General features: G+C 66.8%; 52 protein-coding genes, 1 other RNA gene and 1 pseudogene (2 of these 54 running past the window's edge). 29 read left to right on the top strand and 25 right to left on the bottom strand.

All coding sequences use genetic code 11. The features are described 5' to 3' along the window. A protein-coding gene (locus BHK69_RS05285) for an O-succinylhomoserine sulfhydrylase (RefSeq protein WP_069689192.1) crosses the window boundary here: on the bottom strand, positions 1-833 show its 5' portion. It extends 361 nt beyond the left edge of the window; only the first 833 of its 1194 coding nucleotides appear in the window; it begins with the start codon at positions 831-833; its stop codon lies beyond the left edge, outside the window. 216 nt (positions 834-1049) lie between these two features. On the opposite strand from BHK69_RS05285, the gene BHK69_RS05280 reads away from it, so the two are divergent. Next, entirely contained in the window at positions 1050-2195 is a 1146-nt protein-coding gene (locus tag BHK69_RS05280) for an alpha-hydroxy acid oxidase (RefSeq protein WP_069689191.1), read from the top strand. A 182-nt stretch (positions 2196-2377) separates the two neighbouring features. Here BHK69_RS05280 and BHK69_RS05275 read toward each other — a convergent pair whose 3' ends face one another. The 9 genes and pseudogenes from BHK69_RS05275 to rpmH all read right to left on the bottom strand — a co-directional run bounded on the left by BHK69_RS05275 (position 2378) and on the right by rpmH (position 9594). Continuing rightward, positions 2378-3127 (bottom strand): pyrimidine 5'-nucleotidase, encoded by a 750-nt coding sequence (locus tag BHK69_RS05275; RefSeq protein WP_069689190.1) that lies wholly within the window; start codon positions 3125-3127, stop codon positions 2378-2380. A gap of 179 nt (positions 3128-3306) precedes the next feature. Continuing rightward, positions 3307-4203 (bottom strand): acetylglutamate kinase, encoded by an 897-nt coding sequence (argB, locus tag BHK69_RS05270; protein WP_069689189.1) that lies wholly within the window; start codon positions 4201-4203, stop codon positions 3307-3309. A 91-nt stretch (positions 4204-4294) separates the two neighbouring features. Continuing rightward, entirely contained in the window at positions 4295-4663 is a 369-nt protein-coding gene (locus BHK69_RS05265) for a DUF423 domain-containing protein (protein WP_069689188.1), read from the bottom strand. A gap of 1 nt (position 4664) precedes the next feature. Continuing rightward, positions 4665-5426 carry an AAA family ATPase gene (locus BHK69_RS05260; RefSeq protein WP_069689187.1) on the bottom strand — a complete coding sequence of 254 codons (762 nt, stop codon included), beginning with the start codon at positions 5424-5426 and terminating at the stop codon, positions 4665-4667. Between the two features lie 82 nt (positions 5427-5508). Next, positions 5509-6174 carry a ribosome biogenesis GTP-binding protein YihA/YsxC gene (yihA, locus tag BHK69_RS05255; protein ID WP_069689186.1) on the bottom strand — a complete coding sequence of 222 codons (666 nt, stop codon included), beginning with the start codon at positions 6172-6174 and terminating at the stop codon, positions 5509-5511. 26 nt (positions 6175-6200) lie between these two features. Further along, the gene (locus tag BHK69_RS05250; RefSeq protein WP_069689185.1) at positions 6201-6833 is read right to left on the bottom strand and encodes a CatB-related O-acetyltransferase; all 633 of its coding nucleotides are present in this window, start codon (positions 6831-6833) and stop codon (positions 6201-6203) included. A gap of 250 nt (positions 6834-7083) precedes the next feature. Then, a pseudogene (gene yidC, locus BHK69_RS05245) lies at positions 7084-8892 on the bottom strand (membrane protein insertase YidC); the annotation flags it as partial. A gap of 38 nt (positions 8893-8930) precedes the next feature. Further along, on the bottom strand, positions 8931-9404 hold the full coding sequence (gene rnpA, locus BHK69_RS05240) for a ribonuclease P protein component (protein WP_069689183.1): 474 nt from the start codon (positions 9402-9404) through the stop codon (positions 8931-8933). A gap of 55 nt (positions 9405-9459) precedes the next feature. Then, the gene (rpmH, locus tag BHK69_RS05235) at positions 9460-9594 is read right to left on the bottom strand and encodes a 50S ribosomal protein L34 (RefSeq protein ID WP_054142617.1); all 135 of its coding nucleotides are present in this window, start codon (positions 9592-9594) and stop codon (positions 9460-9462) included. Between the two features lie 292 nt (positions 9595-9886). Between rpmH and ffs the strand changes: the two genes are divergently transcribed. The 4 genes from ffs (at position 9887) to recR (ending at position 13016) form a co-directional block, all read left to right on the top strand. Further along, positions 9887-9983, top strand: an RNA gene (ffs, locus tag BHK69_RS05230) — signal recognition particle sRNA small type. A gap of 136 nt (positions 9984-10119) precedes the next feature. Beyond that, positions 10120-11979 (top strand): DNA polymerase III subunit gamma/tau, encoded by a 1860-nt coding sequence (locus BHK69_RS05225; protein WP_069689182.1) that lies wholly within the window; start codon positions 10120-10122, stop codon positions 11977-11979. A gap of 34 nt (positions 11980-12013) precedes the next feature. Further along, positions 12014-12334 carry a YbaB/EbfC family nucleoid-associated protein gene (locus BHK69_RS05220; RefSeq protein WP_069689181.1) on the top strand — a complete coding sequence of 107 codons (321 nt, stop codon included), beginning with the start codon at positions 12014-12016 and terminating at the stop codon, positions 12332-12334. A gap of 76 nt (positions 12335-12410) precedes the next feature. Beyond that, positions 12411-13016, top strand: coding sequence for a recombination mediator RecR (gene recR, locus BHK69_RS05215; RefSeq protein WP_069689180.1), 606 nt, complete (start codon positions 12411-12413; stop codon positions 13014-13016). A 22-nt stretch (positions 13017-13038) separates the two neighbouring features. On the opposite strand, the gene BHK69_RS05210 is transcribed toward recR, so the two are convergent. Further along, the gene (locus BHK69_RS05210; protein ID WP_069689179.1) at positions 13039-13734 is read right to left on the bottom strand and encodes an outer membrane protein; all 696 of its coding nucleotides are present in this window, start codon (positions 13732-13734) and stop codon (positions 13039-13041) included. Positions 13735-14005: 271 nt separating this feature from the next. On the opposite strand from BHK69_RS05210, the gene BHK69_RS05205 reads away from it, so the two are divergent. The 3 genes from BHK69_RS05205 (at position 14006) to BHK69_RS05195 (ending at position 17316) form a co-directional block, all read left to right on the top strand. Beyond that, the gene (locus BHK69_RS05205; protein ID WP_069689178.1) at positions 14006-15052 is read left to right on the top strand and encodes a YihY/virulence factor BrkB family protein; all 1047 of its coding nucleotides are present in this window, start codon (positions 14006-14008) and stop codon (positions 15050-15052) included. A gap of 5 nt (positions 15053-15057) precedes the next feature. Next, positions 15058-16299, top strand: coding sequence for an NAD(P)/FAD-dependent oxidoreductase (locus BHK69_RS05200; RefSeq protein ID WP_069689177.1), 1242 nt, complete (start codon positions 15058-15060; stop codon positions 16297-16299). A gap of 135 nt (positions 16300-16434) precedes the next feature. After that, positions 16435-17316: a VOC family protein gene (locus BHK69_RS05195; protein ID WP_083269796.1), complete on the top strand. Its 882-nt coding sequence runs from the start codon at positions 16435-16437 to the stop codon at positions 17314-17316. Positions 17317-17330: 14 nt separating this feature from the next. Here the strand turns inward: BHK69_RS05195 and BHK69_RS05190 are convergent, their stop codons facing one another. The 6 genes from BHK69_RS05190 to BHK69_RS05165 form a co-directional block, all read right to left on the bottom strand. Continuing rightward, a complete protein-coding gene (locus BHK69_RS05190) occupies positions 17331-17783 on the bottom strand; it encodes a GNAT family N-acetyltransferase (protein ID WP_069689176.1) in 453 nt (150 codons plus the stop codon). Further along, positions 17780-18766 (bottom strand): cysteine synthase A, encoded by a 987-nt coding sequence (cysK, locus tag BHK69_RS05185; protein ID WP_069689175.1) that lies wholly within the window; start codon positions 18764-18766, stop codon positions 17780-17782. The genes BHK69_RS05190 and cysK overlap by 4 nt, the downstream gene beginning before the upstream one ends. An 84-nt stretch (positions 18767-18850) precedes the next feature. Further along, positions 18851-19303: an RrF2 family transcriptional regulator gene (locus BHK69_RS05180; protein WP_069689174.1), complete on the bottom strand. Its 453-nt coding sequence runs from the start codon at positions 19301-19303 to the stop codon at positions 18851-18853. Continuing rightward, entirely contained in the window at positions 19300-19791 is a 492-nt protein-coding gene (dut, locus tag BHK69_RS05175) for a dUTP diphosphatase (RefSeq protein WP_069689173.1), read from the bottom strand. Before dut ends, BHK69_RS05180 begins: the two co-directional genes overlap by 4 nt. A 2-nt stretch (positions 19792-19793) precedes the next feature. Then, a complete protein-coding gene (locus tag BHK69_RS05170; RefSeq protein ID WP_069689172.1) occupies positions 19794-21074 on the bottom strand; it encodes a phosphopantothenoylcysteine decarboxylase domain-containing protein in 1281 nt (426 codons plus the stop codon). 171 nt (positions 21075-21245) lie between these two features. Next, on the bottom strand, positions 21246-22700 hold the full coding sequence (locus tag BHK69_RS05165; RefSeq protein WP_069689171.1) for an AMP nucleosidase: 1455 nt from the start codon (positions 22698-22700) through the stop codon (positions 21246-21248). Between the two features lie 157 nt (positions 22701-22857). Here BHK69_RS05165 and BHK69_RS05160 point away from each other — a divergent pair, with 157 nt between their 5' ends. From BHK69_RS05160 to BHK69_RS05145, 4 genes are all read left to right on the top strand, one after another. Beyond that, entirely contained in the window at positions 22858-23205 is a 348-nt protein-coding gene (locus BHK69_RS05160) for an ArsR/SmtB family transcription factor (protein ID WP_069689170.1), read from the top strand. A gap of 38 nt (positions 23206-23243) precedes the next feature. After that, entirely contained in the window at positions 23244-23783 is a 540-nt protein-coding gene (locus tag BHK69_RS05155; protein WP_069689169.1) for an SRPBCC family protein, read from the top strand. A gap of 68 nt (positions 23784-23851) precedes the next feature. Further along, on the top strand, positions 23852-24334 hold the full coding sequence (locus BHK69_RS05150; protein ID WP_069689168.1) for a DUF1579 domain-containing protein: 483 nt from the start codon (positions 23852-23854) through the stop codon (positions 24332-24334). Positions 24335-24372: 38 nt separating this feature from the next. Next, complete coding sequence (locus tag BHK69_RS05145; protein WP_069689167.1) at positions 24373-24804, top strand: VOC family protein; 432 nt, start codon at positions 24373-24375, stop codon at positions 24802-24804. A 111-nt stretch (positions 24805-24915) separates the two neighbouring features. Here BHK69_RS05145 and ubiB read toward each other — a convergent pair whose 3' ends face one another. Together ubiB and ubiE are read right to left on the bottom strand one after the other, a co-directional pair. Then, on the bottom strand, positions 24916-26472 hold the full coding sequence (ubiB, locus tag BHK69_RS05140; protein ID WP_069693389.1) for a 2-polyprenylphenol 6-hydroxylase: 1557 nt from the start codon (positions 26470-26472) through the stop codon (positions 24916-24918). A 148-nt stretch (positions 26473-26620) separates the two neighbouring features. Continuing rightward, the gene (gene ubiE, locus BHK69_RS05135) at positions 26621-27382 is read right to left on the bottom strand and encodes a bifunctional demethylmenaquinone methyltransferase/2-methoxy-6-polyprenyl-1,4-benzoquinol methylase UbiE (RefSeq protein ID WP_069689166.1); all 762 of its coding nucleotides are present in this window, start codon (positions 27380-27382) and stop codon (positions 26621-26623) included. Between the two features lie 97 nt (positions 27383-27479). Between ubiE and mutM the strand changes: the two genes are divergently transcribed. Continuing rightward, complete coding sequence (gene mutM, locus BHK69_RS05130; protein ID WP_069689165.1) at positions 27480-28370, top strand: bifunctional DNA-formamidopyrimidine glycosylase/DNA-(apurinic or apyrimidinic site) lyase; 891 nt, start codon at positions 27480-27482, stop codon at positions 28368-28370. Here mutM and BHK69_RS05125 read toward each other — a convergent pair whose 3' ends face one another. Next, positions 28371-28796 carry a GFA family protein gene (locus tag BHK69_RS05125; RefSeq protein WP_069689164.1) on the bottom strand — a complete coding sequence of 142 codons (426 nt, stop codon included), beginning with the start codon at positions 28794-28796 and terminating at the stop codon, positions 28371-28373. Positions 28797-28988: 192 nt separating this feature from the next. Here BHK69_RS05125 and BHK69_RS05120 point away from each other — a divergent pair, with 192 nt between their 5' ends. After that, complete coding sequence (locus BHK69_RS05120) at positions 28989-29762, top strand: enoyl-CoA hydratase (protein WP_069689163.1); 774 nt, start codon at positions 28989-28991, stop codon at positions 29760-29762. A 138-nt stretch (positions 29763-29900) separates the two neighbouring features. Here the strand turns inward: BHK69_RS05120 and BHK69_RS05115 are convergent, their stop codons facing one another. The 3 genes from BHK69_RS05115 to BHK69_RS05105 form a co-directional block, all read right to left on the bottom strand. After that, positions 29901-30911 (bottom strand): Lnb N-terminal periplasmic domain-containing protein, encoded by a 1011-nt coding sequence (locus tag BHK69_RS05115; RefSeq protein ID WP_069689162.1) that lies wholly within the window; start codon positions 30909-30911, stop codon positions 29901-29903. Positions 30912-30948: 37 nt separating this feature from the next. Beyond that, on the bottom strand, positions 30949-32583 hold the full coding sequence (locus tag BHK69_RS05110) for a phosphoenolpyruvate carboxykinase (protein WP_069689161.1): 1635 nt from the start codon (positions 32581-32583) through the stop codon (positions 30949-30951). Between the two features lie 190 nt (positions 32584-32773). After that, on the bottom strand, positions 32774-33463 hold the full coding sequence (locus BHK69_RS05105; RefSeq protein WP_342029753.1) for a HugZ family pyridoxamine 5'-phosphate oxidase: 690 nt from the start codon (positions 33461-33463) through the stop codon (positions 32774-32776). 323 nt (positions 33464-33786) lie between these two features. Here BHK69_RS05105 and BHK69_RS05100 point away from each other — a divergent pair, with 323 nt between their 5' ends. From BHK69_RS05100 to BHK69_RS05070, 7 genes are all read left to right on the top strand, one after another. After that, complete coding sequence (locus BHK69_RS05100; protein WP_069689160.1) at positions 33787-34488, top strand: response regulator transcription factor; 702 nt, start codon at positions 33787-33789, stop codon at positions 34486-34488. Positions 34489-34935: 447 nt separating this feature from the next. Then, complete coding sequence (locus BHK69_RS05095; protein ID WP_069689159.1) at positions 34936-36735, top strand: sensor histidine kinase; 1800 nt, start codon at positions 34936-34938, stop codon at positions 36733-36735. 5 nt (positions 36736-36740) lie between these two features. Further along, entirely contained in the window at positions 36741-37193 is a 453-nt protein-coding gene (locus BHK69_RS05090) for an HPr kinase/phosphorylase (protein WP_069689158.1), read from the top strand. 110 nt (positions 37194-37303) lie between these two features. After that, positions 37304-37705 (top strand): PTS sugar transporter subunit IIA, encoded by a 402-nt coding sequence (locus BHK69_RS05085; RefSeq protein ID WP_069689157.1) that lies wholly within the window; start codon positions 37304-37306, stop codon positions 37703-37705. A gap of 11 nt (positions 37706-37716) precedes the next feature. Then, positions 37717-38064, top strand: a complete 348-nt coding sequence (locus tag BHK69_RS05080) for an HPr family phosphocarrier protein (RefSeq protein ID WP_083269127.1) — start codon at positions 37717-37719, stop codon at positions 38062-38064. Between the two features lie 106 nt (positions 38065-38170). After that, positions 38171-38503 (top strand): DUF4258 domain-containing protein, encoded by a 333-nt coding sequence (locus BHK69_RS05075; RefSeq protein WP_244548402.1) that lies wholly within the window; start codon positions 38171-38173, stop codon positions 38501-38503. Next, complete coding sequence (locus BHK69_RS05070) at positions 38500-38697, top strand: DUF2283 domain-containing protein (RefSeq protein WP_069689156.1); 198 nt, start codon at positions 38500-38502, stop codon at positions 38695-38697. Before BHK69_RS05075 ends, BHK69_RS05070 begins: the two co-directional genes overlap by 4 nt. 101 nt (positions 38698-38798) lie before the next feature. Here BHK69_RS05070 and BHK69_RS05065 read toward each other — a convergent pair whose 3' ends face one another. Next, positions 38799-40124 carry a hydantoinase/carbamoylase family amidase gene (locus tag BHK69_RS05065; RefSeq protein WP_199579034.1) on the bottom strand — a complete coding sequence of 442 codons (1326 nt, stop codon included), beginning with the start codon at positions 40122-40124 and terminating at the stop codon, positions 38799-38801. Between the two features lie 228 nt (positions 40125-40352). Here BHK69_RS05065 and ahcY point away from each other — a divergent pair, with 228 nt between their 5' ends. From ahcY to trxA, 7 genes are all read left to right on the top strand, one after another. Beyond that, positions 40353-41753 (top strand): adenosylhomocysteinase, encoded by a 1401-nt coding sequence (gene ahcY, locus BHK69_RS05060; protein ID WP_069689155.1) that lies wholly within the window; start codon positions 40353-40355, stop codon positions 41751-41753. A 402-nt stretch (positions 41754-42155) separates the two neighbouring features. After that, the gene (locus tag BHK69_RS05055; protein WP_069689154.1) at positions 42156-44636 is read left to right on the top strand and encodes a sensor histidine kinase; all 2481 of its coding nucleotides are present in this window, start codon (positions 42156-42158) and stop codon (positions 44634-44636) included. Continuing rightward, positions 44633-46177: a tRNA (adenosine(37)-N6)-threonylcarbamoyltransferase complex ATPase subunit type 1 TsaE gene (gene tsaE, locus BHK69_RS05050; RefSeq protein WP_069689153.1), complete on the top strand. Its 1545-nt coding sequence runs from the start codon at positions 44633-44635 to the stop codon at positions 46175-46177. Before BHK69_RS05055 ends, tsaE begins: the two co-directional genes overlap by 4 nt. A 121-nt stretch (positions 46178-46298) precedes the next feature. Next, positions 46299-47006: a nucleotidyltransferase family protein gene (locus tag BHK69_RS05045; RefSeq protein WP_069689152.1), complete on the top strand. Its 708-nt coding sequence runs from the start codon at positions 46299-46301 to the stop codon at positions 47004-47006. Next, positions 46999-50106 (top strand): double-strand break repair protein AddB, encoded by a 3108-nt coding sequence (gene addB, locus BHK69_RS05040; protein ID WP_069693384.1) that lies wholly within the window; start codon positions 46999-47001, stop codon positions 50104-50106. Before BHK69_RS05045 ends, addB begins: the two co-directional genes overlap by 8 nt. Further along, positions 50103-53639, top strand: a complete 3537-nt coding sequence (addA, locus tag BHK69_RS05035; protein ID WP_069689151.1) for a double-strand break repair helicase AddA — start codon at positions 50103-50105, stop codon at positions 53637-53639. The genes addB and addA overlap by 4 nt, the downstream gene beginning before the upstream one ends. A gap of 108 nt (positions 53640-53747) precedes the next feature. Then, positions 53748-54068 carry a thioredoxin gene (gene trxA / locus BHK69_RS05030; protein ID WP_069689150.1) on the top strand — a complete coding sequence of 107 codons (321 nt, stop codon included), beginning with the start codon at positions 53748-53750 and terminating at the stop codon, positions 54066-54068. A gap of 87 nt (positions 54069-54155) precedes the next feature. On the opposite strand, the gene BHK69_RS05025 is transcribed toward trxA, so the two are convergent. Further along, the gene (locus BHK69_RS05025) at positions 54156-54554 is read right to left on the bottom strand and encodes a DoxX family protein (RefSeq protein WP_069689149.1); all 399 of its coding nucleotides are present in this window, start codon (positions 54552-54554) and stop codon (positions 54156-54158) included. A 329-nt stretch (positions 54555-54883) separates the two neighbouring features. Between BHK69_RS05025 and BHK69_RS05020 the strand changes: the two genes are divergently transcribed. Beyond that, a protein-coding gene (locus BHK69_RS05020) for a transglycosylase domain-containing protein (RefSeq protein WP_069689148.1) crosses the window boundary here: on the top strand, positions 54884-56467 show its 5' portion. 576 nt of this gene lie beyond the right edge of the window; only the first 1584 of its 2160 coding nucleotides appear in the window; its start codon is at positions 54884-54886; its stop codon lies off the right edge, out of view.

Genomic DNA, 56467 nt, shown 5'->3' with positions numbered 1-56467 from the left:
TCGGCGATGATGGTCGCGCTCTGCGCCTGCCGCTGCACGCGCAGCGGCAAGGTCTCCAGCGCCTTCAGCATCACCCAGGCATTGAAGGGCGACATCGCCGGGCCGGTCTGGCGCAGATAGGTCTGGATCTCGGTCTGGATGAGCTCTTCGGAGGCAAGCAGCAGCCCGCCGAGGCAGCGGCCCTGGCCGTCGATATGCTTGGTGGCGGAATAGACCACGATGTCCGCGCCCAGCTCCAGCGGCCGCTGGAAGAGCGGCGTCGCGAAGACGTTGTCGACGATGAGCCTGGCGCCGACTTCCTTGGCGATCGCGGCCACCGCCGCGATGTCGATCACCTCCAGCGTCGGATTGGAGGGGCTCTCGAGGAAGAACACCTTGGTGTTGGGCCTGACCGCCTTGCGCCAGGCCTCGATGTCGGGCCCGTTCACCAGCGTCGAGGCCACGCCGTAACGCGGCAGGTGCTCCTCGACGACATAGCGGCAGGAGCCGAACAGCGCCTGCGCGGCCACGACATGGTCGCCGGCGCGCACCAGCCCCATCACCGCCGCGGTGACCGCAGCCATGCCGGTCGCCGTGGCGCGGCAGGCCTCGGCGCCCTCGAACGCGGCCATGCGCTGCTCCAGCATGGTCACGGTCGGATTGGAGAAGCGGGCGTACTGGAAACCCGGATCCTTGTTCAGGAACCGCGCCTCGCATTGCTCGGCGCTGTCATAGACATGGCCTTGCGTCAGGAACAGCGCCTCGGAGGTCTCGCCGAATTGCGAGCGCAGGGTGCCGGCATGGACCAGCCGCGTTTCCGGGTGCAGGCTCGCCCCCTTGTCTTGTCCGGTCATGATCTCTGCCTTGTTCGTTATAACGGACGAAAGCGATAACAGATCAAAACTGGTCCGTAAAGACGAACGATCTGCCCCGCCAGAGCCGTTGTCGCAACGATTTTTCTCCGGAGGTATTCAACCGGCGGTCACAGGACTCCAACTGGCCAAGCCTGGAAATCTCGGCCAAGGTCGCGACCTCTCCTCAGCAGACAATCCGACTTCGAGACACAAACGATGCGCCTGGGCGGCTGCCACAATTTCCACGATTTCCGGATGATGGCGAAGCGGCGGCTGCCGGGGCCGATTTTCGACTATATCGACGGCGCAGCCGATGACGAGGTGACCCACCGCCGCAACAGCGAAAGCTTCGAACGCTGCGATCTGGTTCCGAACGTCCTGCGCGGCGTCGGGCAAGTCGATATGTCGGTCACCGTCATGGGCCAGAAGCTGGCGATGCCGGTCTATTGCTCGCCGACGGCGCTGCAACGCCTGTTCCACCATGAGGGCGAGCGCGCCGTCGCGGCGGCGGCAGCGAAATACGGCACCATGTTCGGCGTGTCCTCCCTGGGGACGACCAGCCTCGAGGAGCTGCGCAAACGTCACGACACGCCGCAGGTCTACCAGTTCTACTTCCACAAAGATCGCGGCCTGAACCGCGCCATGATGCAGCGCGCCAGGGATGCCGGCGTCGAGGTGATGATGCTCACCGTCGACAGCATCACCGGCGGTAACCGCGAGCGCGACCTGCGCACGGGCTTCTCGATTCCGTTCAAGCTGACGCTTGCCGGCATGCTGCAGTTTGCGCTGAAGCCGGCCTGGGCCCTGAACTATCTGACGCATGAGCGCTTCAGGCTGCCGCAGCTCGACGCCCATGTCGACATGGGCGGCGGCGCCATGTCGATCAGCCGCTATTTCACCGAAATGCTCGACCCGACGATGAGCTGGGACGATGTGGCGGAGATGGTCAAGCTCTGGTCGGGACAGTTCTGCCTGAAGGGCGTGATGTCGGTTGCCGACGCCAGGAGGGCCGTCGATATCGGCTGCACCGGCATCGTTCTCTCGAACCATGGCGGCCGCCAGCTCGACGGCTCACGGGCGGCCTTCGACCAGCTCGCCGAGATCGTCGATGCCGTGGGAGACCGCATCGACGTGATCATGGATGGCGGTGTGCAGCGCGGCACGCATGTACTGAAGGCGCTGTCTCTGGGCGCCAAGGCCGTCGGCCTCGGGCGCTATTATCTCTATCCCCTGGCCGCGGCGGGCCAGCCGGGCGTCGAGCGCGCGCTTGGCGCGATGCGCACCGAGATCGAGCGCGGGATGAAGCTGATGGGCTGCAGCAGCATCGACCAGCTGTCGCGCGAGAACCTGCGCTTCCGGTAGGGCCGGATCGGAAACTCCAGCCCTCATCCTGAGGAGCCGCGCAGCGGCGTCTCGAAGCATGCTTCAGATGGTTCGGGAGCCTCCTGGAGCATCCTTCGAGACGCCATTCCCAGGGAATGGCTCCTCAGGATGAGGGCTCGCGACGTTTCCAAACAGCCTCTGGAAGCCGCTTCGCTCCGACTTCAGGCGCCTTGGCCTGCCGCGCCGCCCTCTCGCCCCAGCGGCGCCAGGAAACGGGTCAGGTCGTCCGTGACGTAGTGCACATGCCCGGCCTCGATCGCGGCCTGCTCCCAGACCTCGCGGAAAGGGTCGGGCGTGCGCGGGATGATCAGCACGGTCTTCATGCCCAGCGCGCTGGGAACGATGAGGTTCTTCTCGATATCCTCGAACATCGCAGCCCGCCCAGGGTCGACCGCATGCTTGGCGAGGAAGTTCTCATAGGTCGCCCGCTCGGGCTTGGGCAGGAAGCCGGCCTGGACGATATCGAAGATGTCCTCGAAATGATGCAGGATGCCGAGCTTGCCGGCGACGTTCTCGGCATGGCCGCGCGAGCCGTTGGTCAAGATCAGCTTGCGCCCGGGCAGGGCCGCGATCGCATCCCCCAGCGCCGGGTCGGGATCGAGCAGGGTCAGGTCGATCTGGTGGGCGAAATCGAGGAAGTCGTCGGGATCGACGTCATGCTCCTCCATCAGCCCCTTCAGAGTCGTGCCGTAGCGCTCGTAATAGTAGCGGCGCAGCGCATGCGACGACAGGCCGTCGAGACCGAAGAGCTCGAGCAGGAACAGCGTGATCCGCTCGTTGACCTGCGGCCAGACCTTCGCTTCATGCGAATACAGCGTGTTGTCGAGGTCGAAGACCCAGTGGTCGACATGGGCGAAGGCCTCCGCGGGCAGCGGCGGCACGGAGGCGGGAGGTGAGGCGTGCGTGTTCATGGGGACTCAGAAATGTGGCGCTCCCAGCCTGACATGCAAGTCCTCTGCTAAGGTTTAAGAGCGAGGCCGACTCCACGCCGTCATTGCGAGCGCAGCGAAGCAATCCAGGAGGGTTCGCACTGCGGCCCTGGATTGCTTCGTCGCCATGCTCCTCGCAATGACGGGTAGGGAGGCGCGGATCACCGCCGGATGATCGTGCCCGAGCCGGTATCGGTGAAGAGCTCGATCAGCGCCGCATGCGGCACCTTGCCGTCGAGGATGACGACGGCCTCGACGCCTTTTTCCAGCGCGTAGATGCAGGTCTCGATCTTGGGGATCATGCCGCCCGAGATCGTGCCATCGGCGATCAGCCTGCGGCATTCCTCCACCGTCAGCTCCGGGATGAGCTCCTTATCCTTGTTCAGGACGCCAGGCACATCGGTCAAAAGCAGCAGGCGCTTGGCGTTGAGAGCGCCCGCGATAGCGCCCGCGAAGGTGTCGGCGTTGACATTATAGGTCTGGCCGTCGGCCGCCGAGCAGACCGGCGCGAGCACAGGGATGAGTTCGGCCTTGAGCACGGCGTCGAGCACCGTGGTGTCGACCTTGTCAGGCTCGCCGACGAAGCCGAGATCGAGGATTTCCTCGATCTTCGAATCCGGATCGACGATGGTCCGCGTCACCTTGCGGGCGGTGACCATGTTGCCGTCCTTGCCGCACAGCCCGATCGCCTTGCCGCCCTCGCGCGAGATGTAGCCGACGATCTCCTTGTTGACCGAACCGGCCAGGACCATCTCGACGATCTCGACCGTCGCCTGGTCGGTGACGCGCAGGCCCTGCTTGAATTCCGACTTGATGCCGAGCTTGGTCAGCATGCGCGCGATCTGCGGCCCGCCGCCATGGCAGACCACGGGCTTCACGCCCGACTGCTCGAGCAGCACGATGTCCTCGGCGAAATCCTCCGCCGTCGCGGCATCGCCCATGGCGTTCCCGCCATATTTGATCACGACGACCTCTTGGTCGTAGCGCTGCATATGCGGCAGTGCGACGACCAGCAGGTCGGCCGATTGCGACGGTGTCAGAAGGGCGGGGTTGATCATCGAACAGGCTCCGCAAGCGCGCGCAAGACAGCCGCGCCGGTGCGCCTTCTAGAGCATCATGCGCAAAAGTGGAAACCGGTTTTCGACGGTCTCAGCTGCGTGGCGCGAGCACTGCGGCCACAGCCAGCCCGAGCCAGCCGCCGAGCATGAACCAGCCGCCGATCGGCGCAGCGCGCGGGAACAGGCCCTCGTTGAAAAAGCCCCGCCGCGTCAAATCAGCAGCGAACAGGGCCGCGCCCAGGATCAGCGCCGAGACCGCCAGGCGCGCCACGAAATCGGTCAGGAAACCGGCCTTGCGGGCTGCGGTCGCGCCGATCACGGCAGGGGCGTGAAAGAGCAGGATCTGTCCGGCGGTGCCAACATTCTGCGTGCCGGTGACATGCGCGGCCGCCGCCAGCAAGGCGACGCCGGCAAGGCCCAGCAGGGCAGCGAGGGTGAGATGGATCTTTGTGGCAGTCATCTCAGTCCTCGATCGCGAGTTCGACGAAGCCGGCCGGGTCGGCACAGAACTCGCGCATGATCCGGAAATGGGCGGTGTCCTCAAGTGCGATGGGTTCCAGCCCGTATTTCGACAAGCCGAGCAGGCGCGCGCCGGGAAACGCCATCAGCATGGGGGAATGGGTGGCCATGATCACCTGCGTATGTCCCGCCCGCTCGATCCGCTGTAGCAGCTTGAGGAATGTCATCTGGCGCGCCGGCGACAGCGCGGATTCCGGCTCGTCGAAGATGAATAAGCCCTGCCGCACGCAGCGCTCCTCGAAGAAGCGCAGAAAGCCCTCGCCATGGGAATGAGACAGAAAGTCCGGCGGCGGCCCGGAGCCGATCGCGGCCTCGTCCAGATAGCGGGCCACCGAAAAGAAGCTCTCGGCCCGGAAAAACCAGCCATTCGTGATCTTCGGCAGCCAACTCGCTCGCAAGGCCGGGCCGAGCGCGCCGCCCATCGCCTCGATCGCAATGGAATGATCGACCGGACGATAGCCCTTGCCGCCACCTGCCTCATCATAACCCGCCAGTGCCGCGATCCCCTCCAGAAGAGTGGACTTCCCGGTCCCGTTCTCACCAACGATGATCGTGATCGCGCGGTCGAAGCCGAGCTCGAAACCCCGCGCCAGAAAAGGCAGGCAGAACGGATAAAGCGAGGGATCGGCGACCTTGTCCTCGTCCAGCCAGACCCTTTTGAGGAAAGGGGCAGGCAGGCGAGTCGGTCGCGATCCTCTCATCATCCGGGCCTTTCCGCTCACTGCGCATCGAACCAGGCTTTCAACTGCAGCATCTATGGATCTGGTTGCCGGTCGTGAGCGCCGCTCACTCGCGCTCCGCCAGCACGCGGCCCACGGCGGCGCGCAGTTCAGGAATGCCGAGACCGCTCTCGCTGGAGGTCAGCAGCACCTCGGGGAAGGCGGCCGGGCGGCGCTTGATCTCGTCATAGGTCGCCTCGATCATGAACTGCTGATCGGCCTTCTTGAGCGCGTCGCCCTTGGTCAGCACGACCTGATAGGAGACTGCGGCCTTGTCGAGCGTCTCCAGCACCGCGCCGTCGACATCCTTGATGCCGTGCCGCGCGTCGATCAGCACATAGACGCGCATCAGGTTGGAGCGCCCGCGCAGATATTCATGGATCAGATTGGTCCAGGCCGCGACCTTGGCCCGGCCGACGGCGGCATAGCCATAGCCCGGCATGTCGACGATGGTCAGGCGCTCATCGGCGCCGACCTGGCGGAAGAAATTGAGCTGCTGGGTGCGGCCGGGCGTATGCGAGGTCCGCGCCAGCGCGTTGCGGCGGGTGACCGCGTTGATCAGGCTCGACTTGCCGACATTGGAGCGCCCGGCGAAGGCGATCTCCTGGCCGACCATGGGCGGCAGGTCGTCGACATGGGTCGAGGCCCAGACGAAGTCCCAGGGGCCTTCGAACAGCTTGCGCGCGCTTTCGATCTCGTCGTCGCCATAAGGCGTGGTCAGGCTCGTCGTCATCGTGCTTGTCTACTCATCGTCCTTGCCTACACGGCCGCGCGCAGCGCGTCGATGTCAGCCGAGGAGATGACGCCGATATTGCGTGCGATTGTCTCGGGCTCCCAGTCCCACCAGCGGATCGCGAGCAACTGCGCCACAATCTCGGGCGCGAAGCGCATCTTCACGACGCGTCCGGGATTGCCGACGACGACGGCATAGGGCGGCACGTCACGCGCGACCTGCGCCCGCGTGCCGATGATGGCGCCGTCGCCGACGGTGACGCCGGGCATGATCACGGCCTCGCGGCCGATCCAGACATCGTTGCCGATGACGGTGTCGCCGCGAAAGCCTGTGTTTTCACGGGTATAGTCGGGCGCGTTCTCGAAGCCGAACATGCCGAAGGGAAAGGTCGAGAAGCCGCCCATCGGATGGTTGGCGCCGTTCATGATGAACTGCGCGGCTTGGGCGATCGCGACGAATTTGCCGATGATCAAGCGGTCGCCGATGAAGTCGAAATGATAGCGCACGCAGCGCGCGACGAAATGCTCGGGCCCGCGCGAGTCGTCGTAATAGCTGTAGTCGCCGACCTCGATCAGCGGATTGTCGACGATCGCCTTGAGGAAGGCCGTGCCTTTCCAGCCGGGAATGGGATGACGGGTCAGGGGATCGGGGAGGGGCATGGAACTACCCGAGAGTGGCGAATGGCGAGTAGCGAATGGAAGCTTTACCTCGCCATTCGCTATTCGCCACTCGCCTGTCTCACTTCTCGTTGCTGTTTGCCGGCTTCTCCGGCTCAGGCGTGGCGGCAGCGGGTCCCGACTTCTTGTTGGTGCTCGCCGACTTCGCCACGGCAGCCTTTGTCGATGTTTTGGAGCCAGTGGGCTTGGGTGAGCTGGCCGCAGGCGGCGGTGCGGCCGGCGGTGTCGCCGGCTTCTTGCCGAACAGGCCCTTGATGTTGTCGAACAGCTCGATCTTGGCGCCGTGCTTTTTCATGATGTAGCCCTGCTGGGTCACCGAGAGCAGGTTGTTCCAGCTCCAGTAGATCACCAAGCCGGCCGGGAACGAGCCGAGCAGGAAGGTGAAGAACACCGGCATCCAGGTGAACATCATCTTCTGCACCGGGTCCGGCGGCTCCGGGTTCATCTTCATCTGGATGAACATCGTGATGCCCATGAAGATCGGCCAGGCGCCGATGTGCAGGAACGCCGGCGAGGCGAAGGGCAGCAGTCCGAACAGGTTGACGATCGAGGTCGGATCCGGCGCAGCCAGATCCTTGATCCAGCCGAAGAACGGCGCATGCCGCATCTCGATGGTGATGAACAGGATCTTGTAGAGCGCGAAGAACACCGGGATCTGCAGCAGCACCGGCCAGCAGCCGGCGATCGGGTTGATCTTCTGCGTCTTGTACAGCTCCATCAGCGCCTGCTGCTGCTTCATCTTGTCGTCCGCGTAGCGCTCGCGGATCGCGACCATCTCCGGCTGCACGGCCTTCATCTTCGCCATCGAGGCGTAGGATTTGCTCGCGAGCGGGAAGAACAGGCCCTTCAGCAGCAGCGTGACGCCCAGGATCGCGATGCCGAAATTGCCGACATGCTTGTAGATCCAGTCCATCACGAAAAACATCGGCTTGGTGATGAAGTAGAACCAGCCCCAGTCGATCAAGAGCTCGAAGCGCTTGATGCCGAGGTTCTTCTCATAGCCGTCGATCGCCGCGACTTCCTTGGCTCCGGCGAAGAGGCGCGCCTGGCTCGCCGCGCTTGCGCCCGGCGCGACGGTGACGGCCTCGCCGAGGAAATCGGCCTGATAGGTGCGTTGCGAGCCGGTCTGGACCGAGGAGTAGCGGCCTTCATATTTGCGCGCCTGGTCGGGCACGACCGCCGCGGCCCAATACTTGTCGGTGATGCCGACGAAGCCGCCGACGGCATCCTTCCAGACCTTGCCGTTGGCGCCGGGCGAGAGCAGCGGCTCCTTGTCGATCTTGTCGTAGGTGTATTCCTGCAGGCCCTGCTCGCCGAGATTGCCGATCAGGCCCTCATGCAGGACGTAATAGCCCAGCGTCGCCGGCTTGCCCTGGCGCACGACCTGGCCATAGGGGAAGAGCGAGACGGGCGCGCCGCCCTTGTTCTCGACCTGGTCGTTGATCGTGAACATGGCGTTGTCGTCGACGGTGATGACGCGCTTGAACAGCAGGCCCTGGCCATTGTCCCAAGACAGCGTCAGCGGCGTGCCGGACCGCAGCACCGGCCCATCGGCGGTCCAGAGGGTCGAGGCGTTAGGAAGCGGCACGGCGGCGCCGGGAGCGGCCACCCAGCCGAAATCGGAATAATAGGCTTCGGGCCCGCCGAGCGGCGAGAGCAGGATGATGATGGCGCTGTTGGGATCGACCGTCTCGCGATAGGCCTTGAGCGAGACGTCGTCGATGCGCGCGCCGGTGAGCGCGATCGAACCGGCGATCTTGGCCGTCTCGATGCGGACGCGCGGGCTGCGGGCGAGCGCCTGCTCGCGAGTCTCGGAGGCCAGTGTCGCGGGGACGGCGCCCGGAGCGGCTGTGCCGGCAGGTTGGCCAGGCACGGTCGAGGGCGCGGGCGTCGTGGCGGGCGTGGACTGCGCCTGCTGGTTCTGCTGCGCGATCTGCTTCTGCTTCTCCATCTGCGGCACGCCGTAGAAGAACTGCCAGCCGAGCAGCACGACCACGGAGAGCGCGATCGCCAGAAGCAGGTTGCGGTTGTCTTCTTTCATCATGATCGGAAACAAATCTCGCTGACGCCCGACGGGGCTTAAGGTTTGGCCGGCGCGCTGCCGCTATCGGGCGCGCGCCGCTGGTCTTGCGGGGGCTTGCGACCAGATCTGGCCGCAGGGGGCTTGGGCGCAGAAGGCTTGGGCGCAGAAGGCTTGGCCAGGCGGGGCTTGGCCGGCCGGGCGCGGTCGAGCGCGATCGAGAGATCGGCGACCAGGGCCTCGAAGCCGGCGCTCAGCGTTTCAGTGCGCGCGATGATCACGACATCGCAGGCCCGCCCGGCCTGGGCACTGAGCGCGAGCGCGGCAGCGGCGCGCAGGCGGCGGCGGATGCGGTTGCGCTTGACAGCGTTGCCGACCTTGCGCGAGGCGGTCAGCCCAAGGCGCAAGCCGTCGCGGCCCGCCTCCTCGGCAGCGTCGCGCACCTGCACCGTCAGTACCGACGAACGAAAACGGCGGCCGTGTTCGGCCGCCGCCAGGAATTGCTTGCGTTGGGTCAGACGGGCGAGGCGCATGGCGATTGGCCAGTCTTCCAGACAAGAAGGCGCGCGAGGCTCACGCGCCGGCAGCTCAGGCCGAAAGCTTCTTGCGGCCGTGGGCGCGGCGGGCTGCGATGACCTTGCGGCCGCCGACAGTCGCCATGCGAGCGCGATAGCCGTGGCGACGCTTGCGAACCAGCTTGCTGGGTTGATAAGTTCTCTTCACGATCCGTCTCCGGGGCCTTGTCAGCCCGGCGGTCGCGGCTTCCCTCGGGAAGCGTGACCATGCGAGCCTGTCATGCAAAAGGTTCTGCGCCGCCTACAAGGCTGCGCAAGTGGCGGGCTTATGGCGGATGGCTCCGTCCAAGTCAATGCCGAATGCCCGGCCACATGCCCGGGTTGAGCGCGCCGGCCTGCGACCCTTCGTCCTTGGCGGTCATGACCGCCAAGGACGGCTTGAGCCGGGAACAGCGACAGGCAGGCTTGCGCTCGGGCGCGACATCCCCGATATAGCGCCCGGGAGGTTGGCGAGGGACGTCTCACTCGCCAACCGGGTCAGGTCCGGAAGGAAGCAGCCCTAACGAGACCGAACGGGTCTTCGTCCAGCCTCCCACCTCATGCGCGCGACCGGCATGCGGCCTGGCGGCGCGATCGCACCATCTGCGACGCCCTTCAGGCAATCCGCGACAAGACCAGGCCTTGACCGTCACTAAGCGTTGACCGTCGCCTCGCGATTGGCGAAAGCAGTCTGATGACCGACGAGACCGACGCCGCCACCTCAGACGAACCTGGCTTTGCCGGCTTCGAACCGGCGCCTGCGCCCGCCCTGGCCGCGCCGACGCCTTACCGCGTACTGGCCCGGAAATACCGCCCCGCCCATTTCGGCGACCTGATCGGCCAGGATGCGATGGTGCGCACGCTCACCAACGCCTTCACCGCCGGCCGTATTCCCCAAGCCTGGATGCTGACCGGCGTGCGCGGTGTCGGCAAGACCACGACCGCCCGCATCCTGGCACGCGCGTTGAACTACCAGACCGAGGATGGCGGCGGCGCGCCGACGACCGACCTCGCCCGTTTCGGCATCCACTGCAAGGACATCATCGAGGGCCGGCATATCGACGTGATGGAGATCGACGCCGCCTCCAATAACGGCGTCGACAATGTCCGGCAGATCAATGACGCGGTGCGCTACGCGCCGGTCTCGGCCCGCTACAAGGTCTACATCATCGACGAGGTGCACATGCTCTCGGCCGGTGCGTTCAACGCCTTCCTGAAGACGCTGGAGGAGCCGCCGCCGCATGCGCGCTTCATCTTCGCGACGACCGAGATCCGCAAGGTTCCGGTGACGGTGCTGTCGCGCTGCCAGCGCTTCGACCTGCGCCGTGTCGATGCCAGCCTGCTGGTGTCGCATCTCTCGGGCATCTGCAAGGCCGAGGGCGTCGACGCCGAGGACGAGGCGCTGGCGGCAATCGCGCGCGCGGCCGAGGGCTCGGTGCGCGATTCACTCTCGATCCTCGATCAGGCCATCGCCCATGCGGCGGGCCAGATCATGCTCGACGATGTCCGCTCCATGCTCGGCCTCGCCGACCGGGCCCGCATCATTGACCTGTTCGAGGTGGTGATGAAGGGCGACATCGCCGCCGCGCTCGGCGAACTCCGGGCGCAGTATGACGCTGGCGCCGATCCGGTCGTGGTGCTGACCGATCTCGCCGAATTCACCCATCTGGTGACGCGCCTCAAGCTCGTGCCCGAGGCGCTGAAGGACAACACGCTGAACCAGGCCGAGCGCCTGCGCGGCGGCGATTTCGCCCAGCGCCTATCGATCCGCGTGCTCGCCCGGACCTGGCAATTGCTGCTCAAGGGCATCACCGAAGTGAAGCAGGCCGACAGGCCGGTCATGGCGGCCGAGATGGTGCTGGTGCGCCTCGCCCATGCCGCCGATCTGCCGACGCCGGATGAAGCCCTGCGGATGCTGCGCGACGGCTCCGGAGCCATGTCCGGCGGCAATGGCGCGCCCTCCTCCGCACCGCGCCCGCCCTCGGGCGGCGGCAACACGGCGCTGGCCGCGCGGCCGGTCCTTGCCAGCGCCAACCCGATGCCGGCTGCCATGGCTGCCCCGCGCGCCATGGCCCAACCGCTGGTGCAGGTGGCTTCGCTGGAGGATGTCGTGGCGCTCGCCTCGCAGCATCGCGACATCACGCTCAAGATCGCGCTGGAGCGCGATATCCGCCCGGTGCGCTTCGAGCCTGGCCGGATCGAGTTCTCGGTGACCTCGGGCGCATCGCGCACGCTTGCCACGGACCTCTCGCGCAAGCTCAAGGAATGGACCGGCCAGACCTGGATGGTCGCGGTCGTCACCGCCGAGGGCGGCGCGACCCTGCGCGAGCAGGCCGAGGCCGAGAAGGACCGGCGCGAGAGCGACGCGGCCTCGCATCCGGCGGTCAAGGCGGTGCTCGAGCGCTTTCCGGGCGCGCGCATCGTCGATGTCCGCGATCCCCGCGCCGCGGCCTCCGAGGCGCCTGCCGCGGCGTCTTCCGAGGACGAGTACCTGGCTGAGGCCGAGCCGCTCTTCGACGATAGCGAGCCGGATTTCGACGGCATCGATTTCTGATTTTCCGATACCCGGTTTTTTGGGAGAAGCGACCATGCGCGACATGATGGGCCTGATGAAGCAGGCGCAGGAAATGCAGCAGAAGATGGCCAATGTTCAGGCCGAGCTCGACACGATCGAAGTCGAGGGCGCGGCCGGCGGCGGCATGGTGAGCGTCACCATGACGGCCAAGGGCGCGGTCAAGGCTGTGAAGATCGACCCCGCTTTGATGCTGGCCGATGAGCGCGAGATCCTGGAAGACCTGATCGTCGCCGCCTGCAGCGATGCGCGCAGCCGCTCCGAGCGGGTCATGCAGGAGCGCATGGCCGAGATCACCAAGGGCCTGCCGATCCCGCCCGGCATGAAGCTGTTTTGAAGCGAGTGAATAGCGAGTGGCGAATGGAATGCTTTGCCACTCGCTATTCGCTACTCGCCTGTCCCCGGATAATTCCATGTCCCGCGCCATCGCCGGCCCCGAGATCGAGCGCCTGATCCAGCTCCTGGCCAAATTGCCGGGGCTGGGGCCGCGTTCGGCCCGGCGCGCCGCGCTGCACCTCGTCAAGAAGCGCGAGCAATTGCTCGGCCCGCTCTCGGAAGCCATGGCGATCGCCCGCGAGCGCATCGTCGTCTGCTCGAGCTGCGGCAATATCGACACGAGCGACCCCTGCTCGCTCTGCCGCGACCCGCGCCGCGACGACGGGCAGATCGTGGTGGTCGCCGATATCGCCGATCTCTGGGCGCTGGAGCGCTCGGGCGCGGTCCAGGGGCGTTATCACGTGCTGGGCGGGATTCTGTCGGCGCTGGACGGCGTCAGGCCGGAGCATCTGACGCTCGAGGCGCTGGTGGCGCGCGCCTCCGATCCGGCGGTCAAGGAAATCATCCTGGCGCTCAACGCCACGGTCGACGGCCAGACCACGGCGCATTTCGTCACCGACCTTCTAGCCCATCTGCCGGTCAAGGTGACCAAGCTCGCCCATGGCGTGCCGGTCGGTGGCGAGCTCGACTATCTCGACGACGGCACGCTCGCCGCCGCGATCCGCCAGCGCACGGGCTTCTAGAACGCTCCCGGACGGCGCCTGCTCAAAACTTGTAGGCGAGGCTCGCCCGCACGGTATGCGTCTTCGCTTCCTGCTCGCTGGCGAGGCCCAGTGCGGTGTTCCGGGCAGCGTGGTCGAACTTGCCGTAATCGGTGTAGCGGTATTCCGCTCCCAGAATCAGGTTGCTGGTCAAGGCGTAGTTGACGCCGCCGCCGAGCGTCCAGCCGGCCCTGGAAACCTGCGTGCTCCCGCCGAGGCCGGAGGCGGGATCGTACGATCGGAGATTGAATTCGGTGAAGGCTGCGCCGCCCGTGCCGTAGATCATCACAGTGTCGAAGGCGTAGCCGATGCGGCCGCGCAGCGAGGCCTGCCAATCGCGCTGGCTGCGTCCGAGGCTGAAGCCGCCGCGCTCCTGCAAGGCTTCGAGATCGCCCTCGAGGCCGAGCACGATCGAGTCGAACTGGACATTCAAGCCGGCCTGCCCGCCGCCGAGCGCGCTTCCAGGCGTATCACGGAAGGCGCCGGCATAGCCCAGCCCGGTGGCGGAGAGCTGCCTGATCTTGTCCGAACCCCAGGAGTAACCGCCCTGCGCGCCGAGATAGAAGCCGGTCCAGGAGTAGAAGCTCGGCAGGGCCGGCGCGGGCGGCAGTTGCTTGCCCGAGGACAGATCGGCAGCCATGGCGGCGCTGCCGGTCAGGATCAGCAGGGCGGTCAGCGCGGCTTTCAGCGACGTTCTCATCACGATCTCAACTCTCAAACGACGTCTGGGACTCGGGCTCTGGCGCCGCGCCTTGCAGCGCGGCCCTTCCGGAGCATCCGAGCCTTTCCGCGCGTTCGTCACGCGCGCCGGTCCTTGAACAGAAGAAAGCGTTAAGGTTAACAATCACCTAAGCCGCCATGTCCGAGCCGCCATGTCGGGCGCTGATACGGAACAAGCGTTGCGCTGCGTTGTTGCAGCTACGCTGTCGTCCTGGCGGTGGAAACGTCCTGGCGGTGGAGACGATCAGCCGATGGCCCTCCTGAAACGCATTGCCGGATTGGCCAGCGCGGCCGTGGCTCTGGGTTATGCCTTTGGCGCGGTGTCACGGCGCTTCACGCGGGCCTCGCGGGACGCCGCACGCGGGCGCGCAGCCTCCTCCCCGCTGGAGATGACCTGGCTCGGCTGGAAGGACGTGCTGCTACGCTTTTCCAGCAATGTCGCCGACAACCGGCTGGCCTCGCTTGCCGGCGCAGTCGCCTTCTACACCTTGCTGTCGCTGGTGCCGGCGCTCTCGCTCCTGGTGACGATCTACCGCTCCTTCACCGATCCTTCGACCATCGCCGAGCAGCTCGACCGCTTCACCATCGTCTTTCCCCAGGCCGCGCGCGACCTGATCCATGAACAGGCCATGCGGCTTGCCGGGCAGAGCGCCTCGGCCCTGTCGCTCACCGTCCTGATCAGCGTCCTCGTCGCCTTCTGGAGCGCGAACGCCGCCGTAAAGGCGATTTTCGATGCACTCAACATCATCTATCGCGAGCGCGAGAAGCGCAGCTTCCTCAAGCTCAACGCCCTGTCGCTGCTGACGACGATCAGCGGCGTGGTGCTGCTGACGGCGGCGCTGATCGTGATCGCCTCCGTGCCCGTGGTGACCGCGCTGTTCCCCTTCGCCTATGAAGTGGAACGGCTGTTACGGCTGGTGCGCTGGCCGTTCTTCCTCGTCGTCGCGATGCTCTCCATCGCCTGCCTGTACTGGATCGGCCCGAGCCGGCATCCGGCGCGCTTCGCCTGGGTGATGCCCGGCGCGATTGGTGCGGCCTTGCTCTGGGCCGCCGCGTCCTGGGCCTTTTCCTGGTATGTCGGAACGCTCGGCAACTACACCGCGACCTATGGGTCGCTTGCGACCGTCGTGGTGTTCATGACCTGGCTCTGGCTCTCGGCGGTGATCGTGCTGGCCGGGGCCGAATTCAACGCCGAGCTCGAACACCAGACCGCCCACGACACCACCATGGGCAATCCCAAGCCGCTGGGCCAGCGCGGTGCGACCATGGCCGATTCGGTCGGCGAACCCGCGGATTGAGGCGGATGCTCGATCCCGACACCACCCGCCAGGACGATCTGCGCAGCGGTCGCGGCCCGTGGCTCGCTGGCCCGGCGCGCCCAGCCAGCGAAGAGCTGGAAACGGACATCCGGTGCGATGTCGCGATCGTCGGCGGCGGCATCACCGGCGCGATGGTAGCGGAGCATCTCACCGCCTTCGGCCACAGGGTCGTCGTGATCGACCGCGAGCGGGAGGGTTTTGGCAGCACGGCTGCAAGCACGGCCATGCTGCAATGGGAGATCGACCTGCCACTGCGCCGGCTGGCGGAGCTCTACGGTTTCGACCGCGCCGCCGATGTCTATCGCCGCAGCTTCCGCGCCGTAGCCGGCCTGGGCGAGCTGGTCGCGCAGCTGGAACTCGGCGCGGCCTTCATCCCGCGCGACACGGTCTATCTCGCGGCCGGCGAGGTCGGGCCGCGTGAGCTTCGGGACGAGCATATCCTGCGCGAGCGGGCCGGGCTTCCTGGTGCTCTGCTCGACCATGCGACGCTGCTCGATGCCTTCGGCTTCGACCGGGCGGCCGCGCTCGTCTCGCCAGGCTCCGCCGAGGCCGATCCGCTCAGCCTGTGCCACGCCTTGCTGGCACGAGCCGCCGGGCGCGGCGCGCGCTTGATCCGGGACGAGGCGGTTACTTTCGAGAGCAGCTCGCAAGCGGCTGCCGTCAAGCTCGCTGGCGGCCGGACCGTCGAAGCCGGCCATGTCGTGCTCGCGACGGGCTATGTGATGCCGGCTTGCGTGACGAGCGACCTGCACCGAACCGCCTCGAGCTGGGCGATCGCGACCCTGCCGCAGCCGCCGGCGACGCTCTGGCCCGGCCCTGCGCTCGTCTGGGAAGCTTCGCAGGACTATATCTACTGCCGCACGACGAGCGATGGTCGCATCGTGCTCGGCGGCGAGGATGAGAAGACCGAGGATCCCGATCTGCGCGAGCGGCTGGGACCGCAGAAGACGAAAGCCTTGCTCGGCAAGCTCAAGGCTCTCCTGCCGCAGGCCGAACCGACGCTTGGCCATGCCTGGTCGGGCGCCTTCGGGCAGACTTCGGACGGGTTGCCATTGATCGGGCGAGTGCCCGGGCAGGCGCGGATGCTCGCCGCCTATGGCTATGGCGGCAACGGCATCACCTTCAGCTTCCTCGCCTCGCGCTTGCTCGCCTCGCTGATCGGCGGGGTGGAAGCACCCTGGTTCCAGCATTTCGCGATCGACCGGCGCGACCCGACCAAGCCCTGAGTCTTGCCCGCATATTGCCCGCGATTGCGCGGCTGCAATCATGAGTTTGCCACCGCCAGGGGCGACAAGGCGGGCGAAGATCGCCATCTTCCGGGCACACGGCCAGTGAAGGCCGGCTCATTTTCGGAGGCTGCCATGCTCGCGGTCCAAGATTCCAACCGGGACGCCAAATCCGCTTCGCCCGTCCGGTTCGAAGCGCTGGATGCGCCTTTCCATATCGGCGCGGTGGCGCTGCGGGTTCACGACCTGGCGACGCTGACGGCGTTCTATCGCGACGCGATTGGCCTTGCCCTGATCCATCAGGAACCCGGCCTCGCCACGCTCGGCGTCGATGGCGAGGTTCTGGTGCGGCTGGAGGAGGGCGCCGAGCGTCCGACCTCGCCGGCAGGCCTGTTCCACCTCGCCATCCTGCTGCCCTCGCGCGGCGCCCTGGCCGATTGGGTCGGCCATGCCGCCAATGCGCAGATCGCGCTCGAAGGCGCCTCCGACCATCTCGTCAGCGAGGCGCTCTATCTGTCGGACCCCGAGGGCAACGGCATCGAGATCTATCGCGACCGCCCGCGCGCCGATTGGCCGCGCCGTGACGGCGCGCTCAAGATGGCGACCGAGCGGCTCGATCTGCAGGCGCTGCTGAACGAGGCGCAGGCTGGCCCCTATGCCGGCATGCCCAACGGCACGCGCATGGGCCATATCCATCTGCGCGTCGGCGATACGGCTGAGGCTGAGGCTTTCTACGCCGGCAAACTCGGCTTCGACCTGATGGTGCGCTATCCCGGCGCGAGCTTCCTCTCCAGCGGCGGTTATCACCACCACATCGCCGGCAATATCTGGAACAGCCGTGGCGCGAGCGCACGCGGCGAGGGCGAGACTGGGCTCGGCTTCTTCGAGCTGGTGGCTCGCGATGCCGGGGATTTCGAGGCGATGCGCCGGCGTATCCTGGCTGCCGGCGGCAGCGAGGATGCCAAGGGACCCGCGATCGCCGATCCCTGGGGCAACAGGCTCGTACTGCGCCGCTAACAGGCTGGGCGGGCTCAGCGTTCCAGCAGATGCGTGCGCGTCGCGCCGCTGAGATCGCGCCGGAAACCTTCCGCATCCCAGAAGGCGGCGGCGCGGTCATCGGCAGCGCGCAAAGAGAGCCGCGCCGCCACGGCAAAGCCCTGCTGGATCAGGGCCGCCGCAATGGCGCGCCCGACGCCATGGCGGCGGCGGGCGGGACGCACATAGACATGACGCAGCCGGGCGAGCTCCGGCTCCGGGTCATAAGGGTCGGGCGTGAGGCCGCCCAGACCCGCCAATTCACCCTCCACATAGGCTGCGAAGAGCACAGGCAGGTCGCCATCGCCGGCATAGTCGCCGCGCGCGACCTCATCAGTCAGCCGGTCGAGGAAGGCGTAATCCTCGCCGGCCGCCTCTTGCCGCAAGGCCTCGAAACCGTCCGGCAGCGCAGCGCCGACGCGGACGATCTGAACCGAGGCCGGCGTCACAGACCCTCGAACAAGGCGCTCGAAATATAGCGCTCGGCGAAGGAGGGGATGATCACGACGATGGTCTTGCCGGCGTTCTCCGGCCGCGCGCCGACTTCGAGCGCCGCAGCCACCGCTGCCCCCGACGAGATGCCGGCGGGAATGCCCTCGCTCCTGGCAAGTGCGCGCGCCGTCTCGAAGGAGGTCTGATTGCCGACGGTGACGACCTCGTCGATCACCGAGCGGTCAAGGATGCCCGGCACGAAGCCGGCGCCGATGCCCTGGATCTTGTGCGGGCCGGGCGCGCCGCCCGACAGCACCGGCGAATCCTCGGGCTCGACCGCGATGATCTTCACGCCGGGGTTGCGCGCCTTGAGCACCTGGCCGACGCCGGTGATGGTGCCGCCCGTGCCGACGCCGGAGATGAAGATGTCGACCTTGCCGTCAGTGTCGTTCCAGATCTCCTCGGCGGTGGTCTTGCGATGGATTTCCGGATTATGCGGGTTCTCGAATTGCTGCGGGATGATCGAGCCCGGAATCTCCGCCTTGAGCTCCTCGGCCCGGGCGACAGCGCCGCGCATGCCGCCGGGACCGGGCGTCAGCACGAGCTCGGCGCCGAGCAGCGCCAGCATCTTGCGGCGCTCCAGCGACATCGTCTCCGGCATCACCAGGATCAGGCGATAGCCGCGCGCGGCGGCGACAAAGGCGAGCGCGATACCGGTATTGCCCGAGGTCGGCTCGATCAGCGTGCCGCCCGGTTTCAACGCGCCTGACGCCTCCAGCGCATCGACCATGTTGACGCCGATGCGGTCCTTGACGCTGGAGATCGGGTTGAAGAATTCGAGCTTGGCCAGGATCGTCGCCTTGACGCCACGCTCGGCCGGCAGGCGGTTGAGCTTGACCAGGGGGGTGTCGCCGATGGTGTCGGTGATCGATTCATAGACCCGGCCGCGGCCTGGGGCCTTGCTCGGAGCGGGGTGGAGCGTGCGCACTGCCTCGGTCATGGGATCCTCCTGGGAATGATCTTGATTGATGGCGACGCTAATTCAATTCACAGTCCATGTCGATGATAGACAATATATACAAATTTAGATTGTGAAATCAGTGGTCGCGCTGGCCCCGTCAAAGGCCGCTTCTCGCTCCGCCTGCTGGCACAGCTCCTCGACAGTGACTCCATCCAGTGTCGAGAGAAAGGCCTGCGAGGCTCGTTCCACTTGCGGGCCGACCACGAGGTCGATCAGGCGCGATTGCGGCAAGGGCCCGAGGCCATCCTCGCCAGCCTCCTGCATCGCCGCGCGCGCGATCTCGCCGGCGGTGATCCGGCGGCGCTCGCGCGCCAATTCATAGCCGCCGCGGGGGCCGCGCACCCCCTTCAGGATGCCGACCCGGACCAGCGCCTGCAGCAGCGTCTCGAGATGGCGCGGCGGCAGATCATGCCGCCCCGCCAGCATTTTGGCGGCGACCGGCGAGGGCCGCGCATGCAGGGCGATATCGACCACCGCCGCGATGGCGAGCAGGCTGCGACGCGAGAGCAGGTTCACGCGACGGCTCCCTTGACCGTATCCGACTTGACCGTGTCCGAGACGCCGGTCGAGCCGAAGCCGCCGGCGCCGCGCGCGGTTTCGTCCAGGATTGTCGTCTCGACGAGATGGGCCTGCGTGACCGGTGCGATCACCAATTGCGCGATGCGGTCGCCGCGACGGATCGTGAAGGGCTCCTGGCCGAGATTGATCAGGATGGCCGTGACCTCGCCGCGATAATCGCTGTCGACCGTGCCCGGCGCGTTGAGCAGCGTGATGCCATGCCTCAACGCCAATCCAGAGCGTGGGCGCACCTGCGCCTCGAAGCCCACCGGCAATTGCAGGGCAAGGCCGGTGGGAATCGCAATGCGCTCGCCGGGAGCCATGACGAGCATGCTCCCCTCTTCCAGCGCCGCGCGCAGATCAAGCCCGGCAGCGCCCGCGCTTTCATAAGCCGGCAGCGGCAGCCCGGCGCCATGCCCGACGCGGCGTACGGGGATCGTGACCATGCCTAGGCTCCCGCCTTCGAGACGCCCGTCAGCCCGGCGAGATGCGCGATCAGGCGGCTCGCGACCTCCTCCTTCGCCAGGGTCGGCCAGGTCTCGACGCCGTCGCGGGTGACGAGATGGACGGTGTTGGAATCGCCGCCCATCACGCCGGTGCCGCCGACATCATTGGCGACGATCAGGTCACAGCCCTTCCTGGCGAGCTTGGCGCGGGCATAGTCGATGACGTTTTCCGTCTCCGCCGCGAAGCCGACGACGAGCGCTGGCCGGCCGGTCTTGCGGTGAGCGACGGTCGCCAGGATGTCGGGGTTCTCGACCAGCGCCAGGGCCGGCGTCCCACTGGTGCCCTTCTTCATCTTCTCCGGTGCTGCGTCCGCCACGCGCCAATCGGCGACGGCTGCCGCGAAGATCGCGATGTCGGCGGGCAGCGCCGCCTCGGTCGCCGCCAGCATCTCGCGGGCGGATTCGACATGGATCGTGGTGACGCCGTCGGGATCGGGCAGGCCGACGGGGCCGGAAACCAGCGTCACGCTGGCGCCTGCCGCGGCGGCTGCGGCAGCGATCGCGTGACCTTGCTTGCCCGAGGAGCGGTTGGCGATGTAGCGCACCGGGTCGATCGGCTCATACGTCGGCCCCGAGGTGACGAGCACATGTTTCCCGGCGAGCGGCTTCTGCGCGATTGCCGCGCCGCCTGGCGTGCGGCCGAGAAAGCCGATCGCTCGCGGCTGTGCCGCCATATCGCCGGCCAGAGCGCGCTCGATCGCGGCCAGGATCTCGAGCGGCTCGGCCATGCGGCCCGGCCCGTTCTCGCCGCGCTCGGCCATGGCGCCGGAATTGGGCCCGACGACGAGCACGCCGTCCTTTTCGAGCTGCGCCATGTTGCGCCGCGTCGCCGGATGCTCCCACATCCTGGGGTTCATCGCGGGCGCGATCAGGATGCGCTTGTCGGTGGCGAGCAGTGCGGTCGAGGCCAGGTCATTGGCGAGCCCCGTCGCCATCTTGGCGATCAGATCGGCGGTAGCGGGCGCGACGACGATGAGGTCGGTCGAGCGCGACAGCGCGATATGGCCGATATCGGCTTCGTCGGTCAGCGAGAACAGATCGCTGTAGCAGCGCTCGCCGGCCAGCGACGAGACGGAGAGCGGCGTGACGAACGCCTCGCCCGCCTTGGTCAGGATGCAGCGCGAGGCGATGCCGTGATCCTTCAAGCGCCGGATCAGCTCCAGGCACTTATAGGCGGCGATGCCGCCGCCGATGATCAGGAGAACGGAGCGGGATGCGGACAAGGGCGGAGGTTCCTGAGCCGGGATGCCCTTCACCTAGCATCCGGCGGGCGGGGCTGTCATGGGGTGGGGCCGTCATGGAGCGGGCCGCCTTGCCGTCATGCTCGGGCGAAGACCCGAGCATCTCTTGCCAGAGGTTCTCGGGTCTTCGCCCGTGAACGACGGCGACACGCCTCACCTGAACGGCGGCTCGTCGAAGCTCCTGAGCTTGCGCGAGTGAATGGTCGAGCCCGCTTCCTTGAGCTTCTCCAGTGCCGCGAGCCCGATCTTGAGATGCTCGCCGACGGCGCGCTCATAGAAGGCGTTCGCCGCGCCGGGCAATTTGATCTCGCCATGCAGAGGCTTGTCGGAGACGCAGAGCAAGGTGCCGTAGGGCACGCGCAGGCGGTAGCCTTGCGCTGCGATCGTGCCCGATTCCATGTCGACCGCGATGGCGCGGGAGAGGTTGATGCGGCGGCGCTCCTTGGTCCAGCGCAGTTCCCAGTTGCGGTCGTCCTGCGTCACGACGGTGCCGGTGCGCAGGCGGTTCTTCAAGCGGTCGCCGCGCTCGCCGGTGACGGCGGCGGCGGCCTCCTGCAGTGCGACCTGGACCTCGGCCAGGGCCGGGATCGGGATGTCGGGCGGCACCAGCTCGTCCAGGATGCCGTCCTGCCGGAGATAGGCATGGGCCAGAACATAGTCGCCGATGATCTGCGTCTGGCGCAGGCCGCCGCAATGGCCGACCATCAGCCAGCAATTGGGTCTGAGCACCGCGAGGTGGTCGGTGATGTTCTTGGCATTGGAGGGGCCGACGCCGATATTGACCAGCGTCACGCCGTCGCCCTTGCTGCGGATCAAATGATAGGCCGGCATCTGGAAGCGATGCCAGGGCGCCGACATCACCCGCTCGGCTGCAGAAACGTCGATGCCGTCGCGCTCGATCCGCACACCGCCCGGCGTCACCAGGGCTTCGGCCGTGCCGGCTTCGATTTCGGCCAGCGCCAGCCGCACGAACTGGTCGACATAGCGGTGGTAGTTGGTCAGCAGCACCCAGGGCTGCACGGACCGCCAGTCGGTGCCGGTGTAATGCACCAGCCGCCGTAGCGAGTAGTCGACCCGCACTGCATCGAACAGCGAGAGCGGGCGCGGCTCGCCCTCGACGATGTCGAAGGTGCCGTCGGCGATCTCGTCGCCGACCAGCGAGAGCAGCGGCGTCGGGAAATGCCGCGCAAGCTCGGCGGCCGTGACCTTGCCGCGCCCGAACTCATCGCCGCCTTCGAGCGCATAGGGGTAGGGGATCTCCTGATGGCTCACGCCGGTCTCGATCGTGGCGCCATATTCCGCGACGAGCGGCTGCAATTGGTCGAGCAGATAGGTGCGGAATTCGGCCGGCTGCGTCACCGTGGTCGAATAGATGCCGGGCGCTGCGAATTTGGCGAAGCCGCGCCGCGTCGCGGCAGGCAGCTTCGAGGGTTCGTAGGTGACGCGCAGCAGCGGGTAGCGATAGCGCGCGCGTTCCTCGGCCGTGGGCGCCTCGCCCGTATCGAAGAAACGCTGCAGGTCGCCGCGCAACGCCGCCTTCGCGTCCGCATAGAGCAGCTCCAGCCGGTCGACGGCGGCGTCTGGCGTGGCGGCGGTCTCGAATGTCATGGGGCGAACGTACCTTTCGTTCGATCGAGCTTCTAGCTGCGCTGCTACCCTGCTGACAACAGGGGCGGGTCCGATGGAATGTGGCGCTGCCCGCTTGACAGCAAAACGGCGCGGCGATAATAAACCGTCAAGTTAATTAACTCATCGGTTTAATTCAATGTCGAGCGACCCGCTCAGCCTCACCCTGTCCGCCCTCGCCGACCCAACGCGGCGCGCCATCCTGGCGCGGCTGTCGCTGGGCGAGACCTCGGTGACGGAGCTGGCCGAGCCCTTCGCGATGAGCCTGCCGGCTGTGTCCAAGCATCTCAAGGTGCTGGAGCGGGCCGGGTTGATCACGCGGGGTCGCGAGGCGCAATGGCGGCCCTGCCGGCTCGATCCAGGCCCGCTGCGCGAGGTCTCGGAATGGCTGGAACACTACAGCCGTTTTTGGGACCAGAGCCTGGGACGATTGGAGAAGGTGCTGCGCGAGATCCAGGCGGCGCCGGCCGAGGATATTGAACCGTAACGCAGGAGCCGCGTTGCTGCGTCAAGCAAGGAAAACCCATGCTCAAGACCGTTCTTCTCAGCCTGCTCGCGATCCTCGCCACCGGCATCGTCGTGGTGCTGATCCTCGCCGCGATGAAGCCCGACACCTTCCAGGTCCAGCGCGCCATCGCCATCAATGCGCCGCCCGAGCGCATCTACCCGCTGATCGCGGATTTCAGGGCCTGGGGCGCCTGGTCGCCCTGGGAGAAGAAGGATCCCAACCTGAAGCGCAGCTTCAGCGGGGCCGAGACCGGCAAGGGCTCGATCTATGCCTGGGCCGGCGACAAGAATGTCGGCGAAGGCAGCATGGAGATCGTCACGGCCGAGCCATCAAGCAGGGTCGGGCTCAAGCTCGACTTCATCAAGCCCTTCGAGACCCATAATGCCGTCGTCTTCGCGCTGCAGCCGCAGGGAACGACGACCAATGTAGCCTGGACGATGACGGGGCCGACCCCGTTCTTCGCCAAGATCATCCATGTCTTCTTCAGCATGGACCGGATGGTCGGCGGCGATTTCGAGGCCGGCCTCGCCAGCCTCAAGGCGCAGGCCGAGCGCTAAGCCCGGCCAAATGATGTGCGGACGCAGAGCCGCGCTTTCGACAACCACTTGATCAGGGAGATTGCCCGATGTTCGCCAAACCCCAGAAGGAACATGTCTGGCTCCAGCAATTCGTCGGAGAATGGACATCCGAAATGGACTGCTCGATGGGCCCGGACAAGCCGCGCCAAACATCGACCGGGACCGAGAGCGTGCGCTCGCTCGGCGGGCTCTGGACGCTGGGCGAAGGCAAGGGCGAGATGCCCGGCTGCGGCCCCGCGACGACGCTGATGACGCTCGGTTTCGACCCCGAGAAGGGCCGCTTCGTCGGGACCTTCACCGGTTCGATGATGACGCATCTGTGGGTCTATGACGGCTTCCTCGACGAGACCGGAACCGTGCTGACGCTGGAGACCGAGGGGCCGAGCTTCGCGGGCGACGGCAAGATGGCGAAATATCGCGACATCATGACGGTCCTGAGCCCCGATCACCGCGTCCTGACCTCCAATGTGCCAGGCGAGGACGGAAGCTGGACCGAATTCATGACCGCCCATTACCGCCGGACCGGCTGAGCGCGGCCTTATCCCCTCACGATGCAAGGACAGGTCTCATGAAGATCGCCCCCTATCTCTTCTTCCCCGGCACTTGCGAGGAAGCCTTCACCGCCTATGAAAGGATCCTCGGCGGCAAGATCATCGCCATGATGAGCCATAAAGGCACGCCGGCCGAGAGCCAGGTCGCCCCCGACTGGGTTCCCAAGATCATGCATGCCTGCCTCCAGCTCGATGGCGGCCAGCTGCTGATGGCGTCCGATGCTCCGCCCGACCGCAGCGAAGGGCCGATGCAGAGCGTTTCGGTTTCCGTCAACGTCAAGGAGGTCGCCGAGGCCGAGCGCATCTTCGCGGCGCTGTCCGACGGGGCGCGCATCAAGATGCCGCTGGAGGAGACCTTCTGGGCGCCGCGCTTCGGCATGCTGCAGGATCGTTTCGGCACGCATTGGATGATCGGCGCCGAGCCGGCGCAGGCCAGTGTGGCGGCTTAACCGGTATCCTCGTCGTCATTGCGAGGAGCGTAGCGACGAAGCAATCCAGGGGGGCGTCGAGTGCTGCCGCTCCTGGATTGCTTCGCTACGCTCGCAATGACGGGATCGGTCTTATCCCAGCACCGCATAGGCGATCAGGCCCGCGATCAGCCAGAGCGCCCAATTGCCCCAGCGGTTGCGCTGGGCTTCGGCCCGGCCGATCGCCTCGATGCTGCGCTCATCCAGCGTGAAGCCGTGCCGCGAGGCGTCTTCGAGCTGGCCGAGCACGCGCTCGGCCCGGCCGACCGTCTCGGGCAGGCTGGCGAGGCTGTAGGCAAGCGAGCGCGCCCCGCGCCCGACATCCTCGATCTTGCCCAGCGGCCCCAGATTGCGGGTGATCCAGTCGCGCACCACGGGCTCGGCCGTGGTCCACATGTCGAGATGCGGATCGAGCGTGCGCGCGACCCCTTCGACCACCACCATGGTCTTCTGCAACATCACGAGTTCGGTGCGCGTCACCATGTCGAACAGGCCGGTGATCTCGAAGAGCAGGGTCAGGACCTTCGCCATCGAGATCTGGTCGGCGCTCTTGTCGTGGATCGGCTCGCCAACCGCACGGATCGCCTGGGCGAAATCCGCAACGGCGTGGTGGCCCGGAACATAGCCGGCCTCGAAATGCACTTCCGCCACGCGAGTATAGTCGCGGGTGATGAAGCCGAGCAGGATTTCGGCGAGGAAGCGCCGCTCCTTCACCCCGAGCCGGCCCATGATGCCGCCATCGACGGCGACGAGCCGCCCTGCCGAGTCGACGAACAGGTTCCCCGGATGCATGTCGGCATGGAAGAAGCCGTCGCGGATCGCATGCTTCAGGAAGGACTGGATGACGGTGCGGCTGAGCGCCTGCAGATCGTGCCCGGCGGCTCGCAACCCTTCGATGTCGGAGAGCCGGACGCCGTCGATCCATTCATCGACCAGCATTTCGCGCGCGGTGAGCTGCCAATCCGGCGTCGGCACGCGGAAATCGGCATCGTCCTTGGTGTTCTCGGCGAATTCGGAGAGGGCGGCGGCCTCCAGCCTGAGATCCATCTCCATCGTCACGGAGCGCGCCAGCGTCTCGACCACGCCCGACATGCGTAAGCGGCGCGCCTCGGCGGAGCGTCGTTCCGCCATCTCCGCGCCGAAGCGCATCGCCGCGAGGTCGCGGTGGAAGCGATCGCGGATGCCGGGCCGCAGCACCTTGACCGCGACCTCCGAGCCATCCTTCAGCCGGGCGCGATGCACCTGCGCGATCGAGGCGGCGGCGACGGGCGGCCCGAATTCGGCGAAGATCGCCTCGACCGGCTGGCCATGGGCGGCCTCGATCGCGGCGCGCGCCTGTTCCATCGGGAACGGGGCCATCCGGTCCTGCAGAGCCGAGAGGTCCTCGGCGATCTTCATGCCGACGACATCGGGCCGTGTCGCCAGGAACTGGCCGAATTTGACATAGGACGGTCCAAGCCGCGTCAGCGCCGCTGCGAGCCGCGTCGCCGAGGAGCCGGCGCCCTTGCGTTCGATCAAGCGCCCGAGCCGGATCGCGGCGCGCGCCAAAGGCGGCAGGACCGAGGGATCGACGAGGGCAAGCGCGCCTTCGCGGGCCAGCACGAAGCCGACCCGCGCGGAACGGGCGAGATGAGCGATGGCAGTGATCATGCGCGCGCGAACCTCGACGTCATGCTCGGGCTTGGCCCGAGCACCCACGTCTTCCCTTCAGCCGCATCGCAAGAATCCGCGTCGCAAGAATCCGCACCGCAAGACGTGGATGGTCGGCACAAGGCCGACCATGACGCGAGGTGCATCCTCACAGCTTCCAGCCGGAATGCAGCGCCACGACCCCGCCGGTCATCGGCGTGAACTTCGCCCGCCGGAAGCCGGCATCCTCGATCATGCCGGCGAAGCTCTGCGGCTTGGGGAATTTGCGGATCGATTCGACGAGATACTGGTAGGGCTCGGCCTCGCCCGTCACCATCCGCCCCATCGGCGGTATGACGGTGAAGGAATAGGCCTCGTAGACCTTGTCGAGCAGCGGCACGTCGACATGGCTGAATTCGAGGCAGAGGAACCGGCCGCCGCGCTTGAGCACGCGAAAAGCCTCCGACAGCGCCTTGTCGATGCGCGGCACGTTCCGGATGCCGAAGGCGATCGTATAGGCGTCGAAATGGTTGTCGGGCAGGCCCAGCGCCTCGGCATTGCCCTGGACGAAGCGGATGCGATCGTCATCGGGAAAGCGTTTCTGCGCCCGGTCGCGGCCAACGCTCAGCATCTGCGCATTGATGTCGAGCACGGTGACGTCGGTCTGCGGCCCGCCGGCGTCGAGCACCTGGAAGGCGACGTCGCCGGTGCCGCCGGCCACGTCGAGATGGTGAAAGGGCCGGTCCTTCGCTGGCTTCAGCGTCGTGATCAGCGCATCCTTCCAGAGCCGGTGCAGGCCCGCCGACATTAGATCGTTCATCAGATCGTAGCGGCTGGCGACCTTGTGGAAGACGTCGTCGACCTTAGCCTGCTTCTCGACGAGCGGCACGGTCTCAAAACCGAAATGAGTGGTGTCGGAGGCTGCTGTCACGGCGCGGGCTGCTCTTGTGTTCTGGTAAGGCGATGAATAGCGAAACGAGCGGGGCTTGTCGCGGCCCGTCTCGACGCAGGCTTGAGAGTGGACTGGAATGCCCGAACTTCCCGAGGTCGAAACCGTTCGTCGTGGGCTCGAGCCCGCCATGCTGGGGCAGGTTTTCGCACGCGTCGAGCAGAACCGGCTCGATCTGCGCTTTCCCTTGCCCGACCGCTTCGTCGCACGCCTGACCGGCCGCAAGGTCGAAGCCCTGTCGCGGCGCGCCAAATATCTAATCGTCGATCTCGATGACGGCCAGGCGCTGATCATGCATCTGGGCATGAGCGGGCGCTTCGTGGTGGAGGCACCCGGCACGCCGCCGACCGAGCCTGGCGCCTATTACAACGAGATCGGCCGGCACCTGCAGCACGACCATGTCGTCTTCCATCTCGGCTCGGGCGCGCGCGTCACCTATAACGATGTCCGCCGCTTCGGCTTCATGGACCTCGTCCCACGCGCCGACCTCGCCGCCTCCAGGCATTTCGTCGGCATGGGCATCGAGCCATTGGGCAATGAGCTCTCGGGCGAGACGCTGGCGAAGCTTTTCGCCGGGAAATTCGCGCCGCTGAAGGCGGCCTTGCTCGACCAGCGCCTCGTCGCGGGCCTCGGCAACATCTATGTCTGCGAGGCGCTGTTCCGCGCCGGGCTCCATCCCGAAGCCGGGGCCGGCTCGATCGCGACCGCGACGGGCCGTCCACGACCGGCGGCGCATGCGCTGGCCCAGATCATCCGCGAGGTCCTGGAAGAGGCGATCACCTCCGGCGGCTCGACGCTGCGCGACTTCGCCCATGCCGACGGCTCGCTCGGCTATTTCCAGCACCGGTTTCGCGTCTATGACCGCGAGGGTGGGGCCTGCGTGACGCCGGGCTGCGGTTCCATGGTCAAGCGGCTCGTGCAGTCGGGCCGCTCGACCTTCTATTGCGAAAGCTGCCAGCCGCGGCGCTGATCAGCGGGCGGCAATGGGAGGCGGCTGGTTCGGACAGGACGGCACGTCGGTGTCGGTCAGGCCCCAGGACGGTGCGGACGCGGTCCAGATGAAGCCATCAGGTCTGCCGAGTTCGCGGTCGTCGAGGGCGCCGGCGCGCACCACGACCATCTCCGGCCGCGATGACGAAGCGCTGAACAAGGGCGTGCCGCAATGTGGGCAAAAGCTGCGGCGCATCGTGTTGCCGCCGTCGGAGAGGCTGACATAGTCGCGGACCTCGCCCTCCAATTCGCGGCTCGCGAGCGGGAAGATCAGATTGATCGAGGCGTTGCCAGCGGCGAGATACTGGCAGTCGCGGCACCAGCAGGCTCGCTTCGCCACCGGCGGCTGATTGAAGCGGAAGCGTATGGAGCCGCAGAAGCAGCGGCCGGTAACGGGCTCGGTCATGGTGGTGCCCTCCTCCTGCGACGGGGCGAGTGCTAGACGGGACGAGTGAAGGTGATCCGGCCCGCGACGGCAAGGTCTGGACACGGGAGCGCCCATGTCACGAGAGCACCCATGTCGGCGTGCGCTCCCTCGCATGGACCGCGCTCCTCCCGCCCGCTAAACCTGGCCCAACGAAGCATCCGGGAGGCCGCCATGGCTTATGAGACCATTCTCGTCGAGGTGAAGGGCAAGGTCGGCGTCGTCACGCTGAACCGGCCGCAGGCGCTGAACGCGCTGAACGGCCAGCTCATCGACGAGGTCAACGCGGCCATCGACGGCTTCGAGAAGGACGGCGATATCGGCTGCATCGTCTTGACCGGCTCGGAGAAGGCCTTTGCCGCCGGCGCCGACATCAAGGAGATGCAGGGCCGGACCTTCCCCGGGACCTATCTCGACGACAAATTCGCCGATTGGGACCGCATCAGCCAGCGCCACAAGCCGATCATCGCGGCGGTTGCAGGCTTTGCGCTCGGCGGTGGCTGCGAGCTCGCCATGATGTGCGACTTCATCATCGCCGCCGACAACGCCAAATTCGGCCAGCCCGAGATCAATCTCGGCGTCATTCCCGGAGCCGGCGGCACGCAGCGCCTGACCAAGGCGATCGGCAAGGCGAAAGCCATGGATCTCATCCTGACTGGGCGGATGATGGACGTGAACGAGGCCGAGCGCGCCGGCCTCGTCGCCCGCATCGTGCCCTTGGCCGATCTCATGGCCGAGACGATGAAGGCGGCCGACAGCATCGCCGCCAAGTCGCTTCCTTCGGTGCTGATGGCGAAGGAGGCGATCAACCGCGCCTTCGAGGTGGCGCTGAGCGAAGGGCTGCGCTTCGAGCGCCGCGTCTTCTCCTCGCTCTTCGCGACGCATGACCAGAAAGAGGGCATGGCGGCCTTCATCGAGAAGCGGAAGCCCGATTTCCAGAATAGGTGAGACCGCTTTCCACTATTCTCAGGCACAGTCCTCGGGTCCGATCTTCGATCGGCCCAAGGATGAACGCCGCGCAAACCCTGGGAAACTCCGACAAGAGATGCTCGGGTCATGCCCGAGCATGACGGCGCGCTTCCAGGCCTATGGCCGTCCGGCCGGCACGCCTTCGCGGATCTTTTTCGAAAACTCCGGATCATCGAGCGACAGGGTCCGCGCCCGCTGGCTGATCCGCCCCTGCCGGACCAGCTCGTCGAGCGGAATGTCGGTCCTGACCGCACCGATGCGCTGCAGATAACCCGGCAGATAGCCGGATAGCAGCACGCGCGGGTCGAGCGGCAGCGAAAAAGTCCAGCCCGGCGCGACAGAGCCGACGAGATGGTAGACCACCGTCGTGCAGTTCGTGGTCAGCGTGTTGTACCAGCGCGGGCTCGAAGCCAGCCGGTTGACGTCGGCGATATAGGCCAGGAGCACGTCGCGGGCCTGGCTCGGCGTGGCGGCCAGCCGGAACAGGCGGACATCCTCCTTGCGGGCATGGCTGCGCAGGCCGACGATGTCGCGCTCATCGGCGGCGACATAGGCCATCTCATAAGTGCGGAAGAAGCCGGCGAGCGAGGACCACTCCTCGCCCTTCTCGCGCCGGACCTCGATCGAGAAGGTCAGCGGCACCGAATCCTTGAAGGTGAAGCTGACCAGGAGATGGGCGATCGCCTCGCCCGACCAATAGGACAGGAACAGGTCCGCGCCCTCGATCTTGGTCAGGTCGTAGCTGCGCGTCTCCCAGCGCTGCTCGTAATCGGCTTCGGTGCGCCAGCGGAAATCGCGCAGATTGCCGACGGTGATCATCTCGCCCTCGCGCGTGATCTGCGGCAGCTTGGCGAGTTCGGGAATCCAGTTCCGGTCGTGCGACGGCGCCATGCCGTTCCACCAGCCGAGCAGGCCGAGAAACAGCACCGCGAAGGAGAGCGGCAGGCGCGCCGCGCCGGTCCAGATTCCGATCGCACCAGCAAGACCGGCGAGGCCAAAGCCGATGGCGGCCAGCGTCGCGACCGTGCCGGTCAGGCGAAACAGCAGGAGGCCGGAGCCCCATGCCGTCGCACTGAGGACGATCAGGGTGGCCAGGAGTTGGGCAGTGACAAGAAGAAGGCGGCTCATCGCCGCCTTCCCATATCACAGCTGGAACCGGAAGCGCTCACGCGGCCAAGGAATTCACCGGCGCCGCGGCCTTGACCGCATCGTCGACATGGCCCTCGAAGCGCTTGAAGTTCTCGCGGAACATCCCGACCAGCCGCTTGGCCGTTTCGGCGAATTCGGCCTTATCCTGCCAGGTCTTGACCGGATACAGGATGTGCGGCTCGACGCCGGGCACCGAGGTCGGCACCGCAAAGCCAAAATAGGGATCGCGGCGGAAATCGGCGCGGTTGAGCGAACCGTCCAGCGCCGAGGTCAGCAGGCGGCGGGTGACGCGGATCGGCATGCGCCGGCCGACGCCGTATTTGCCGCCGGTCCAGCCGGTGTTGACCAGCCAGCAATCGACATGGTGCTTGGCGATGAAATCGCGCAGCAGATTGGCGTATTCCGACGGGTGGCGCGGCAGGAAGGGCGAGCCGAAGCAGGTCGAGAATTCCGGCTCGACGCCGGTGAGGCCGCGCTCGGTGCCGGCGACCTTGGCGGTGTAGCCGGAGAGGAAATGGTACATCGCCTCCGCCGGCGTCAGCTTGGCGATCGGCGGCATCACGCCGAAGGCGTCCGCCGTCAGCATGACGATGTTCTTCGGCACGCCGGCGCGGCCGGTGCGTGAGGCGTTCGGGATGAAGTCGAGCGGATAGGCCGAGCGGGTGTTCTCGGTCTTGCTCTGATCGTCGAAATCGACGACGCGGGTGAAGGGGTCGAGCACGACATTCTCAAGCACCGTGCCGAAACGCTGCGACGCGGCGAAGATCTGCGGCTCGGCCTCGGCCGAGAGCTTGATCGTCTTGGCGTAGCAGCCACCCTCGAAATTGAAGATGCCGTTCTTCGACCAGCCATGCTCGTCATCGCCGATCAGCGTGCGGTCGGGATCGGCCGAAAGCGTGGTCTTGCCGGTGCCGGACAGGCCGAAGAAGATCGCCGAATCGTCCTTGGAGCCGACATTGGCCGAGCAGTGCATCGGCACGATGCCCTTGGCCGGCAGCGTGTAGTTCAGATAGGTGAAGACCGACTTCTTCATCTCGCCGGCATAGGCCGAGCCGCCGATCAGCACGATCTTGCGGGTGAAATCGATCGCGATCACGGTCTCGCTGCGGCAGCCATGGCGCTTGGGATCGGCCTTGAAGCTCGGCAGGTCGACGATGGTCAGCTCCGGCACGTAGCCGGCGATCTCCTCGAGCTCGGGACGGATCAGGAGGTTGCGGATGAACAGCGAATGCCAGGCGAATTCGGTGAAGACGCGCGCCTTGACGCGGTGCACCGGGTCGGCGCCGCCATAGAGATCCTGCGCGAAGAGCTCCTTGCCCTCGGCATGCTTGAGGAAATCGGCCAGCAGCGCCTCGAAATGCTCCGGCGACATCGCGCCGTTGTTCTCCCACCAGACCGTGCCTTCGGTCGTGGCGTCGCGCACGACGAATTTGTCCTTGGGCGAGCGCCCGGTATGCGTGCCGGTGTCGGCGCAGAGCGCGCCGCCTGCGGCCAGCCCGGCTTCGCCGCGTTTCAGGGCCTGCTCGTAGAGCTGCGGCGCCTGCAGGTTCCAGGACAGGGATTTCAGCTTGCGGAAGCCGAAGGTTTCGGCGCCGTGAGCTGTGTTGAACTGACCAATGGTTTCCACTGGGATACTCCCGAGGCATGCCATTCAAGGCAAAAGCACTGTTTTAAAGATATGCGATTCGGAGATCGTCGCGCAGCTGCGCAGACGAGGCAGACTTAAAATTTAAGTGGCAGGCTCTTTAGGCCCATGATGACGCCGGCTCAACCCGTCGAAAAGGCCTTCGGCCGAAGAAAAATCTTTAAATCGTTTAAAACGCCGTCGTGGTAAATCCCGTTCAAACCCCGGTGCGGGCCTTTGCGGCAAGCTCCGCCAGCATTGTCCGCAAGCTCGCCGGGCTATCCACGGAGGCGGGAAAGCCGAGCCGCAGCACGGTATCGCCGAGCGCGAGATCGAGCCCGTCCGGATCGAGCCCGGTCGCCCGCCAGGCCCCGTCGCGCGCTCCGAGCAGCACCCGCGCATAGAGCTTGAGCGCCTCGGCATGGTCGGCATTCATATGCGCGACGGCGCCCTCCTCGATCTCGGCCAGGGCCTGCGCCTGGGCCGGTTCGCTCAGGATATCCGGCGGCCCCAATTCATAGGCCTTGCCGAAGCCGCCATTCAGGCTCGCAGCCTCGATACCGAGGGCAAAGAACGAGAAATCGCCGAAATCGGCATAAAGCGCGGCCTTGGGCTGGCGCGCCAGGAAGCGGCGGCGGATGCGCTGGCCTTCGGGCGTCTCACGCGCGATGCGTCGTGCCCTGAGTTTGAGCGTGATGCGGGCATGGGCCAGCGGATCGCCCTTGCCGCCCGGCGCGATCAGGAGCGAGGCGCGCGGATCGGCGATCAGGTTGCCGGTATGGGCCGAAAGCGCCGAGACCAGGATCAGAGGCGTGCCGTCGCTATCGGTGGCGAGGCTCGTCAGCGTCGCGGCCGGGTGGCCGTCCTGACCCAAGGTCGCAAGCGAGCCGTAGCGCGCACTGCGCAGGAGACTTCGCGCCAGTCCGCGCGCCGTCTCATCGGTCGGCCTGATTGGATTGGTCGTTCGGGCAGGGTTCTCGTTCGGTTCGACGGGCTTGTTATTCGACCTGACGGGATCATTGTTCGACCTGACGGGGTCTTGATTCGACCTGACGGGGTCCTGCACCAACCTGACGGGGTCTTGCACCACGGAACCTCTTCGCCTTTCCGGCCTTATTCTGATGACGGTAGCGGAACTGTCACGCCATCGCTAGATTGCAGCCACGGTTTGGCCGCTCTCTCGCGAGAGTGGACCCAGTTATTGCAACGCGGCCAAGAGACGTAAAACTTATGCCAACAATTGCGCTGGTCGATGACGACCGCAACATCCTGACTTCGGTGTCCATCGCGCTCGAAGCCGAGGGCTACCGGATCATGACCTATACGGATGGCGCCTCAGCGCTCGACGGGCTGAAGCAGAACCCACCGGACCTGGCGATCTTCGACATCAAGATGCCGCGCATGGACGGGATGGAGCTGCTGCGCCGGTTGCGCCAGAAGTCCGACCTGCCGGTGATCTTCCTGACCTCGAAGGATGAGGAGATCGACGAACTCTTCGGGCTGAAGATGGGCGCGGACGACTTCATCCGCAAACCCTTCTCGCAGCGCCTCCTGGTCGAGCGCGTCAAGGCGATCCTGCGCCGCGCCGGCGCCAAGGATGTCGGCGCGCCTGCCCGCCCCGAGGACGCCAAGGCGCTGGAGCGCGGCCTGCTGCGCATGGACCCGGAGCGCCACACCTGCACCTGGAAGAACGAGCCGGTGACGCTGACCGTGACCGAGTTCCTGATCCTGCAATCGCTGGCGCAGCGCCCGGGCGTGGTGAAGAGCCGCAACGCCCTGATGGACGCGGCCTATGACGACGAGGTCTATGTCGACGACCGCACCATCGACAGCCACATCAAGCGCCTGCGCAAGAAGTTCAATCAGGTCGATGTCGATTTCGACATGATCGAGACCTTGTATGGCGTCGGTTATCGCTTCAAGGAAAGCTGAGCATCGGGGGGCGGGTTTTTCAGCCCTCATCCCGGAGAACCGCGAAGCGGCGTCTCGACCGATGCGCCACTTCGCAGCGGCAGTGCATACTGAACCGTCCCTCGCGGTGCGATCCCCCGGATCACTCCCCAGGATGAAGGCTTTGGACTTGAGGTTGTTAGGGACTATGGGGGTGATTTGACGCAGGCGATTTTGCGCGAATGCCAGGAGTTCGAGGACGCAAACCTTCCGGTTTGCTACGAAGGACGACACAGCAGTCGCGCAAAAGCGCCGCGCCCTGCGGGTGAGGTGAAAACGCCGGAGCTGCAGCGTTGCATCGCTTGCCGATACCAATGGTATCGCCTGCGCAATGCTCCTCCCATCTCCGGCGTTTTGACCTCATCAAATCGTCCCCATAGTCCCGAACAACCTCTAAGCTGCTCAGGAACAGCAGGGCGCTTGAGGCCTATGGCGACGGTTGACGACGAACGCAGGATTGTGATCCGCACGCAGCGCTTCGCGCCCATGCTGCGCAAGCGCCTGGCCGTGTTCGGCCGACGCAGCCTGCGCGCCATCTCCTCCCGCGCCGCCTCCAGCCTGACGCGACGCATCGTCGTCCTCAACCTGGCAGGGCTCGTGGCGCTGCTGCTCGGCTTCCTCTATCTCAACCAGTTCCGCGAGGGGCTGATCGAATCGCGGGTACAGAGCCTGCTGACCCAAGGCGAGATCATCGCCGGCGCGATCTCGGCTTCGGCGACGGTCGAGACCGACACCATCACCATCGACCCCGACAAGCTGCTCCAGTTGCAGGCGGGCGAGAGCGCCGGCATCGCCGAGGACCCGCTCGATTTCTCGATCAACCCTGAAAAGGTCGCGCCGCTGCTGCGGCGGCTGGTGACGCCGACCAAGACGCGGGCACGGGTCTACGACAAGGACGGGCTGCTGACGCTGGATTCGCGCAATCTCTATTCGCGCGGCGACGTGCTCCGGCTCGATCTGCCGCGCGTCGGCGAGCCCGACGAGCCGCCATTGCTGGAGCGCACCTGGAACATGCTGCGCAACCGGCTCGGCCGGGCCGACGTTCCCACCTATGACGATTTCGAGAACGCCAACGGCAAATCCTATCCCGAGGTGGCGCGCGCGCTGAACGGCACCCCGGCCAGCGTCGTGCGCGTCAACACGCGCGGGCAGACCATCGTCTCCGTCGCCGTGCCGGTGCAGCGCTTCCGTGCGCTGAAGGGCGTGCTGCTGCTCTCGACGCAGGGCGGCGACATCGACGCCATCATCGCCTCCGAGCGCTACGCGATCCTCCAGGTCTTCACGGTGGCCGCCGGCGTGATGATCGTGCTGTCGGTGCTGCTCGCCGGCACCATCGCGGAGCCGATCCGCAAGCTCGCCGAGGCGGCGCAGCGCGTCCGCAAGGGTGTCAAATCGCGCGAGCAGATCCCCGATTTCGCCGGCCGGCATGACGAGATCGGCCATCTCTCGGGCTCGCTGCGGGAGATGACCAAGGCGCTCTACAGCCGGATCGAGGCGATCGAGAGTTTTGCCGCCGATGTCGCCCATGAACTGAAGAACCCGCTGACTTCGCTGCGCAGCGCCGTCGAGACGCTACCGCGCGCCAAATCCAGCGAGTCGCGCGGCCGGCTGCTCGCAGTGATCCAGCATGATGTGCGCCGGCTCGACCGCCTGATCTCGGATATTTCCGACGCCTCGCGGCTCGACGCCGAACTCGCCCGCAATGACGCCGCCCCGGTCGATATCGGGCAGGTCCTCGATGCCGTCGTCTCGGTGCAGAACGAGACCCGCCATGAGGCGCGTGCCGGCATCGAGCTCAAGACCGAGCGGCGCGGCCAGCGGCCGGGCGGGCGCGACGGCTTCCTGGTGATGGGCCATGATTCACGGCTGGGCCAGGTTCTGGTCAACCTGATCGACAATGCCCGCTCCTTCTCGCCGGCCGACAAGCCGGTGCACGTCACGCTGTCGCGCGAAGGGGCCGACGTGCTGATCACGGTCGAGGATGACGGCCCCGGCATCGAGCCGCATGCGCTGGAGCGCGTTTTCGAGCGCTTCTATACCGACCGGCCCAATGAGGGTTTCGGCCAGAATTCGGGCCTGGGCCTTTCGATCTCGCGCCAGATCATCGAGGCTCATCGCGGCTCGATCCGGGCCGAGAACCGCCTCGGGCCGGCTGATGGCGATGGCGAACAGCCGCGCATCGGCGCCCGCTTCATCGTCCGGCTGCCGGCCGTGCCGCTGGCGGCCTGAAGCAGATGAGCGAGCAAGCCAGCCGCATCCATGCCAGCACCATTGCGATCGGCGAGGCCGGCATTCTCATCCGCGGCCCGTCCGGCTCGGGCAAATCGACGCTGGCGCTGGCGCTGATTGCGACTGCCACGCAAGCGGGATCCTTCGCCAGGCTGGTGGCCGATGATCGCACTGAGATCGCCGGCCATGCCGGCCGCCTGCTCGCCCGCCCGGTCGCGCCGCTGGAAGGGCTCGTCGAGCGGCGCGGGCTCGGCCTGACGCCGGAGCCCCATCTGCCGGCGGTCCAGGTCCGGCTGATCGTCGATCTGCTCGCGGACGAACCGGCGCGCATGCCTGAACCGGAGGATCTGATCGACCGATTGGCGGGCATCGACCTGCCGCGCCTCAGGCTGGCGGGCCGTCCCGGCGATGAAAGGCTGGTCCTGGCAGCCTTAAAACTGTTTCTGGATCAGTCTTAAGTCGGGATTTCGACAAGTTTTAAACGCGCCGGCTTGCGCATATCTCGCACCTGCCGCATAAACCGCGACCTTGTCCGGGCGCCACGCGCGCTCTCCAGGCGCCATAGTGAATGATCGGACTCGTCCTCGTGACGCATGGGCATTTGGCGACGGAATTCCGCGCCGCGCTCGAACACGTCGTCGGCCCCCAGAAAAACCTCGCCACCATCGCCATCGCCCCCGATGACGACATGGAAGGTCGACGCCGCGACATCATCGCGGCCGTCGAGGAGGTTGAAACCGGCCGGGGCGTCATCGTGCTGACCGACATGTTCGGCGGCACGCCCTCGAATCTCGCCATCTCGGTGATGGAGCCCGGCCGCATCGACGTCGTCGCCGGCGTCAACCTGCCGATGCTGATCAAGCTCGCCAGCGTGCGCGAGGAAAAGAGCCTCGACGAGGCCGTGACCAGCGCGCAGGATGCCGGACGGAAATACATCACCGTCGCCAGCCGCGTTCTGGCCGGCAAATAGGCGCTGACCAGATGAAGACGAGCAGCCAGGTGGATGAGCGGCAAGACGACGAGGATTGCGACTGCCCAGAGCCCGTGATCCCGACCGGCTCGCTCTATTGCGAATTGCCGATCGTCAACAAGAAGGGGCTGCACGCCCGCGCCACGGCGAAATTCGTGCAATGCGCCTCGAATTTCGACGCCGACATTACCGTGACCCGCTGCGGCGAGACGGTCGGCGCGACCTCGATCATGGGCATCCTGACGCTGGGAGCCGGCATCGGCTCGACCATCACCGTGGTGGCGAAGGGGCGCGAGGCGGAACAGGCGCTGAAGGCGCTGGAAGCGCTGGTGGCCGACAAGTTCGGCGAGGGCGAGTAGCTCGGAAACTCCTTGAAATGAGCTCAGTGCGTTCGCGCAAGCCTCATTCCAATAGTTGACGCGCGGTGCGCCTGTCGATGCGATTGGTCCAACGAGCCTCCCTTTCATGATCTTCGAAATTCGGGCCGTAACCATTGCCCGGTATTCTCCGATACTCTTCGGGTTCGGGATCATCGACGCCATGCCGCCAATCGTCACTTTCAGCTATTCCGAGCATGCAATGACCATGCTCGCGGAACGTGAGATCGAACGTGTTTGGGTCGAGCGAACGGTCTTGCAGCCCGATGCAACCGAACCTGACCCAAAACACCCCGACAGACAGCGCGCTTTTCGGACTGTGCCCGAGCGCGACGGGAGGGTGCTGCGTGTGGTATATGTTCGATCTGACACGGCGTATCGCGTGATCACGCCGTTTCTCGATCGAGGCCGCAGACGATGAAGACCCGCTACGACCCCGAAGCCGACGCCCTCTATCTTCGCTTCGCCGAAACCCCGGTGAGCGAAAGCGAAGAGGTGCGGCCGGGCATCGTCTTCGATTTCGACGCCGAGGGCCGAATCGTCGCCGTCGAAATCCTCGATGCGTCAGAGCATCTGGCGAACGGTGCTGATCTGCGGACACTGACAGCAGCTTGAGAGATCCTGCACCGTCATTGCGAGCACAGCGAAGCAATCCGGAAAGTCTCGCTCTGCCGCTGCTGGATTGCTTCGCTCCGCTCGGAATGACGCGATGAGCTTTACGTCTCCCCTGCCATCGCACACAGCACATTCGCCAGCACACGCGTCGCCTGCATGAAGTCGGCGATCGCCATGGCCTCGGCCGGGTTGTGGCTGCCCTTGTCGTTGCGCACGAAGATCATCGCGGCCGGAATGCCGGCATCGGCGAAATCCTGGGCATCGTGCCCGCCGCCGCTCGCCATGGTCAGGAACGGGATCGACAACCCGCTCGCGCTGGCCTGAAGCGCCGCGACCAGCCCGGCATCCATCAAGGCGGGCGTCGACCGGTCGAACGGGTCAAGCCCGAAGGAGACGCCGCGCCGGGCCTCGATGTCACGGGCGCTCGCGCGCAGGAAAGCTTCCATGCCGTCGAGCACCGCCACGTCCTGGCTGCGGATGTCGATCGCGAAATCGACCTGGCCCGGCACCTTGGTGATCGAGTGCAATTCCGCTTCGGTCGAGAATCTCCCGACCGTGACCACGAGATCCTCCCCCGCAGCACGGCGGCGGCTCCACTCGCTATCCAGCGCCATCACCAGATCGGCCGTCGCGAAGACCGCGTCCTGGCGGTACTCATGCGGAACCGCCCCCGAATGCGAGTAAGCGCCGAGCGCGCTGGCATTGCGGGCGCGATAGGCGCCGCGGATGCCGGTGACGATGCCGACGGGAAGGGCGCGGTTCTCCAGAATCGGCCCCTGCTCGATATGCAGTTCGATATAGCCCGCGATATCGGCGGGGTTCAGGATGGGTGGCCCGGCCGCGATGCGGGCCGCGTCGAAACCGGCTTCGGTCATCATCGCGCGCAGCGAACGGCCGGTCGCGACATGGGTCGCGCTGTCGAGTTCGCCCTCCCAGAGCAGGCCAAGCGCGGCGCGGCTGCCGAAATGCCCGCCATGGCGCCCGACGAACCAGGCGCTGCTCTCCTCCGCCCTGAACGCCATCAGGACGATGTCGCAATCCGGCTGGAGCCCGGCGTCGATCATCGCCGCGATCGCGACCAATCCGGCGATGACCCCGGCCGCTCCGTCGAAATTGCCGCCCTGACGCACCGAGTCCAGATGCGATCCGGTGATCCAGGCCGGACGCTCCGGATGCCTGCCGGCGAGCCGCGCCGACAGATTGCCCGCCGCATCGACTGAGACCGCAAGGCCCAGCCCGCGCGCCAGATCGGCGATCAGATCATGCGCTGCCTGTTCGCCCGCCATGTAGGAGGTTCGGGTCACGCCCGGCCCGTCGAGGCTCCGGGCGCGCAGGGCATCAAGGATCGAGACGGTGAAGGCCTCGCGGGCGATGACGGCGGCGTCGAGCGAGGGGCAAGGCTGAAAGGCTGCGGCGTTGACGGACAAGGCTGTCTCCGAAGTGGCGTCGCAAGCGTCGCGCAAAACCTGGCGCCACCCCTGCCATCTCCTCCTAGCCCAGCAAAGCTCCGGCCAACAGGATCGGCCCCGCGTCGCCGACTCTCGTCCTCGAACAGATCAGGGACATAAAGACATCTTTATATCTTTGATTGCGCTCCGCCGGCTGCGCTGCTAAAGACCCGCCCGTCATTCCAGAACCAGCAGTGGAGCAGCCCCGTGTCGAAGACCGATTACATCGTCAAGGACATCAGCCTCGCGGAATATGGCCGCAAGGAAATCAACATGGCCCAGGACGAGATGCCGGGCCTGATGGCGATTCGCGCCGAGCACAAGGGCAAGAACCCGCTCAAGGGCGCGCGCATCGCCGGCTGCCTGCACATGACCATCCAGACCGCCGTGCTGATCGAGACGCTGACGGAACTCGGGGCCGATGTGCGCTGGTCCTCCTGCAACATCTTCTCGACCCAGGACCATGCCGCCGCCGCGATCGCCGCGACCGGCGTTCCGGTCTTCGCCATCAAGGGCGAGACGCTGGAAGAGTATTGGGAATACGTGCTCAAGACCGCGACCTGGGGCGACGGCGGCACGCCCAACATGATCCTGGACGATGGCGGCGACCTGACCATGCTGATCATCCTCGGCGCCGAGGCCGAAGCCGGCAAGGCCGAGTTCCTGGACAAGCCGGGCAATGAGGAAGAGACCATCTTCTTCAAGCTGATCAAGCGCGAGCTCAAGGCCAATCCGGGCTGGTTCACCAAGACGCGCGCCGCGATCAAGGGCGTCTCGGAAGAGACCACCACCGGCGTGCACCGCCTCTACGAGCTGGCCAAGGCCGGCCGGATGCCGTTCCCGGCGATCAACGTCAACGATAGCGTCACCAAGTCGAAGTTCGACAACCTCTATGGCTGCCGCGAGTCGCTGGTCGACGCCATCCGCCGCGGCACCGACGTGATGATGTCGGGCAAGGTCGCGGTCGTCTGCGGCTATGGCGACGTCGGCAAGGGCTCGTCCGCCTCGCTGCGCCAGGCCGGCTGCCGCGTGCTCGTCACCGAAATCGACCCGATCTGCGCGCTGCAGGCGGCGATGGAGGGCTACGAGGTCGTCACCATGGAGGAGGCCGCCCCGCGCGCCGACATCTTCGTGACCGCCACCGGCAATCTCGACGTGATCACCGTCGACCATATGCGCGCGATGAAGCACCGCGCCATCGTCTGCAATATCGGCCATTTCGACTCCGAGATTCAGGTCGCCGGCCTGAAGAACTTCAAATGGGACAACGTCAAGCCGCAGGTCGACGAGGTCGAATTCCCCGACGGCAAGCGCATCATCCTGCTCTCGGAAGGCCGCCTGGTGAATCTCGGCAACGCGACCGGGCACCCCTCCTTCGTGATGTCCTGCTCGTTCTCGAACCAGACGCTGGCCCAGGTCGAGCTTTGGAACCACCACGCCAAATACGAGAACAAGGTCTACACCTTGCCCAAGCATCTCGACGAGAAGGTCGCGGCGCTGCATCTGGCCAAGGTCGGGGCCAAGCTCACCGTGCTCAACGACGCCCAGGCCAAGTATCTCGGCCTGGCGCCGACCGGCCCGTTCAAGCCGGAACTCTACCGCTACTGACAGTCGATATCGGCAAAATCGGATCAGGCCCGGCGCAATCGCCGGGCCTTTTTCTTTTTTGGAACAGGCGCGCGTCTCGCCAAATATACTACTAATAGTAACTCGATGCGATCTGCCATCTACTGATTGACGGTCGCCGGAAATCTGTGGCGCGATTTCGAAATTCGCCCGATTTACCATCCATTAAGCACTTCCTGCCGGAGTCTACGGATGATTAGAGTGGGGCTGATTCGGGCCCGCCCTTTGCGTGGGCCGGATCGACGCTCTGATGTGGTTGGCGTGGTGGCAGGCGTTGCGTCGGGTCCAGGAGGACGGCGTAGCGACCGGCCTCAAGCCCGATTCTGAAGCGTGCTTGGGTGGCCAGGCAGGCTACCCGCCGCCTTCAACGATAACGGACGCAGGATGAGACGGTCGAGGCGACAGAAACGAAGCGGCGGCGGTTGGCGCAGCCACGCGGTTCTTCCCGGCCTCGCTGTCGCGCAGGCGCCGACCGCGACATTTGCCCAGGCCGACTGGCTCACCCCGCTGCGCACGGAGACGCTAAGCACAGGGAGCCTGTCGCTCCTGCTCATCGGCCTCACCGTCTTCGCCGCGACGACCTCGCTGATCTATGTGCGCGAACGGGGACGCTGGCACCGCCGCGAAACCGAGATGGCGGGCGAGCTCGAGGCCGCGCGCGGCCATCAGGACCGCCTGGCCGCCTTGCTCGCCGCCGACCCGCAGGTCGTGGTCAGCTGGAGCGGGCGCGACGCCCAGCCGATCTTCGAAGGCGATAGCGGCTTCCTCGGCGCGCCGGGCGCGACACTGGCGCTGGCCTATGGCGCCTGGGCTCCCCCGGTCGAGGCCAAGAAACTGGAGCTCGCCACGGATGCGCTGAAAGAGCGCGGCGAGGCCTTCGGCTTCACGCTGCGCGCCAAGACGGGCCCCTATATCGATGTCGAGGGTCGTCCCGTCGCCGGGCGCGCGGTGATCCGCTTCCGCGAAGTCACCGGCGAACGTGCGCAGGTCATGACCTTGCGCGGCGACCTGGAGCGCCTCTCTTCCGATCATTCCGCCCTGATCGCCTTGCTGGCGGGCCTGCAGCAGCCGGCCTGGACGCGCGCGGCGGACGGACGCCTGACCTGGTGCAACGCGGCCTATGCGCGCGCCGTGGAGGCCACTGACGGCCCCGAAGTGACCAAGAGCGGCCTCGAACTGCTCGACCGGGGCGAGCGCGAGGCCGCGGCCAAGGCCAGGCGCGAGGGGCGCATCTTCTCGGTGCGGGCGCCGGCCGTCGTCGCCGGGCAGCGCCGGACGCTCGACATCCTCGAACTGCCGACGCCTGTGGGTTTTGCCGGCATCGCGACCGATATGAGCGAATTGGAGGCTGTGCGAACCGATCTGCAGCGCCAGATGGACGCCCATGTGCGCACGCTCGACCGTTTGAAGACGGCGGTCGCGGTGTTCGACGCGACGCAGCATCTGGTCTACCGCAACTCCGGTTTCGACACGCTCTGGTCGCTCGATGCCGGCTTCCTCGACGGCCAGCCGAGCGACAGCGAGATCCTCGACCGGCTCCGGGCCGAGCGTCGCCTGCCCGAACTCGGCGATTACCGCAGCTGGAAAGCCAGCGTGCAGGCCGCCTATACCGCGACACGTGCCATCGAGGATTGGTGGTATCTACCCGACGGGCGCACGATCCATGTCGTCGCCAGCCCCAACCCGCAGGGCGGCGTGACCTATCTGCTCGACGACGTGACCGAACGCTTCACGCTGGAATCGCGCTTCAACGCGCTCTCCCGCACCCAGCGCGAGACGCTGGATTCATTGCGTGAGGGCGTCGCCGTGTTCGGCTCGGACGGGCGGCTCAAGCTCTCCAACCCGGCCTTCGCCCAGGCCTGGCGGATTCAGCCCGACATTGCCGGCGCCGCGCCCCATATCGACGAGATCGTCAGGCTGTGCCGGCCGCTCTTTCCGCAGGACGAGGTCTGGAGCGAGCTGCACAGCGTCATCACCGGCGTGCGCGACGCACGCGAGGATTATGGCTGCCGGATGGAGCGGCGCGACGGTTCGGTGCTCGATTGCGCCGCGGCGCCGCTGCCGGACGGCGCGACCCTGATCTCGTTTGCCGACGTGACCGCGAGCGTAAACGTCGAACGCGCCCTGACCGAGAAGAACGAAGCGCTGGAGAAGGTCTCTCGCCTGCGCGAGGATTTCGTCCACCACGTTTCCTATGAGCTGCGCTCGCCATTGACCAACATCATCGGCTTCGCCCAGCTGCTGGGAACGGAGGCGATCGGCGCCCTGAACGAGAAGCAGCGCGACTACACCTCCCATATCGTGCGCTCCTCGGGCGCGCTGCTCGCGATCATCAACGACATCCTGGATCTCGCCACGATCGACAATGGCGCGCTGACGCTGGAGCTGAACGAGGTCGACGTCGCCGAAACCATCGCCGAGGCGGCGGCGGGGCTCCACGACCGATTGACCGACAGCAAAATGAAGCTGCAGGTCGAGATCGCTCCGCAGACGGGGCCGTTGCTCGCCGATGGCAAGCGGCTGCGCCAGGTGCTGTTCAACCTGATCTCGAATGCGATCGGCTTCTCCTCGCCGGGTCAAACCATCACGGTCAGCGCAGCGCGCAGCGGCGGCCATGTCCGCATCACCGTCAGCGATCAAGGCCGCGGCATCCCCGCCGAGGTGAAGGAGAAGGTGTTCGACCGCTTCGAGAGCCATTCGCTCGGCTCCAACCATCGCGGCGTCGGCCTGGGCCTCTCGATCGTGCGCTCGATCGTCGAACTGCATGGTGGGCGCGTCGAGCTCGATTCGGCACCGGGGCGCGGCACCCGGGTGACCGCCGTGTTTCCGTCCGAGGGCCTGCCGCTTTCGGATGCGGCGGAATGAGCGAGGAGCTGGTTAAAAGCGGCGCGCATCGGCTCCTGCTGGTCGATGAGGCGGCGACAGCGCGGCTGGCGGCCGACCTCGCCGCCATCCTGAAGCCGGGCGACATCGTCGCGCTGTCGGGCCATCTCGGCGCCGGGAAATCGGCATTGGCACGGGCGATCCTGCGCGAACTCGCCGGCGATCCGGCGCTGGAAGCGCCGAGCCCGACCTTCACCCTGGTGCAGAGCTACGACACGCCGCGCGGCGCCGTGCTCCATGCCGATCTCTACCGGGTCCGTTCACCCGACGAGCTCGACGATATCGGGCTGATCGAGGATCTCGAGCGCATCGTCACCCTGGTCGAGTGGCCCGACCGCGCCGGCACGCGGCTGCCCGCCGGACGCCGGCTCGACATCGTGCTCGACGTCGATCCGAGAAACCCCGAGACGGGCCGCATCGCGACGCTTGCCGGCGGCGTGCTCTGGCGGCAGCGGCTCAGCATCGCGATCGCGACGCGGCATATGCTCGACGATGCCGGCTGGGGCGACGCGCAACGCGACTTCATGCAAGGCGACGCCTCCAGCCGCGCCTATGAGCGCTTGGTGCGCAGCAATGGCGAAAGCGCGATCCTGATGATCTCGCCGCCGCGTCCGGACGGCCCCGCCATCCGGCAAGGCAAGCCCTACAGCGCCATCGCGCATCTGGCCGAGACCATCGACGCCTTCGTGGCGATGGATCGCGGCCTGCATTCGCTGGGCTATTCCGCGCCGGAAATCCTGGCGCAGGATCTCTCGACCGGGCTGCTGCTGATCGAGGATCTCGGCGAGGAGGGCGTGCTCGACGCGGACGGCCCGATCCCGGAGCGCTACGAGGCTGCGGCCCGCCTGCTCGCCGATTTGCACCGCCATACCTTGCCGACGATCCTGCCCGTCGCTGAGGGCCGCGACCATATCGTGCCCGATTACGACCGCGGCGCGCTGGCGATCGAGACCGAACTGATCCTGGAATGGTACGCACCCCATATCGCCGGCGTGACCCTGCCGGCGGTGACGCAGGCCGAATTCGCGCGAATCTGGGGCCGGCTCTTCGACGAGATCCTGGAAGCGCCTTCGACCTGGACCTTGCGGGATTTCCATTCGCCCAACCTGATCTGGCTGCCGAAGCGCCAGGGGCTTGCCCAGCTCGGATTGATCGATTTCCAGGACGCGGTGCTCGGGCACCCGGCCTATGACCTCGTCTCATTGGGGCAGGATGCGCGCGTCGACGTGCCCGCCGCCCTGGAGCTGCGACTGCTCGCGGCCTATGGCGCGGCGCGGCGCGGCGACGATCCCGCTTTCGATCTCGCCGGCTTCGCCCGCGCCTATGCGATCCTCGGCGCGCAACGCAACACCAAGATCGCCGGCATCTTCGCCCGGCTCGACCGGCGCGACGGCAAGCCCGCCTATCTCGAGCACCTCCCGCGAATCGAAGCCTATCTGCGCCGCAATCTCGAGCATCCCGCGCTCGAAGAGCTCAAGGGCTGGTATCAGGCGCATCTGCCGAAGCTGTTTGCGGCGAACTGAATTCGGCTTGCGCCGTCATGGTCGGGACAAGCCCAGCCATGACGCGCTATGGATCGCGCAGATTCGCCCCGCTCAGGAGATTCGCGTGACGGAAGCCGCATCGCCACCAATCCGCCGGGCCATGGTTCTGGCGGCCGGGCTGGGCCAGCGCATGCGGCCGATCACGGATACGCTGCCCAAGCCGCTGGTCAGGATCGGCGGCAAAGCAATGCTCGATCATGCGCTCGACCGGCTGGCCGAGGCCGGGGTCGAGGAGGTGGTCGTCAATGTCCACCACCTCGCCGGGCAGATCGAGACGCATGTCGCCGGGAGAACGAGCCCCCGGATCGTGATCTCCGATGAGCGGGCCGCGCTGCTGGAAACGGGAGGCGGCACCAAGAAGGCGCTGCCGCTGCTCGGCGACGGGCCGTTCTTCAGCGTCAATTCGGATACGCTCTGGAGCGAGACCGGCATCTCCAATCTCGCGGCGATGGCGCAGGCCTGGGATCCGGCGCGCATGGACATGCTGCTTCTCCTGGCCCAGCGCGAGACCAGCGTGGGCTTCACAGGAGCCGGAGATTTCTTCAGCGACGATGCCGGGCGTCTGACCCGGCGCAGCCAGGCTGCGAGCGCCCCCTATATCTTCGCGGGCGTCTCCGTGTTGACGCCTGCTTTCTTCGCCGAGACGCCGGACGGGTCGTTTTCGCTCAACCTGCTGTTCGACCGCGCCATCGCCACGGGCCGGCTCTTCGGCCATGTGCTCGAAGGGCAATGGCTGCATATCGGCGCACCGCATGAGATCGCGCCCGCCGAAGCCGCCCTTGCGGCGGCGCAGGCGCTCGATGCCTGAACTCAACCTCTTCAGCATTCCCGCCGGTGCACCCTTTCTGGAGGTGCTGGCGCAGGCGATGCTGGATGGCCGCTTCGGCAGGATCCACGACCCCGACGACCCCGCCGCAATGGCGCGCGCGACGCTCTATCTGCCGACACGCCGGGCCGCGCGGGCCTTCGCCGCCAGCCTTTCGGACAAGCTCGGCGGCCAGCCGCTGCTGCTGCCGCGGATCGTGCCGCTCGGCGATGTCGATGAGGCCGAGACCGCCCTGATCGGCGCCGGCGCCTGGACGGATGAGCGCGTCGCGCCGATCGACCCGCTGGTCAGGCGCATGCTCTTGACGCGGCTGGTCGACGCCTGGGGCAAATCAGCCAATCGCAGCCATCTCAAGCTCGATCCGGCTGAGCCATCGCTTGTCCCGGCCACCCTCGCCGAGGCTTACGGGCTTGCCGGCGACCTCGCCGCGCTGCTCGACCAATTGCAGACCGAGGGCGTCCCGGTCGAGCGGCTGCGGACGCTGGATGCGACACGCTTCGACAAGATCTGGCAGCTCAACGCCAGCTTCCTGGCGATCCTGGGCGAGGCCTGGCCGGCGATCCTTGCCGAGCGCAACGCCTGCGACCCGGCCGCCTTCCGCAACGCCATGCTCGCGGCCGAACGGGAGCGACTGCTCGCCGGCGGCGCGACGGGGCCGATCATCGCCGCAGGCTCGACCGGCACGATCCCGGCGACGGCGCGACTGCTCGCGGCCATCGCGCGCCTGCCCAATGGCGCGGTCGTGCTGCCGGGCCTCGATCTCGCCTTGCCGGAAAGAGCCTGGAGCGCGATCGAGACCGAGCCTGCACCGTCGCATCCGCAGGCAGCGCTGCATCATCTCATGCAGATTCTCGAAGCCACCCGCGCTGATGTCCGCTCATTGGCCGAGCCCGACGCCTGCCGTGCGAGCCGGGAGATCCTGCTGCGCGAGGCCCTGCTGCCGGCCTCGGTGACCGAGGCCTGGGCCGATCTGGCCGACCGCATCAGCGTTGCGAGCTCCGAAGCCGGTTTTCGCGATCTGCGCATCGTCGAGGCCTCGGCCGAGCGCGAGGAGGCGCTGGCTGTCGCGATCGCCCTGCGCGAGACGCTCGAGGAGCCGGGTCGGCAGGCGGCTTTGATCACGCCCGATCGCGGGCTGGCCGAGCGTGTCGGCGTCGAGCTGCGGCGCTGGGGCATCGAGATCGACGATTCCGCCGGCCTGCCGCTGGCGCGCTGGCCGGCTGGCGCGCTGCTGCGATTGATCCTGGAGGCCGCTTTGACGCAGGCGAGCCCGGCGAGCCTGGTCGCCCTGCTGGCGCATCCGCTCTGCCGGCTGGGGCTGACGCCCGAGGCTGTTGCGCGCGGGGCGGCCGCGCTGGAGATCGGCAGCTGGCGCGGCGTCTCGGTGGCCAAGGGGCTGGACGGTCTGCGCATCGCCCTGGCCGGCCTGGAGGGGCTCAAGCTGGAATCGCACGCGCCAGGCCCGCGCCGGCGGCTCAAGCCCGAGGATCAGGCCGCTGCCACTCAGCTCCTCGACGCACTCTGTGTGGCGCTCGGCCCGCTGATCGACACATTGCGAGCGCCGGACGCCTCGCTCGCCGCCACCACTGCCGCGGCAAAATCCGCGATCGAAGCTTTTGCCCGCGATCCGGACGGAAACACGCTCGCCTTCGCGGGTGCGGATGGCGAGGCGCTGGCCGGGCTCTTCGACGATCTCACTGGTGCCGAAGCCGACATGCCCGCAGGCGGGCGGGCACAGGACTTCATCGCGATCCTCGACGGGCTGCTGGCGGAGCGCGTGGTCAGGCGGTCGGGCGGCGGCCATCCGCGCGTCAAAATCTGGGGCCTGCTCGAAGCCCGCCTGCTCGAAGCCGACCATATCGTGCTCGGCGGGCTGAACGAGCTGGTCTGGCCGCCGGAGACGAAGACGGATTCCTTCATCAACCGGCCGATGCGGACCGAGCTCAAGCTGTCGCAGCCGGAGCGGAGGATCGGCCAGACCGCGCATGATTTCGTTCAGGCGCTGATGGCAAGGCAGGTGACGCTGACGCGGGCGCGCAAGGCCGGCGAATCCGAGACCATCGCCTCGCGCTTCTGGCTGCGGCTGAAAGCGGTGACGCCACCGCCGGCCTGGAGCCGGGCGAGCGCGGCCGGCAATCGATTGATTGCGCTGGCGGACCAGCTCAGCGCGCCCTCGCCAGTGCGGTCGACGGGACGGCCCGCGCCGAAGCCGGCGCGGCATCTCCAGCCGCTGTCGCTCAGCGTCACCGATGTCGAGACGCTCTATCGCGACCCCTATCAGATCCATGCCCGCAAGATCCTGAAGCTCGACGCGCTCGACCCCTTGATCGAGGATCCCACAGCCGCCGATCGCGGCAGCCTGCTGCACGACATCGTCGCGACCTTCGCGCAGACCTATCCCGAGCAATTGCCGGCCGATGCGCTCGGCCGCCTGATCGCCATCGCAGACCGGCTGTTCGAGGATTTTGCTGATACCCCGGAGGTGCGCGCCTTCTGGTGGCCGCGCTTCCTGCTCACGGCGGACCATTTCATCGCCTGGGAGGAGAGGCGGCGCGGGACCTTGGCGCGCGTCGCCGTGGAGCGCGGCACGGGCTTCGCCTTCACCCTCGCTGACGGTGCCGAACTGCGCTTGAGCGGCCGGGCCGATCGCATCGAGGTGACGCATGAGCCGAAGCTCAGGATCATCGACTTCAAGACCGGCGCGCCGCCGAGCAAGGCGCAGGTCGAGAAGGGTTTCGCGCCGCAATTGACGCTGGAAGCGGAGCTCGCGGCCCGCGCCGGCTTCCGCGACCTGATCGGTCCGACGCCGGTCGAGGCGCTGCTCTATCTCAAGCTGCATCATGATCCGAAGGCCTGGGCCAAGGATAGGCCGCTCGATTTCGACGGCGAGCCTTTGGCCGATGTCGCCGCGCGCCATCTCGAGCGCCTGCTGCAGCATCTCGACGCGCTGCGCAGCGGGCGCGAAGCCTTCGTCTCGCGGCGCGCGCCCGACTACATCAAATATGCCAGCCCCTACGACCAGCTCGCCCGCGTCAAGGAATGGTCGGCCGCCTCCAGCGAGGATGAGGGGGGCGAGGCATGAGGTCGGCACCCCAGATTCCGCCGCTGACGCAGCAAAGGCAGGCGCTCGCCGCCAACCCGCGCCTCAGCGCCTGGGTCTCGGCCAATGCCGGCTCGGGCAAGACCTATGTGCTGGTCAACCGCGTGCTGCGATTGCTGCTCGACGGCGTCGAGCCCGGCCGCATGCTCTGCATCACTTATACCAAGGCGGCCGCCGCCAATATGGCGAACCGCATCTTCAAGGCGCTCTCGGAATGGGCGACCATGCCCGATGCCCACTTGGCGGAGCTGCTCACGGCGCTGACCGGGAAAACCTCGTCCCCAGACCAGCGCGCAACGGCCCGGCGGCTCTTCGCGCAGGCGCTGGAGACGCCGGGCGGCCTGAAGATCGAGACCATTCACGCCTTCTGCACGCGGGTGCTGCAATCGGCCCCCTTCGAGGCGAATGTGCCGCCGCGCTTCGAGGTCGCGGATGATCTGGCCCAGGCCGAGATGCTGCGCGATGCGCGGCGCGCCTTGCTGACGCTGGTCGCAGCCGATCCGGAAGGCGCCGAGGCCAAGGCGCTCGGCCTGCTCGCCCGGCAGGCGGCGCAGGACACATTCGATGCGATGATGCAGGAGGCGCTGCGCCAGCGCGCCTTGTTCAGCGATGCGCAAGGCCGGGCACGAGACGCCGGCCAGATGCGCAACGGCATGGCGGCCTTCCTGCGCATCGCCCCCGATCTGACCACTGAGGAGGTGCAGGCCTCCTTCCGCCGGACGCTCGCCGGGCTGGGCGGGCTGCCGCGCCTGATCGCTGGGCTGGAAGCAGGCAGCGCGACGCGGCAGCTTTTCGCCGCGAACCTGCGCGTGCTGCTCGCCGGACAAGGCGACAGCGACCCGGTCGCCCAGTGCCGGCGCGGCTTCATCACCGAGGCCGGCAGCATCAACGCCAATATCCGCGGCAAGGGCAAATCCGAATTCGAGCCGGATCTGCTCTCGGTGCTGGAAAGCCTCGCAGCCGGTGTGCTCGCGGCGAGCGACCAGCTCAACGCCATTGCCATTCGCGACCGCAGCCATGCCTTGGCGCTGCTGGTGACGCGGATGCTCGCCTCCTATCAGCGTTTGAAGAACGAGCGCTCACTGCTCGACTATGACGACCTGATCGCCAAGACACGCTCGCTGCTCTCCCGTGTCGAGGCGACCTGGGTACTCTACAAGCTCGACGCCGGCATCGACCACATCCTGCTCGACGAGGCGCAGGACACCAGCGAGGCGCAATGGGCGATCCTGGGCAAGCTCGCCGAGGAGTTCAGCACCGGCCTCGGCGCAGGCGAGGACGCGCTCAAGCCACGTACCGTCTTCGTCGTCGGCGACGAGAAGCAGTCGATCTACGGCTTCCAGGGCGCGATGCCGAAGGCTTTTGGCGATGAGCGCCAGCGGCTCGGCCGACGCATCGAGGAGGCCGGGCAGCGTTTCGAGCCGGTCAGCCTCAACACCTCCTTCCGTTCAACCAGCGACATCATGCAAGCCGTCGATGCGGTCTTCGCCGCACCCGACCATGCGCGCGGCCTGGTCTTCGACGGCGCTCTGCGACCCGAGACGCATGACACGGTGCGCCGCAACGACCCCGGCTGCGTCGATCTCTGGCCGCTCTGCGCCAATGACCAGGGCGAGCCGCCCGACGCCTGGACGACCCCGGTCGACGCGGCCGAGCGGCGCAGCGGCATCGTCAAGCTGGCTTCCCGCATCGCCGGCGTGCTCGGCCGCTGGAGCCGGGCCGGGCAGGACGATCTCGGCCACCCCTTCGCGCCCGGCGACGTGATGATCCTGCTGCGCCAGCGCGGGGCGCTGTTCGAGACGATCGTCAAGGCGTTGAAGGATGAAGGCGTGCCCGTCACCGGCCGCGACCGCCTGACGCTCGCCGACCACCCGGCGGTCGAGGATCTGATCGTGCTCGGGCGGACGCTGCTGCTGCCCGATGACGACCTCACGCTCGCGACCGCATTGAAGACGCCGTTGATCGGGCTCGACGACGACGATCTGCTGCGCCTGGCGCCCGAGCGTGCCGGTTCGCTGCGCGAGGCGCTGCGAGAGGCCGGCGCGAACGAGCCGCGCTATGCGGCGGTCGAGCACAAGCTGGTCGCTCTGGCGGAAGAGGCCGGACGCTCCGGGCCGTTCCACTTCTTCGCCGGGCTGCTCGGCCCCCGCGGCGGGCGCAATCTGGCCTTGGCGCATCTGGGCGCCGAGGCCGGCGACGCGCTCGACGCCTTCCTCAATGCGGCGCTCGACCATGAGCGCCGCCATGGTCCTTCGCTCGCCGGTTTCCTGCAGCATATTTCCGGCACGGCGGCCGATGTGAAGCGCGACCTCTCCGCCAGCGCCGGCGAGGTCCGCGTCATGACCGTGCACGGCGCCAAGGGGCTGGAGGCGAAGATCGTCATCCTGGCCGATCTCGCGCCCGAACCCGGCGCCAAGCGTTTGCCCAAGATCCTCGCCGTCGACCCGCCGCGTGGGGCGCCTGTACCGCTCTGGCCGCCGGCCGGCGCGGAGGATGCGGAGGCGACGCGAGCCGCCAAGGCGCTGGTCGTGCAGCAGATGGTCGAGGAGCACCACCGCCTGCTTTACGTCGCGCTGACGCGGGCAGAGGACCGCCTGATCGTCTGCGGCGCGCAGCCCAAGGGTGAAGCCCCCGAGGGCAGCTGGTATGCGATGGTCGCAGCCGGGCTCGCCGGCTCCGAACAGGGCCTGCAGGACATAGCCGCGCCCGACGGCCAGGGCGTGATCCAGCGTTTCCGCGTTTCGGCGCCGCGCGCTGCCGAGCCCGCCAAAGCGCTGGACGCGCCTGGCGCGATCGAGATCCCCGCCTGGTTCGGCCGCCCGGCGCCGAGCGAGCACGAGCCCGCGCCGCCATTGAAGCCGTCGAGCGCGCTCTCCGCCGCCGACGGCACCGAACGGCCGGGCGACGGACCCTTCCTTGCCCAGGCCGCGAGCGCCGGCCGGTTGGCGCATCTGCTGCTGCAGATCCTGCCCGAAGTCGAAGCCGCACGGCGCGAGGCGGCAGCGCAGGCGCTGGCGGCGACGCGCGGCGGCGGCTTGCCGACAGAGCGGCGCGCGCGGATCGTCACGGCGGCGCTTGCCTTGCTGCGCGAACCCGCGCTGGCCGCGCTGTTCGCTGAAGGCTCGCTCGCCGAAGTGCCGGTCACCGGCGCGATCTCGCTGGTGGATGGTTCCCGGCGATTGGTGTCGGGCCAGATAGACCGGCTCGCGGTGACGCAGGATGAAGTCCTGATCGCCGATTTCAAGACCACGGCGCGGCCCCCCGCGAATGCGGCCGCGATCCCGCCCACGACCCTGGCGCAGCTTGCAGTCTATCGCGCGCTTGTCGGGGCGATCTATCCCGGCCGCCGCGTGCGGGCGCTGGCGATCTACACCGCGACGCTGACGACGCTCGAGCCGGACGGGCATGATCTCGACGCCGTCTTGGCGCAAATGGCAGACTTGGCGCAAATGGCAGACTTGGCGCAAATGGCAGACTTGGCGAAAATGGAAGACCTGGCGAAAATGGCAGGTTAGCCTTGCTTCAAGGGCCTGCGACCGTGCCTTGACCCGGGCCTTGCGCATTCATAGCTTCACGGCGAATGCAGCGCTGCTGCCAAACAGATTGTGAAAGGCGACCAAGCCATGGCGACGACCAAAGTGACCGATGCGAGCTTCGAGGCGGATGTCCTGAAGTCCTCCGAGCCGGTCGTGGTGGATTTCTGGGCGGAATGGTGCGGTCCCTGCCGCATGATCGGCCCGGCGCTTGAGGAAATCGCCGGCGAGATGAACGGCAAGGTCAAGATCGTGAAGATGAACGTCGATGAGAACCAGGCGATCCCCGCCCAGTTCGGCATCCGCTCGATTCCGACCCTGATGCTGTTCAAGGACGGCAAGCTGGCCTCGCAGAAGGTCGGCGCCGCCCCCAAGAGCGACCTGTCGCGCTGGATCGCCGGCTCCGTCTGAAGGCTACGCTCGATCCGACAAAAAGGAGCCCGCCTTCCCTGGGGAAGGCGGGCTTTTTCGTCTTCTGCGTGGTCGAGGCGGGCTCGATCAGGCCTTGCTGCGGTTATCGACGCTCCAGGCGCCGGCGCCGGCGACAACGAGATAGAGGAAGATGAAGCAGTAGAGGATCGCGGCGTCGCCGCCATTCGCGATCGGGTAGAGGCTCCGGGGCGCGTGGAACATCCAGTAGGCATAGGCCATCTCGCCCGCGAGGATGAAGGCGACGGGGCGGGTCAGGAAGCCGACCAGCAGCAGCAGGCCGCCAAAAGCCTCGAGAATCGCGCCGAACCAGAACAGCGTGAAGGCGGCCGGAAGGCCGCTGGCCGGCGCCACGGGGAAGCCGAAGAGCTTCTGCGTGCCATGGGCGATGAAGATCAGCGCCGTGACGATGCGCAGCAATCCGAGCATCTGGGGCGAATAGCGCTGGAGGGAGTTGAGGGCCTGCATGTATCTCTCTTTCTGTACAGCTTGCGATTTCGACATTGAATCTTCGTCGATCCGGAATTGTCGTCGACACTCGGAGAATCGATCGAGGCATCACCACCCGAAGGCTTAATTTGCGCTTGATAGGCAGATTGTCGCAGGTGACGCAATATTCTCCGCGCAGCGATACAGGCTTGCATGATTGCAACATCTTCACGTTCACGTGACGCTGCGACGCGCGCCCCTCTGCCCCAGGCTTAACCACCCCTTAAAAGCGCCATGTTTCACTCCTGTTTGACGCGAGGGCAGCTTTACCTTTTTGAGAATGTGCCGACAGGCTTGAACGGGGCGGAATGAACGACAGGACGAGACGGGGCGAACGGCGCGAGCCGTCATTCGAACGCGGCCGCGACGAAAGCCGCGACGATTTCGACATGCGTCTGTCCGACGACGATCGCCCTGGGCGCGGCAACCGCGCGCCCGCCCGTTATGACGAGCGGCGCGAAGCTCCGCGACGCGACAAGCGCAGCGGTGGCGGCAATGGCGGTGGCGGCCGGCGGCGCAAGCGCAAAGGCCGCTCGCTGCTCGGCGGCCTGTTCTACTGGACCATGGTGCTCGGCCTCTGGTGCGCCATCGGGCTGGGCGGGCTGATCGCCTATCACGCCGCGCAATTGCCGCCGATCAACCAGCTCACCGTGCCGAAGCGACCGCCCAATATCGCGATCCTCGCCGCCGACGGCACATTGCTCGCCAATCGCGGCGAGACCGGCGGGCGCACCATCACGATCGGCGAGGTGCCGCCCTATCTGCCCAAGGCCTTCGTGGCGATCGAGGACCGGCGCTTCTACGAGCATTTTGGCATCGATCCCATCGGCCTGGCCCGCGCCATGGTCAATAACCTGCGCCGCAGCGGCGGCGTGCAGGGCGGCTCGACGCTGACGCAGCAGCTCGCCAAGAACCTGTTCCTGACCCAGGAACGCACCGCCGCGCGCAAGATCCAGGAGGCGATCCTGGCGCTGTGGCTGGAGCGGACCTACTCCAAGAACCAGATTCTCGAACTCTACCTCAACCGGGTCTATTTCGGCTCGGGCGCCTATGGCGTCGAGGCGGCGGCGCAGCGCTATTTCAACAAATCGGCGCGCTCGGTGACGATCGCGGAGGCCGCGATGCTGGCTGGCCTCGTGCAGGCGCCCTCGCGGCTCGCGCCCAACCGCAACCCGGACGCCGCCGAGAAGCGGGCCCAGCTCGTGATCGCGGCGATGGCCGATCAGGGCCTGATCTCGCAGGCCGCGGCCAAGACCGCGCTGGTCGCCCCGGCCGAAGCCGCCGAACGCAGCGGCGCAGGCTCGGTCAATTATGCCGCCGACTATGTCATGGACGTGCTCGACGACTTCATCGGCGCAGTCGAGGGCGACGTCACCGTGCTGACGACGATCGACACCAAGCTGCAGGCCTCGGCCGAGACGACGCTGGTGGAGGCGCTGGCGGCGCAAGGCGGCAAGCTCAGCGTCAGCCAGGGCGCGGTCGTCTCGATGGCGCCGGACGGGGCGCTACGGGCGCTGATCGGCGGGCGCGACTACACCAAGAGCCAGTTCAACCGCGCCACCGCCGCCAAGCGCCAGCCGGGCTCGTCCTTCAAGCCCTTCGTCTATCTGACCGCGCTGGAGCAAGGCCTGACGCCGGACACGATCCGCGACGATTCGCCGGTCTCGATCAAGGGCTGGGAGCCGGAGAATTATTCCCGGAGCTATCGCGGCCCGGTGACGCTGCAGACCGCCTTCGCCCATTCGCTCAACACCATCGCCGCCCGGCTCATCCAGGAGGTGACGCCGAAGGAGGTGGTCCGCACCGCGCAGCGTCTCGGCATCTCGTCCAGCCTGCAGCCCAATTTTTCGCTGGCGCTGGGCACCTCCGAGGTCACGCCGGTGGAGTTGACG

Origin of the sequence: Bosea vaviloviae, assembly GCF_001741865.1 — a bacterium.
GTDB lineage: Bacteria > Pseudomonadota > Alphaproteobacteria > Rhizobiales > Beijerinckiaceae > Allobosea > Allobosea vaviloviae.
The sequence above is the reverse complement of the archived record's forward strand: the minus strand, read 5'-3'. Positions and strand labels throughout refer to the sequence as shown.

Coding starts and splice junctions, on each gene's coding strand:
- BHK69_RS05100 (WP_069689160.1), top strand. CDS start 33,787: ATGCCAACAATTGCGCTGGTCGATGACGACCGCAACATCCTGACTTCG.
- BHK69_RS05260 (WP_069689187.1), bottom strand. CDS start 5,426: ATGATGAGAGGATCGCGACCGACTCGCCTGCCTGCCCCTTTCCTCAAA.
- BHK69_RS05280 (WP_069689191.1), top strand. CDS start 1,050: ATGCGCCTGGGCGGCTGCCACAATTTCCACGATTTCCGGATGATGGCG.
- BHK69_RS05200 (WP_069689177.1), top strand. CDS start 15,058: ATGCTCGATCCCGACACCACCCGCCAGGACGATCTGCGCAGCGGTCGC.
- BHK69_RS05265 (WP_069689188.1), bottom strand. CDS start 4,663: ATGACTGCCACAAAGATCCATCTCACCCTCGCTGCCCTGCTGGGCCTT.
- BHK69_RS05085 (WP_069689157.1), top strand. CDS start 37,304: ATGATCGGACTCGTCCTCGTGACGCATGGGCATTTGGCGACGGAATTC.
- BHK69_RS05070 (WP_069689156.1), top strand. CDS start 38,500: ATGAAGACCCGCTACGACCCCGAAGCCGACGCCCTCTATCTTCGCTTC.
- argB (WP_069689189.1), bottom strand. CDS start 4,203: ATGATCAACCCCGCCCTTCTGACACCGTCGCAATCGGCCGACCTGCTG.
- BHK69_RS05250 (WP_069689185.1), bottom strand. CDS start 6,833: ATGCCCCTCCCCGATCCCCTGACCCGTCATCCCATTCCCGGCTGGAAA.
- ubiB (WP_069693389.1), bottom strand. CDS start 26,472: ATGATCACTGCCATCGCTCATCTCGCCCGTTCCGCGCGGGTCGGCTTC.
- rnpA (WP_069689183.1), bottom strand. CDS start 9,404: ATGCGCCTCGCCCGTCTGACCCAACGCAAGCAATTCCTGGCGGCGGCC.
- yihA (WP_069689186.1), bottom strand. CDS start 6,174: ATGACGACGAGCCTGACCACGCCTTATGGCGACGACGAGATCGAAAGC.
- BHK69_RS05220 (WP_069689181.1), top strand. CDS start 12,014: ATGCGCGACATGATGGGCCTGATGAAGCAGGCGCAGGAAATGCAGCAG.
- BHK69_RS05160 (WP_069689170.1), top strand. CDS start 22,858: ATGTCGAGCGACCCGCTCAGCCTCACCCTGTCCGCCCTCGCCGACCCA.
- addA (WP_069689151.1), top strand. CDS start 50,103: ATGAGGTCGGCACCCCAGATTCCGCCGCTGACGCAGCAAAGGCAGGCG.
- recR (WP_069689180.1), top strand. CDS start 12,411: ATGTCCCGCGCCATCGCCGGCCCCGAGATCGAGCGCCTGATCCAGCTC.
- BHK69_RS05165 (WP_069689171.1), bottom strand. CDS start 22,700: ATGACATTCGAGACCGCCGCCACGCCAGACGCCGCCGTCGACCGGCTG.
- addB (WP_069693384.1), top strand. CDS start 46,999: ATGCCTGAACTCAACCTCTTCAGCATTCCCGCCGGTGCACCCTTTCTG.
- BHK69_RS05025 (WP_069689149.1), bottom strand. CDS start 54,554: ATGCAGGCCCTCAACTCCCTCCAGCGCTATTCGCCCCAGATGCTCGGA.
- trxA (WP_069689150.1), top strand. CDS start 53,748: ATGGCGACGACCAAAGTGACCGATGCGAGCTTCGAGGCGGATGTCCTG.
- BHK69_RS05055 (WP_069689154.1), top strand. CDS start 42,156: ATGAGACGGTCGAGGCGACAGAAACGAAGCGGCGGCGGTTGGCGCAGC.
- cysK (WP_069689175.1), bottom strand. CDS start 18,766: ATGACCGAGGCAGTGCGCACGCTCCACCCCGCTCCGAGCAAGGCCCCA.
- BHK69_RS05155 (WP_069689169.1), top strand. CDS start 23,244: ATGCTCAAGACCGTTCTTCTCAGCCTGCTCGCGATCCTCGCCACCGGC.
- BHK69_RS05045 (WP_069689152.1), top strand. CDS start 46,299: ATGGTTCTGGCGGCCGGGCTGGGCCAGCGCATGCGGCCGATCACGGAT.
- BHK69_RS05225 (WP_069689182.1), top strand. CDS start 10,120: ATGACCGACGAGACCGACGCCGCCACCTCAGACGAACCTGGCTTTGCC.
- BHK69_RS05115 (WP_069689162.1), bottom strand. CDS start 30,911: ATGAGCCGCCTTCTTCTTGTCACTGCCCAACTCCTGGCCACCCTGATC.
- BHK69_RS05120 (WP_069689163.1), top strand. CDS start 28,989: ATGGCTTATGAGACCATTCTCGTCGAGGTGAAGGGCAAGGTCGGCGTC.
- BHK69_RS05145 (WP_069689167.1), top strand. CDS start 24,373: ATGAAGATCGCCCCCTATCTCTTCTTCCCCGGCACTTGCGAGGAAGCC.
- BHK69_RS05090 (WP_069689158.1), top strand. CDS start 36,741: ATGAGCGAGCAAGCCAGCCGCATCCATGCCAGCACCATTGCGATCGGC.
- BHK69_RS05075 (WP_244548402.1), top strand. CDS start 38,171: ATGATCTTCGAAATTCGGGCCGTAACCATTGCCCGGTATTCTCCGATA.
- mutM (WP_069689165.1), top strand. CDS start 27,480: ATGCCCGAACTTCCCGAGGTCGAAACCGTTCGTCGTGGGCTCGAGCCC.
- BHK69_RS05275 (WP_069689190.1), bottom strand. CDS start 3,127: ATGAACACGCACGCCTCACCTCCCGCCTCCGTGCCGCCGCTGCCCGCG.
- BHK69_RS05095 (WP_069689159.1), top strand. CDS start 34,936: ATGGCGACGGTTGACGACGAACGCAGGATTGTGATCCGCACGCAGCGC.
- BHK69_RS05080 (WP_083269127.1), top strand. CDS start 37,717: ATGAAGACGAGCAGCCAGGTGGATGAGCGGCAAGACGACGAGGATTGC.
- BHK69_RS05210 (WP_069689179.1), bottom strand. CDS start 13,734: ATGAGAACGTCGCTGAAAGCCGCGCTGACCGCCCTGCTGATCCTGACC.
- dut (WP_069689173.1), bottom strand. CDS start 19,791: ATGGTCACGATCCCCGTACGCCGCGTCGGGCATGGCGCCGGGCTGCCG.
- BHK69_RS05150 (WP_069689168.1), top strand. CDS start 23,852: ATGTTCGCCAAACCCCAGAAGGAACATGTCTGGCTCCAGCAATTCGTC.
- BHK69_RS05110 (WP_069689161.1), bottom strand. CDS start 32,583: ATGGCATGCCTCGGGAGTATCCCAGTGGAAACCATTGGTCAGTTCAAC.
- BHK69_RS05195 (WP_083269796.1), top strand. CDS start 16,435: ATGCTCGCGGTCCAAGATTCCAACCGGGACGCCAAATCCGCTTCGCCC.
- tsaE (WP_069689153.1), top strand. CDS start 44,633: ATGAGCGAGGAGCTGGTTAAAAGCGGCGCGCATCGGCTCCTGCTGGTC.
- BHK69_RS05125 (WP_069689164.1), bottom strand. CDS start 28,796: ATGACCGAGCCCGTTACCGGCCGCTGCTTCTGCGGCTCCATACGCTTC.
- BHK69_RS05205 (WP_069689178.1), top strand. CDS start 14,006: ATGGCCCTCCTGAAACGCATTGCCGGATTGGCCAGCGCGGCCGTGGCT.